This is a genomic window from Kutzneria sp. 744 (assembly GCF_000568255.1).
Lineage (GTDB): Bacteria > Actinomycetota > Actinomycetes > Mycobacteriales > Pseudonocardiaceae > Kutzneria.
This window is the reverse complement of record NZ_KK037166.1, coordinates 5055685-5107224: the sequence shown is the minus strand read 5'-3', so window position 1 is coordinate 5107224 and position 51540 is coordinate 5055685. Positions and strand designations below refer to the sequence as shown.

The 51540-nt window shown below is 69.8% G+C and carries 46 protein-coding genes, 1 tRNA gene, 2 pseudogenes and 1 riboswitch; of the genes and pseudogenes, 34 read left to right on the top strand and 15 right to left on the bottom strand.

All coding sequences use genetic code 11. The features are described 5' to 3' along the window. Positions 1-15: 15 nt before the first annotated feature. A complete protein-coding gene (locus tag KUTG_RS22790; RefSeq protein WP_043719393.1) occupies positions 16-336 on the bottom strand; it encodes an FmdB family zinc ribbon protein in 321 nt (106 codons plus the stop codon). 100 nt (positions 337-436) lie between these two features. Continuing rightward, positions 437-1012, bottom strand: coding sequence for a 5-formyltetrahydrofolate cyclo-ligase (locus KUTG_RS22785; protein WP_043719391.1), 576 nt, complete (start codon positions 1010-1012; stop codon positions 437-439). 38 nt (positions 1013-1050) lie between these two features. Between KUTG_RS22785 and KUTG_RS22780 the strand changes: the two genes are divergently transcribed. The 8 genes from KUTG_RS22780 to KUTG_RS22745 all read left to right on the top strand — a co-directional run bounded on the left by KUTG_RS22780 (position 1051) and on the right by KUTG_RS22745 (position 9643). Continuing rightward, complete coding sequence (locus tag KUTG_RS22780; protein ID WP_043719389.1) at positions 1051-1941, top strand: UTP--glucose-1-phosphate uridylyltransferase; 891 nt, start codon at positions 1051-1053, stop codon at positions 1939-1941. Between the two features lie 10 nt (positions 1942-1951). Then, positions 1952-3175 (top strand): molybdotransferase-like divisome protein Glp, encoded by a 1224-nt coding sequence (gene glp / locus KUTG_RS22775; RefSeq protein WP_052395269.1) that lies wholly within the window; start codon positions 1952-1954, stop codon positions 3173-3175. Between the two features lie 4 nt (positions 3176-3179). Continuing rightward, complete coding sequence (locus tag KUTG_RS22770) at positions 3180-3836, top strand: GNAT family N-acetyltransferase (RefSeq protein ID WP_043719385.1); 657 nt, start codon at positions 3180-3182, stop codon at positions 3834-3836. Positions 3837-3981: 145 nt separating this feature from the next. Beyond that, a complete protein-coding gene (gene glpR / locus KUTG_RS22765; RefSeq protein ID WP_043730305.1) occupies positions 3982-4764 on the top strand; it encodes a divisome protein SepX/GlpR in 783 nt (260 codons plus the stop codon). A 78-nt stretch (positions 4765-4842) separates the two neighbouring features. Beyond that, positions 4843-4915: transfer RNA gene (locus tag KUTG_RS22760), tRNA-Ala, on the top strand. Between the two features lie 322 nt (positions 4916-5237). After that, a complete protein-coding gene (locus KUTG_RS22755) occupies positions 5238-5591 on the top strand; it encodes a hypothetical protein (protein WP_043719383.1) in 354 nt (117 codons plus the stop codon). Positions 5592-5902: 311 nt separating this feature from the next. Continuing rightward, positions 5903-8827, top strand: a complete 2925-nt coding sequence (locus KUTG_RS22750; RefSeq protein ID WP_157494711.1) for an AfsR/SARP family transcriptional regulator — start codon at positions 5903-5905, stop codon at positions 8825-8827. Between the two features lie 483 nt (positions 8828-9310). After that, entirely contained in the window at positions 9311-9643 is a 333-nt protein-coding gene (locus KUTG_RS22745) for a hypothetical protein (RefSeq protein ID WP_043719380.1), read from the top strand. Here KUTG_RS22745 and KUTG_RS22740 read toward each other — a convergent pair. Together KUTG_RS22740 and KUTG_RS22735 are read right to left on the bottom strand one after the other, a co-directional pair. Further along, positions 9633-10385, bottom strand: coding sequence for an alpha/beta hydrolase (locus KUTG_RS22740; protein WP_052395262.1), 753 nt, complete (start codon positions 10383-10385; stop codon positions 9633-9635). The two genes, KUTG_RS22745 and KUTG_RS22740, sit on opposite strands and share 11 nt — an antisense overlap. A gap of 153 nt (positions 10386-10538) precedes the next feature. Next, positions 10539-10742, bottom strand: coding sequence for a hypothetical protein (locus tag KUTG_RS22735; RefSeq protein WP_043719379.1), 204 nt, complete (start codon positions 10740-10742; stop codon positions 10539-10541). Positions 10743-11040: 298 nt separating this feature from the next. Between KUTG_RS22735 and KUTG_RS22730 the strand changes: the two genes are divergently transcribed. The 4 genes from KUTG_RS22730 to KUTG_RS22715 all read left to right on the top strand — a co-directional run bounded on the left by KUTG_RS22730 (position 11041) and on the right by KUTG_RS22715 (position 16653). Then, positions 11041-12072: a LacI family DNA-binding transcriptional regulator gene (locus KUTG_RS22730; RefSeq protein ID WP_043719376.1), complete on the top strand. Its 1032-nt coding sequence runs from the start codon at positions 11041-11043 to the stop codon at positions 12070-12072. A gap of 156 nt (positions 12073-12228) precedes the next feature. Then, the gene (locus KUTG_RS53755) at positions 12229-13482 is read left to right on the top strand and encodes a discoidin domain-containing protein (RefSeq protein WP_052395260.1); all 1254 of its coding nucleotides are present in this window, start codon (positions 12229-12231) and stop codon (positions 13480-13482) included. An 86-nt stretch (positions 13483-13568) separates the two neighbouring features. Then, positions 13569-15740, top strand: coding sequence for a discoidin domain-containing protein (locus KUTG_RS22720; RefSeq protein ID WP_232240899.1), 2172 nt, complete (start codon positions 13569-13571; stop codon positions 15738-15740). 10 nt (positions 15741-15750) lie between these two features. Next, complete coding sequence (locus KUTG_RS22715; protein ID WP_052395255.1) at positions 15751-16653, top strand: DUF1996 domain-containing protein; 903 nt, start codon at positions 15751-15753, stop codon at positions 16651-16653. 117 nt (positions 16654-16770) lie between these two features. Here the strand turns inward: KUTG_RS22715 and KUTG_RS22710 are convergent, their stop codons facing one another. Next, a complete protein-coding gene (locus KUTG_RS22710; protein ID WP_255361032.1) occupies positions 16771-17991 on the bottom strand; it encodes an IS110 family RNA-guided transposase in 1221 nt (406 codons plus the stop codon). A 363-nt stretch (positions 17992-18354) separates the two neighbouring features. Here KUTG_RS22710 and KUTG_RS22705 point away from each other — a divergent pair, with 363 nt between their 5' ends. After that, entirely contained in the window at positions 18355-20103 is a 1749-nt protein-coding gene (locus KUTG_RS22705; RefSeq protein WP_232240898.1) for a glycoside hydrolase family 76 protein, read from the top strand. On the opposite strand, the gene KUTG_RS22700 is transcribed toward KUTG_RS22705, so the two are convergent. Beyond that, positions 20072-20617 carry a QsdR family transcriptional regulator gene (locus tag KUTG_RS22700; RefSeq protein WP_043719372.1) on the bottom strand — a complete coding sequence of 182 codons (546 nt, stop codon included), beginning with the start codon at positions 20615-20617 and terminating at the stop codon, positions 20072-20074. The genes KUTG_RS22705 and KUTG_RS22700 overlap by 32 nt on opposite strands. Positions 20618-20671: 54 nt before the next feature. Here KUTG_RS22700 and KUTG_RS22695 point away from each other — a divergent pair, with 54 nt between their 5' ends. Together KUTG_RS22695 and KUTG_RS22690 are read left to right on the top strand one after the other, a co-directional pair. Beyond that, positions 20672-21424 (top strand): alpha/beta fold hydrolase, encoded by a 753-nt coding sequence (locus tag KUTG_RS22695; RefSeq protein ID WP_052395251.1) that lies wholly within the window; start codon positions 20672-20674, stop codon positions 21422-21424. Between the two features lie 80 nt (positions 21425-21504). Continuing rightward, the gene (locus KUTG_RS22690) at positions 21505-22467 is read left to right on the top strand and encodes a DUF1996 domain-containing protein (protein ID WP_198047280.1); all 963 of its coding nucleotides are present in this window, start codon (positions 21505-21507) and stop codon (positions 22465-22467) included. Position 22468: 1 nt separating this feature from the next. On the opposite strand, the gene KUTG_RS22685 is transcribed toward KUTG_RS22690, so the two are convergent. After that, a complete protein-coding gene (locus tag KUTG_RS22685; protein ID WP_052395247.1) occupies positions 22469-23068 on the bottom strand; it encodes a COG4315 family predicted lipoprotein in 600 nt (199 codons plus the stop codon). A 311-nt stretch (positions 23069-23379) separates the two neighbouring features. Here KUTG_RS22685 and KUTG_RS22680 point away from each other — a divergent pair, with 311 nt between their 5' ends. After that, positions 23380-23931: a sigma-70 family RNA polymerase sigma factor gene (locus tag KUTG_RS22680; protein ID WP_043730286.1), complete on the top strand. Its 552-nt coding sequence runs from the start codon at positions 23380-23382 to the stop codon at positions 23929-23931. Continuing rightward, a complete protein-coding gene (locus KUTG_RS22675; RefSeq protein ID WP_063753552.1) occupies positions 23928-24545 on the top strand; it encodes an anti-sigma factor in 618 nt (205 codons plus the stop codon). The genes KUTG_RS22680 and KUTG_RS22675 overlap by 4 nt, the downstream gene beginning before the upstream one ends. A 641-nt stretch (positions 24546-25186) precedes the next feature. On the opposite strand, the gene KUTG_RS22670 is transcribed toward KUTG_RS22675, so the two are convergent. From KUTG_RS22670 to KUTG_RS58840, 4 genes are all read right to left on the bottom strand, one after another. Continuing rightward, on the bottom strand, positions 25187-26455 hold the full coding sequence (locus tag KUTG_RS22670; protein ID WP_084579675.1) for a COG4315 family predicted lipoprotein: 1269 nt from the start codon (positions 26453-26455) through the stop codon (positions 25187-25189). Between the two features lie 132 nt (positions 26456-26587). Further along, the gene (locus KUTG_RS22665) at positions 26588-27508 is read right to left on the bottom strand and encodes an NADP-dependent oxidoreductase (protein ID WP_043719369.1); all 921 of its coding nucleotides are present in this window, start codon (positions 27506-27508) and stop codon (positions 26588-26590) included. A 56-nt stretch (positions 27509-27564) separates the two neighbouring features. Then, positions 27565-30378, bottom strand: coding sequence for a helix-turn-helix transcriptional regulator (locus tag KUTG_RS22660; protein ID WP_043719367.1), 2814 nt, complete (start codon positions 30376-30378; stop codon positions 27565-27567). Between the two features lie 19 nt (positions 30379-30397). Next, positions 30398-30541, bottom strand: coding sequence for a hypothetical protein (locus KUTG_RS58840; protein WP_157494709.1), 144 nt, complete (start codon positions 30539-30541; stop codon positions 30398-30400). A gap of 149 nt (positions 30542-30690) precedes the next feature. On the opposite strand from KUTG_RS58840, the gene KUTG_RS22655 reads away from it, so the two are divergent. The 5 genes from KUTG_RS22655 (at position 30691) to KUTG_RS22635 (ending at position 36745) form a co-directional block, all read left to right on the top strand. Next, positions 30691-31266 (top strand): PadR family transcriptional regulator, encoded by a 576-nt coding sequence (locus tag KUTG_RS22655; protein WP_043719365.1) that lies wholly within the window; start codon positions 30691-30693, stop codon positions 31264-31266. 87 nt (positions 31267-31353) lie between these two features. After that, entirely contained in the window at positions 31354-32292 is a 939-nt protein-coding gene (locus tag KUTG_RS22650) for a daunorubicin resistance protein DrrA family ABC transporter ATP-binding protein (protein WP_043719364.1), read from the top strand. Next, positions 32289-33062: an ABC transporter permease gene (locus tag KUTG_RS22645; protein ID WP_043719362.1), complete on the top strand. Its 774-nt coding sequence runs from the start codon at positions 32289-32291 to the stop codon at positions 33060-33062. Before KUTG_RS22650 ends, KUTG_RS22645 begins: the two co-directional genes overlap by 4 nt. Positions 33063-33578: 516 nt before the next feature. Further along, the gene (locus KUTG_RS22640; RefSeq protein WP_232240897.1) at positions 33579-36017 is read left to right on the top strand and encodes a DEAD/DEAH box helicase; all 2439 of its coding nucleotides are present in this window, start codon (positions 33579-33581) and stop codon (positions 36015-36017) included. Beyond that, positions 36014-36745 (top strand): SWIM zinc finger family protein, encoded by a 732-nt coding sequence (locus KUTG_RS22635; RefSeq protein WP_043719358.1) that lies wholly within the window; start codon positions 36014-36016, stop codon positions 36743-36745. Before KUTG_RS22640 ends, KUTG_RS22635 begins: the two co-directional genes overlap by 4 nt. On the opposite strand, the gene KUTG_RS61580 is transcribed toward KUTG_RS22635, so the two are convergent. Continuing rightward, positions 36707-37144 (bottom strand): substrate-binding domain-containing protein, encoded by a 438-nt coding sequence (locus KUTG_RS61580; RefSeq protein ID WP_232241476.1) that lies wholly within the window; start codon positions 37142-37144, stop codon positions 36707-36709. The genes KUTG_RS22635 and KUTG_RS61580 overlap by 39 nt on opposite strands. Next, positions 37090-37797 (bottom strand): substrate-binding domain-containing protein, encoded by a 708-nt coding sequence (locus KUTG_RS61575; protein WP_052395239.1) that lies wholly within the window; start codon positions 37795-37797, stop codon positions 37090-37092. Before KUTG_RS61575 ends, KUTG_RS61580 begins: the two co-directional genes overlap by 55 nt. Before the next feature lie 160 nt (positions 37798-37957). On the opposite strand from KUTG_RS61575, the gene KUTG_RS22625 reads away from it, so the two are divergent. The 4 genes from KUTG_RS22625 (at position 37958) to KUTG_RS22615 (ending at position 40230) form a co-directional block, all read left to right on the top strand. Then, positions 37958-38344, top strand: coding sequence for a polysaccharide lyase family 7 protein (locus KUTG_RS22625; protein ID WP_052395237.1), 387 nt, complete (start codon positions 37958-37960; stop codon positions 38342-38344). Next, positions 38341-38493, top strand: a complete 153-nt coding sequence (locus KUTG_RS63855; RefSeq protein ID WP_232240896.1) for a polysaccharide lyase family 7 protein — start codon at positions 38341-38343, stop codon at positions 38491-38493. Before KUTG_RS22625 ends, KUTG_RS63855 begins: the two co-directional genes overlap by 4 nt. 103 nt (positions 38494-38596) lie before the next feature. Next, a complete protein-coding gene (locus KUTG_RS22620) occupies positions 38597-39511 on the top strand; it encodes an ABC transporter ATP-binding protein (protein WP_043719356.1) in 915 nt (304 codons plus the stop codon). Further along, positions 39511-40230, top strand: coding sequence for an ABC transporter permease (locus KUTG_RS22615; protein WP_043719354.1), 720 nt, complete (start codon positions 39511-39513; stop codon positions 40228-40230). The genes KUTG_RS22620 and KUTG_RS22615 overlap by 1 nt, the downstream gene beginning before the upstream one ends. Before the next feature lie 40 nt (positions 40231-40270). Here KUTG_RS22615 and KUTG_RS22610 read toward each other — a convergent pair whose 3' ends face one another. Then, complete coding sequence (locus tag KUTG_RS22610; protein ID WP_043719353.1) at positions 40271-41215, bottom strand: lysyl oxidase family protein; 945 nt, start codon at positions 41213-41215, stop codon at positions 40271-40273. Between the two features lie 82 nt (positions 41216-41297). On the opposite strand from KUTG_RS22610, the gene KUTG_RS22605 reads away from it, so the two are divergent. Then, positions 41298-41549 (top strand): hypothetical protein, encoded by a 252-nt coding sequence (locus KUTG_RS22605; RefSeq protein WP_043719352.1) that lies wholly within the window; start codon positions 41298-41300, stop codon positions 41547-41549. Positions 41550-41608: 59 nt separating this feature from the next. On the opposite strand, the gene KUTG_RS22600 is transcribed toward KUTG_RS22605, so the two are convergent. Then, positions 41609-43198, bottom strand: coding sequence for a dolichyl-phosphate-mannose--protein mannosyltransferase (locus tag KUTG_RS22600; protein WP_084579671.1), 1590 nt, complete (start codon positions 43196-43198; stop codon positions 41609-41611). Between KUTG_RS22600 and rsmI the strand changes: the two genes are divergently transcribed. The 7 genes and pseudogenes from rsmI to KUTG_RS63840 form a co-directional block, all read left to right on the top strand. Next, positions 43188-44078 (top strand): 16S rRNA (cytidine(1402)-2'-O)-methyltransferase, encoded by an 891-nt coding sequence (gene rsmI, locus KUTG_RS22595; RefSeq protein ID WP_052396647.1) that lies wholly within the window; start codon positions 43188-43190, stop codon positions 44076-44078. The genes KUTG_RS22600 and rsmI overlap by 11 nt on opposite strands. A gap of 31 nt (positions 44079-44109) precedes the next feature. Continuing rightward, positions 44110-45903, top strand: a complete 1794-nt coding sequence (gene metG, locus KUTG_RS22590; RefSeq protein ID WP_043719350.1) for a methionine--tRNA ligase — start codon at positions 44110-44112, stop codon at positions 45901-45903. 73 nt (positions 45904-45976) lie between these two features. Further along, entirely contained in the window at positions 45977-46801 is an 825-nt protein-coding gene (locus KUTG_RS22585; RefSeq protein ID WP_043719349.1) for a TatD family hydrolase, read from the top strand. Between the two features lie 440 nt (positions 46802-47241). Beyond that, positions 47242-48702, top strand: coding sequence for a resuscitation-promoting factor (locus KUTG_RS65705; protein ID WP_157494708.1), 1461 nt, complete (start codon positions 47242-47244; stop codon positions 48700-48702). A 17-nt stretch (positions 48703-48719) separates the two neighbouring features. Continuing rightward, positions 48720-49560, top strand: a pseudogene (gene rsmA / locus KUTG_RS56560) (16S rRNA (adenine(1518)-N(6)/adenine(1519)-N(6))-dimethyltransferase RsmA). 341 nt (positions 49561-49901) lie between these two features. Continuing rightward, positions 49902-49992: riboswitch (SAM riboswitch) on the top strand. Between the two features lie 225 nt (positions 49993-50217). Continuing rightward, positions 50218-51228 (top strand): methionine ABC transporter ATP-binding protein, encoded by a 1011-nt coding sequence (locus tag KUTG_RS22565; RefSeq protein WP_043719346.1) that lies wholly within the window; start codon positions 50218-50220, stop codon positions 51226-51228. Next, positions 51225-51540, top strand: a pseudogene (locus tag KUTG_RS63840) (metal ABC transporter permease); the annotation flags it as partial. The gene KUTG_RS22565 and the pseudogene KUTG_RS63840, both read left to right, overlap by 4 nt.

The following is a 51540-nucleotide window of genomic DNA, read 5'->3' as shown; positions in this document are numbered from 1 at the left end:
CTCCCTGTGGACAACTCAGCTGGCGGCGGCCTTCGCCGGCGCGGATGAGGTACTCTCCGCCGCCTTCGCGGCCGGCTTCGACTCCGCCTTGGTCTCGCTCTTGGTCTCGGACTTCGTCTCCGAGCTGCCGGCGGCGGCCGGCGAGGTGGCGGTCGAGCCGTTGCGGCTGTCGGTGCGGTAGAAGCCGCTGCCCTTGAACACCACGCCCACGGAGCCGAACAGCTTGCGCAGCTTGCCACCGCACTCGGGGCACTCGGACAGCGCGCTGTCGCTGAAGGACTGAACCGCGTCGAAGCGGTGTCCACATGCGGTGCACGCGTACTGGTAGGTCGGCACGGTTCCTCCGCGAGCAGTCAGTATTGGCACTCCTGTGCAGCGAGTGCCAAGACGATGATGCGACACGACGGCGTGACCATGCAAACAGCAAGGGGAATCGTCACAGTCGCACAAAACCACCCGATGGGGTGAGGACCGCCGTCATCAGCACGTCATGGGGCTCCGCCGGCAGGTGGTCCACGAACTCCTCCTCCCGGACGATCGCGATGCGCGGGGCGGTGACGCCGACCAGCGACCGGTCGTAGTGCCCGGCGCCGCGCCCCAGCCGCACGCCCCGCCGGTCCACCGCCAGCGCCGGGATCAGCACCGCGTCCGCGTTGGCGATCGCACCGGGCCCGAGCCGCAGCCCGGTGGGCTCACGCAGGCCGAACGGGCCGGGCACGAGGTAGTTGGCCCCGAAGTAGACGCCCCAGTCCAGCGGCTCCCTGCCCGTGACGATCGGCAGCAGCACCCGCCGCCCCGTCGCCCGCAGCGCGTCCAGCAACGCCACCGAGCCCGGCTCGGTGCCGACCGGCACGTAGGCGCACACCGTCGCGGCCGCCCAGCCCACCGCCGACATCGCCTCGGCAAGCGCTTGCGCCTCCGCCGCCCGTACGTCGCTTGACAACTCGGCACGGGCCTTGACCAGGCGTTTCCGCCATGAATCCTTTTCTGAGTCACGCCCCGCCGGTGTCACGGTCCCACCTCGCAGAGTGACGGATAGTCTTTTCGTCCATGAGCTCGCCAAGCGCCTTCCACACGGCCATCGTGCCCGCTGCCGGCCTGGGCACCCGCTTCCTGCCGACGACCAAGGCCGTCCCCAAGGAACTGCTGCCCGTGGTGGACACCCCCGGCATCGAGCTGGTGGCCACCGAGGCCGCGCAGGCGGGCGCCACCAAGCTGGTCATCGTCACGTCGCCGGGCAAGGACGCCGTCGCCAACTACTTCCGGCCGCAGCCCGAGCTGGAGCAGACGCTGGAGGCCCGCGGCAAGACCGAGCTGCTGGCCAAGGTGCAGCGGGCCACCAAGCTGCTGTCCGTCGAGACCGCGATCCAGGACAAGCCGCTCGGCCTCGGCCACGCCATCGGCTGCGCCGAGGGCAACCTCGACGGCTCCGACGAGGCCGTCGCCGTGCTGCTGCCCGACGACCTGGTGCTGCCGACCGGCGTGCTGACCAAGATGTCCGAGGTCCGGGCCAAGCTGGGCGGCACCGTGCTGTGCGCGTTCGACATCCCCCGCGAGGAGATCTCCGCCTACGGCGTGTTCGACGTGCGCGACACCGGCGACGACGACGTCAAGCAGGTCGTCGGAATGGTGGAGAAGCCCCAGGCGCAGGACGCCCCGTCCACCTTCGCCGCGGCCGGCCGCTACCTGCTCGACCGGGCGATTTTCGACGCCATCAAGCGCATCACCCCGGGCGCGGGCGGCGAGTTGCAGATCACCGACGCGATCGCGATGCTGATCAACGAAGGTCACCCCGTGCACGTCGTGGTCCACCGCGGCGGCCGGCACGACCTGGGAAACCCGGGTGGTTTCCTGCGTGCCGCGGTGGACTTCGCCCTCGACCACCCGGAGTATGGCGCTGACCTGCGCTCCTGGCTGGAGGGTCGAATCGGGAAGGCTTGAGCGAACCACGATGAGGTCAGTAGACGAGCAGCTCACCCGGGTACTCGGGGCCGCGGTCCGGCCCTCGCCCGTTCGGGTGGCGATCTCCGAGGCGCAGGGCCTGCTGTGCGCCGAGGAGGTCGTGGCCGAACGCGCCCTGCCCGGCTTCGACCAGGCCGCGGTCGACGGCTACGCGGTGCGCAGCGTCGACGTGCAGCCGGCCAACGACAACCCGGTCACGCTGCCGGTGGTCGGGGAGATCCCCGCGGGATCCCGCCAGCCCCGCCGGCTGCAGCCCGGGCAGGCCGTCCGGGTCGCCACCGGGGCGCCGCTGCCGACACTGGCCGACGCCGTGGTTCCGCTCGGCTACACCGACGGCCACCCGGCCAAGGTGACCGTGACCATGTCGGTGCCGTCGGCGGCCTTCGTCCGGCGCACCGGCGAGGACGTGCAGACCGGCGACGTCGCCGTGCGCAGCGGCACCACCATCGGCTCCGCCCAGGTCGGCCTGCTGGCCGCCGTGGGCCGGGACAAGGTGCTGGTGCACCCCAAGCCGCGGGTGTCGATCATCTGCGTCGGCGACGAGCTGGTCGACGTCGACCGCACGCCCGGCCCCGGCCAGGTCTACGACGTCAACTCCTACGCGCTCGCCGCGGCCGCGCGGGACGCCGGCGCCGAGGTGTCGCGGGTCGGCATCGTGCCCGGCGACCCGCGACGGCTGCGCGAGATCGCCGAAGGACGGCTGCTGCTGTCCGAGATCGTCGTGATCGCCGGCGGGGTCGGCGGCAGCACCGGCGACGAGGTGCGGGCCGCCCTGGCCGACCTCGGCGACCTCGACACCACCCGGGTCGCCATGCACCCCGGCTCCGCGCAGGGCTTCGGCCGGCTCGGACCCGACTCCGTGCCGACCTTCCTGCTGCCCAGCAACCCGATGAGCGCCCTGGTGGTGTTCGAGGTGTTCGTCCGGCCGCTGATCCGCACCGCGCTCGGCAAGGCCAACCCGTACCGGCGGATGGTGTCCGCGCGGCTGCTGTCGCCGCTGACGTCCACCAAGGGCCGCCGGGGCTTCCTGCGCGGGCAGCTGCTGCGCGACAGCAACAACGACGACTTCCTGCTGCAACCGCTGGGCACGTCCGGCTCGCACCTGCTGGCGTCGCTCGCCGAGGCCAACTGCCTGGCCGTCGTCGACGAGGACGTCACCGACGTCGGCGTCGGGGAGGAGATCCAGGTGTGCTTCCTCGCCCAGCGTGGGTGAGCCCATGGAGATCGCCGAATTCGGCGGCGGTCGGCACCCGGGCTGGCCGGTGCGCCTAGGTCCGCTGGCCGTCCCGGCCGGCGTCGTCGAGCTGCGGCCGCCCCGCCTGTTCGACGCCAGCACCTGGTCCCGCATCCGCATCCGCGAGCGCTCGTACCTGGAGAACTGGGAGCCCACCGCGCCCGGCAGCTGGGAGGAGCGCAACGGCGTGCTGGCCTGGCCCAGCCAGTGGTCCGCGCTGCGCGGCCTGGCCCGACGGGGGCAGACTCTGCCGTTCATGATCCTGGTTGACGGCGTGCTGGCCGGGCAGGTCACCGTCGGCAACGTGCTGCGGGGCTCGCTGCGGTCGGCATGGGTCGGCTACTGGGTCGACAGCGAGGTCACCGGCGGCGGTGTCGCCACGGCCGCCACCGCGCTCGTCGTCGACCACTGCTTCCGGCACGCCGCCCTGCATCGCATCGAGGCCACCGTGCGTCCCGAGAACACCCCCAGCGTCCGGGTCCTGACCAAGCTCGGGTTCCGCGAGGAAGGGCTGTTCCGCCGCTATCTGGACGTGGCCGGCGGCTGGCGGGACCACATCTGCTTCGCCCTGACGGCCGAAGAGGTCACGGACGGCCTGGTAGACCGTTTGGTCGCGGCCGGACGCGCCCAGCGCGCGTAATCGAGTTCCCCCGAACGTGCGCTTTTCGCCACACTTGCGGAACCGTGTATCCCCGGCGCGCCTCGGAGACACGTGTGACTGTTGTGACTAACGTGGCGTCTGCGGACAGCGCACGCCCATCGAACTGACGGGGGAGGTGACGAACATGCCCAGCTCACTGATCATCGTCGCCCTGGTTGTCGCATGGCTCGTCGTCCTTGTCCCGATGATCGCGCGCAAGCGCGCGGAGGTGGCCAAGACCTCCGACTCGGCGATGGCCGCCCGCGTGCTGCACGGCGGCGCAGCCGAGGATGTTGAGGAGGAGATCGACATGAGCGTCGACGAGTCCGAGACAGCGATCACGGACGACGACTACCGCGACTACGAGGACACGCCGCGGGCCTACCGACCCGGCCGCGGCGGCTACGACCCCGAGGCCGCGGCCAGCACCGCGCGGGCCAAGTACGCCTTCCGGCAGCGCATGGTCCTGCTGCTGCTCGTGCTCTCCGTGCTCAGCGCCCTGTTCGCCGGGCTCGTCATGCCCATCGCCTGGTGGGGCCACGGCGGCGTCGACCTGCTGCTCGTCGGCTACCTGGCCTACCTTCGCCGCCAGGTCCGCATCGAGACCGAAGTCCGCGAACGCCGGCAGGCCCGCATCCGCGGCCGCGACGCCGACGAAGCCGAATTCGTCGAGACCGAATACGACGAGACCGAATACGTCGACGAGGACTACACCCCCGCCGACCCGGCCCCCGCGCCCGTCGCCGACCCCGTCGAACCCGCCCTGTCCGAGTACGAGGAAGCGCCGCGCTCCACCCCCGCCCGGGCTCCCTACCGCCCCGGACCGCTCCTCAACGGCACCACCCTCGTCGACATCGACGACGAGGACCCCGCCTTCGAAGACCTCGACCTGCCCCACCGTCGCGGCTACCGCCGAGCCGCCGGCTGAACCCGGGGGGGTGGCAAAACCACCCACCACCCTCCTGCTATAGTTCTTCCCGTACCGAGGCGGAAGCCGAAGTACGACGGGGCTGTAGCACAGTTGGTAGCGCGTCTCGTTCGCATCGAGAAGGTCAGGGGTTCGATTCCCCTCAGCTCCACTCGGGATCGAGGGGCCTGTGTCCGCAGAAAGCGCGGACGCAGGCCCCTCGTCTTTTGTTGTGGGGGACGACCCCCGCACCCCCGGGGTGGGAGGGCTTCGCCCCCCACGCCCCCCATAGGGGTTCTGTCGGACCGGTCTAAGTAGTTCGGCCTCTATCAGGGGGGCTAATCGGTGGTGCATTGATGGGGGTGTGGGGCTGGGGGGCAAGGATTTGTGCAAGAAGAGTGCAGGGTGGGGTGTGCATTGTGGGTTAGCGGTCCTGGGGGAAGTGGTGCTCGGGGGCCGTTGAGCAGGATCTCAATGCACACGGGAGGACAACAATGCGCAAAGCAGCCATCGTCGCGGCGGTCGGGGCCTCGGCGGCCATGATGCTGGGCGTCACGGGGGTCGCATCGGCCAGTGCGGTGTCGTGGCCGGGCGTCAACGGGGCCCTGTACGCGAGCAGCAACACGCTCTACGTCAAGGATGCGGCCTGCGACGACGACTCCGTCTACGCGCAGTGGCGGACCCAGGGCGGCGACACCCAGAAGATCAACAACACCAGTGGGTGCGGGGCGACGGTGAGCCGTGTTCTGCCCATGGGTGAGGGCACGGTCATCTTCTGGCGGGTGTGCGTCGACAAGTCCTGGCCGACCTCGGACAGCTGCTCGCCGTGGAAGTCGGAGAAGATCTGACCGCGGCACGAGTGCTGGACGGCCACGTGGTGATGGCCGGCTGAACACGACAACGAACCCCTCCGGGCGGCCCACAGGGCTGGCCGGAGGGGTTCGTTGTCGTGCGCCAAGGGAATCGACGCCGCTGTGAATGCGGGGGAGACGGGCGGAGGCCGTCCGAACAGGCACTGTGCGCGCGCCGACAATGGTGCGCGCACGAATGGATAGAGGGCTTGCAAAGTTTCTGCAATACACTGGTCAAAGGGCCTGCCGTGAGCAAGGGAGACGAGGCAAGGCGCGCCGGTGCTGTCGCGTGGAGGAGGTTGCCGTTCGTGTTGCGCCTGCTGGGGGAGGTGGCCGTCAAGGTCGACGGGCGGACGGTGGAACTGGGCCCGGCGAGGCAGCGGTGCATGCTGGCGGCCCTGGCGGTGGACGCCGGCCGGGTGGTGCCGACCGACCGCCTGGCGGAACGCGTCTGGGGCCCGGCCGCGCGGCCGCGGGGACGGGCGACGTTGCACAGCTACATCTCGCGGCTGCGACGGGCACTCGGCGGCGTGCACAACATGGCCATCGTGCGGCGGTCGAGCGGCTACGTCCTGACGACCGACCCGGCGGCGCCGGTGGTGGACCTGCACGAGTTCCGGGACCTGTGTGACCGCGCCCGGGGGGACGCCGACGACACACGGGCCGCGGAGCTGCTGACCCAGGCGCTGGACCTGTGGCGCGGGGAGGCGTTGACCGGCCTGGACGGCGAGTGGGTCGAAGCCGAACGCGCCCGATTGGCACGGGAAAGGCTGGCCGCGCAACACGATCTGGTCGATGCCCGTCTCCGCGCCGGGCAGGGCGAGGCCCTGGTGGTCGAACTGGCCGGGCGGGCCGAGGAACATCCGCTGGACGAGCGGGTGCAGAGCCAGTACATGCTCGCCCTGCACCGAGCCGGGCGGGCCGCCGACGCGCTGGAGTGCTACCGGCTGATCCGAGCCCGACTGGTCGAGGAACTGGGCACGGAACCCGGCGCCGCGCTCCAGGACGTGCACCGGCGAATCCTCGCTGACTGGCCCGACGACGTGCGGCCGAGCGCCGTCGGATGGGTGGCGCCGCGCCTGCCGCCCGCGTCGTTCGTCGACACGGGCGAGACCACGCGCCGCAACTGCCTTCCCCGCGATCTTCCCGATTTCATCGGGCGGGAAAGCGAACTCGCCCGCCTGGTGGCCGCCGCCGACGACCGGGCCACGGTCTACACGGTCGACGGGATGGCCGGCGTCGGCAAGACCGCGTTCGCGGTGCACACCGGCCACCTGCTGGCCGACCGGTTTCCGGACGGTGCGCTGTTCGTCGATCTCCAGGGCCACAGCGCGGGCAAGACGCCGCTGACCGCGGACGAGGCCCAGGACGTTCTGTTGGGACAGCTGGGAATCGTGGCGACCGGAGACGCCAGGGCGCAGTGGCGGGCCAAGACCGTGGCGCTGCGGCTCCTGGTCGTCTTCGACAACGCGGTGGACGAGACGCAGGTGGCCCCGCTGGTGCCGGCCGGTCCCAGCCTCGTGATCGTGACGAGTCGGGCCAGGCTGCCCGACCTCGCCGGGGCCCGCCCGCTGTCGCTGGCCGTCCTGCCGGACGAGGAGGCCACGGCGTTCTTCGCCCGCCTGGTCGGCGTGGATCGGGCGGCGGCCGAGCCCGCGGCCGTGGCGCACATCGTTCGCCTGTGCGCGGGTCTGCCGCTCGCGCTGCGGTTGTCCGGGGCCCGGCTCGCGCATCGCACCACCTGGCCCATCGCCCACCTGTCCGCGCAGCTCGCGGACGCCCGCTGGCGGCTGCCGAAACTGTTCGCCGACCGCGAGGTGGCGCTGGCGTTCCGGATGTCGCACGAGCACCTGCCCCCGGTCGACCAGCAGGTCTTCTACGCCCTGGCCCGGCATCCGGGCGCCGATGCCGACACCGCGGTCCTCGCGGCGATGACCGACCTGCCGCTCGGCGCGGCCGACGACGCCCTCCAGCGGCTGGTCGACGTCCACCTGGCCGAGGAACCCGTGCCCGGCCGCTACCGCCAGCACGACCTGCTCAGGCAGTACGCCCGCGGTCTGTCGGACGACCCTCGGATGACCGAGAAGATGCTCGACCACTATCTGACGGCCGTGACGGAGGCGGCTGAGCACCTCGAACAGGACGGGCCGTCGGCCGAGGCCGCTCGGGCCTGGCTGATGGCGGAGCGCGGCAACCTGTTGGCCGCGACGCGCTGTGCCGCGGCCGAGGGGCACAGCAACTACGCCTGGCAGCTGGCCATCTCCTTCTGGCACGTGCTGGGCCACCACCTCGCGGATGACGACCCGATCGAGCTGCTTGAGCACGGCCTGGCCGCGGCGCGGGAGACGGCCGAGGGCGGCGAGGGTCTGCTGAGCACCCTGCTGGCGCTGGCCCACTGGTCCGCCGGCCACACCTCGCGTGCCTTCGATCTGCTGACCGCATCGGCAAAACAGCGTGAGAACACCGAAACCCACGCGCACACGCTCGCCCTGCTCGGGTTGATGCACCTGCAACGTGGCGAGCACACTCAGGCGGCCCGCCATGCGCAGGCCGCGTTCGACGAGCTCGCCGAACTCGCGCGCCTTTCCCCGCTCGGCGTCGACGCCAAGATCATCACCTTTTGGACCCGTGGCGTCGTTCGCGACCTGAAAGGCGAGCACGAGTCGGCGCTGGCCTATCTGCGGACCGCCTACACCAGCTGCGAGGAACTGGGCCAACTCAGCCCGAACGACCACGTGCTCACCGCGCTGGCCCGTTGCCTTGTCGCGCTCGGCGCCACCGATGAGGCGCTTGTCCACCTCAACCAGGCCCTCGATCTGCGGCAGCGGATCGGTGACCAGGAAGGCGAAGCCGAGACGCTGATCCTCATCGGAACGGCCCAACTCGTATCGGGGAACGCCCCTGATGCTCTGGGATCACTGCACGCGGCGGTGGCCATTCTCGGCGAGGGCACCCGGCTCATGGCTCGCGCGCGGATCGAACTCGGACGAACTCTCGCCGCTCTCGGCCGCACTGCCGAGGCCGTTCGGGAATGCGATCTCGGCCTCTCCGCCGCGGTTCACGGCGGTCATCTCCATGAACAGGTCCAGGCGCATCACGAACTCGCCGAATTGCTCGCCGACGCTGACATGCGCAAGGCCGGTGAGCACCGATCGGCCGCGGTGGAAATCGGTGCCCGGCTCGATCTGGAACACCCGCAATCGCTACCGCATCTCCGTCCCGCCGGCTGGTGAATCAATCGCTCGCCGTGATGAATTCGGCGAATTCCGGGCTGCGGTCGCATCGGTGTCGAGCTTTTCGGCCTGTGGATCGGGGTGGATGCGTGTGGGGCGACGTCGACCGGCCGCGGCCGGTGGACGGGCGATCTTCGACGCCCACGGAGGGTGGTCGCGGAAGTGGATCACGGGGATGAGCACTGTGGGTGGCTTCATCAATATTGACTACGCCAAGCAGGTGACGTTGGCGGCGGTGTGGCCGGGCGTGGGGATTGTGTAGGTAGCGGTGAGCTGGGGCGATGCTCGTTGAATGATCAAGTGACCGCTCTGGGCGGTTACCGGCGGTGTCGACGAGACCCGTTGCATGAGGCGTTCCTAGGTCGATAGTGGAGGCATGGTCGAGCACGGAACGGAACCGGCGAGATGTGGATGGTTTTCATGTAAACTACCTGCGATTTGCTCCAGCAAGACCCGAATCTGATTCGCACACCGGGAGCAATCATGAAGCTGGGTGCCGACAAGCCCGCAGACTCCGTCCACTACCGGCGGGACCGCTCGCTCAACCCGATACTGCTGCCGTTCATGATCGTCTTTTTCCTGCTGACGGCGGTGGGGATCGCCGTGGTGATCACTGTCGCCGCGGTGGTGTACCTGCTGGCCGTGGCCGGGTCGGCGCTGGTGGGACTCGTGCGGCCGAAGCCCGAGGGCCTCAGCCGCGGGCAGACCGTGCGGGCGACGGTCGAGGTGATCAACAAGGTGGCGCTGAAGCCGCGCCGGGGCAAGCACGCCCGGCCCCGGCTGCTGCCGAGGTCGCTGGTGCCGTTCACTCGCTGAACGTGATCCACTCCACCACGCGCTCCGCCACGAAGTCCTCGTTCTCCTCGCACGTGCCGTCGATCTCCACCAGCACGTCATCGGCCTTGAGCCGCCGCGCGGCGGCGCGGGATGACTCCACGGGAACCCGGACGTCCTTGGTCCCGTGCACGATGAGTGTGGGCGGCAGGATCTCGCCGAACACGAAGCTGGGGCGCACCCAGAACGCCTCGTTCAGGAAGGCCCGGCCGTGCCGCACGCCGGGCCCGTGTTCCAGGTAGCCGACGTCGGCCAGCCGCGGTGACGCCAGGCGGCCGCCGGACCAGTTCGGATTCTGGTCGATGTAGTCGCCCTTGAAGTTCAGCTGAGGCGTCAGCAGCACCAGGCGGTCCAACTCCGTCGGGCGTCTCGCCGCGTAGAAAGCCGCTAGTCCACCGCTGAACCGGGTGCCGAGCAGCGACACCCGACGAGCGCCGGTCTCCGTCCGGACGTGCTCGACGGCGGCGCGAAGATCGTTCAAATGCTCCGTGAGGGTCCGTTCCTCCTGGCTGCCCCCGCTGGCCCCGTGCCCGCGGTGGTCAAACCGCAGCGTCGCCACGCCCTCGGCCGCCAATTCCTCGGCCAGCAGCGGAAAAAGGCCGTTCTCGTCCCGGTCGAGTCCCTCGCTGTGGGCCAGCACAACCGCCCGCCGAGGCTCGCCGGACGGTGGTGCGGTGATGGTCCCGGCCAGCCGGAGGCCGTCGAGCGACCGAAAGCTCCCCATCCACCGATGCTCCCATGGGGAGGCTGGTGCGGGGCGACCTTCGGCGGCCGGCAACCGAAGACGGCACCTACGGACCGGGATTCGTCGCACCTCCGCGCGGTGTCGACCGTGGCCGAGGGTGCGTTCGCGGGCATGGCGGTGCCCGCTCCGCCGCTAGACGACGCTGCCGTCGACCACGACGGTCGCCTGCTGATGGCCACGGGCGGAAAGGGCGTTGCCCAGGGCCACCAGCCGCGCGCCGAACTCCGCGTGCTGCTGGCGGCTGAAGGACCCGTCGAGCATGGCCAGCGTTATCCCAGGCACGGCGTCGTTGACGCTCATGAGCTCGGCGAGCAGTTCACGGTCCGCTCGAATCAACTGCGACCTCCCGTCCGACCACCCACGCGCCCTGGTCGAAGGTAGAGACGGCGGCGAGAACCGGAAGGTTGCGTTGGGGCAGTGGGGAATGGGGAAGGGCGTGGGTAATGGGACAGGGCCGGCGACGGGGCGTGGGACCGGAGCTGAGGCCGGCGGGGGGATTGGGGAAGGGTGGGGCGGGGCGCGGGGGAGGCCCGAGGGGTGGGGGAGGCCGGCGGCGAGGGTGGGAGAGGTGCGAGCGCAGGTGGGGCGGGTTGTTCGCAGGGAGAGCGCTCTCTGAGCGTGCTACAAATGCTGCATGAGCACCGATCAGGCGCCGCCGACGCTGGAGCATGTGGCGAAGGTGGCGGGGGTGTCGCGGGCGACGGTGTCCAGGGTGGTGAACGGCATCCGCAACGTGGACCCGGAGCTGCGCGAGGCGGTGGAGCGCGCGATCGAGCAGACCGGGTACGTGCCGAACCGGGCGGCCCGGTCGCTGGTGACGCGCAGGACGGGCGCGGTGGCGCTGGTGGTGTCGGAGCCGAACAAGCACACGGACGCGTTTCCGGGCGGGGTGTTCGCGGACCCGTTCTTCGGGCGGGTGGTCAGCGGCGTGCTGAGGGTGCTGGGCCCGATGGACGTGAGCCCGGTGCTGATGCTGGTGGACTCGGAGAAGGCCCGGGCGCAGCTAATGAACCGGCTGCGGCAGGACCGGTTCGACGGGGTCCTGCTGATCTCGATAGATCCCAGGGATCCGCTGCCGGGGCAGCTGACGGACGCGGAAGTGCCGACGGTGATGTTCGCCCGTCCGGTGCGGCCGACACCGATCAGCTACGTGGACGTGGCGCACGAGGACGGCGCCCGGCTGGCGGCGGAGCACCTGATGGCACGAGGCTGCAAGCAGGTGGCGACGATCAGCGGCCCGCTGGACACGCCGGCGGGGCAGGACCGGCTGGCCGGCTTCCGGTCGACGATGGCCCGGCACGGCCAGGCCTTCGTGCCCAGCGCGGAAGGCGACTTCACGCAGACGGGCGGGGAGCGGGCCACTGAGAAGCTGCTGGCCGAGCAGCGGTTCGACGGCCTGTTCGTCGCCAATGACCTGATGGCCATGGGTGCCCTCGACGTGCTGCGCAAGCACGGGAAACGCGTTCCCGAAGACGTCTCGGTGGTCGGCTTCGACGACAGCGGCGCGGCGTTGAGCAGCCGGCCGCAGCTGACCACGATCCGGCAGCCGGTGGAGGACATGGCGGCCGAGATGGCCCGCCTGGTGCTGGAGCGCATGGACGGCGAAGGCCAGCGGGTGACCTCGGTGATCTTCGAGCCGGTTCTGGTGGTCCGCGGCTCCTCCTGACCGACGCCGAACGCGGTCGACGCTGAGCGCCGCACTGGGAGAGCGCTCTCTTGACGGGCCTGTGAACCTCGGGTAAAACTGCGTACCAGTTCGGAGAGCGCTCTCCCGCCAGAGGGGCTACTCGGTCCGCTGCCACGACGTACCCCTGGAGAACCGATGAAGGCTCTCTCCTGTGCGCTGCTGCTCGTGCTCGGCCTGTGCGCACCGGTGCTCGTCCCGTCCACCGCCCACGCGGCGACAACGCTGCTGTCCCAAGGAAGACCGACAACGGCCTCGTCGACTGAGGGGGACGGCTACGCGGCCGCCAACGCGGTCGACGGCAACGCCGGCACACGCTGGGCCAGCGCCTGGAACGACGATCAGTGGCTCCAGGTCGACCTCGGCTCGTCCCAGGCGATCAGCCAGGTGACCCTGCAGTGGGAGGCGGCCTACGCGACCTCCTTCGAGATCCTGGTGTCGGACAACGCCACCACCGGCTGGCACGCCGTCTACTCGACGACCACGGGAACCGGCGGCCAGCAGACGGTGCCCGTGAGCGGCACCGGTCGCTACGTGCGGATGCACGGCATCAAGCGGGTCGGCGGCTACGGCTTCTCGCTGTGGGAGTTCCAGGTCTACGGCGGGGGCACGGACCAGCCGGGCGGCCCGCAGTGGAACCCGGTCTGGACCGACAACTTCCCCGGCGCGGCCGGTAGCGCGCCCAACGCCGGGAACTGGATCACTGCCAACGGCCCGAATCCGTCCAGCGGCGAGGTCGAGACGAACACACCGGCCAACGTCGCCCTCGACGGCAACGGCCACGTCAACCTGACCGCCCTGAACAACGGCGGCAACTGGACGTCCGGCCGCATCGAGTCGCAACGCACCGACTTCGCCGCGCCGGCCGGCGGCCAGCTGATGATCACAGCCTCCATCAAGCAGCCCAACGTGTCCAACGCGCTCGGCTACTGGCCGGCCTTCCGCGCCTACGGATCGGCCTACCGCGGCAATCTCGGGGCGTGGCCGGCGGTCGGCGAGGCCGACATCATGGAAGGCGTCAACGGCCGCGCGCAGTCGTCGGAAACCCTGCACTGCGGCACGGTCCCGGGCGGCAACTGCGGCGAGTACAACGGCATGACCAGCGGCCTCGGGACGTGTGGCGACTGCCAGACCGCGTACCACACCTACGCCGAGGTGATCGACCGGACGCTGAGCGACGAGCAGATCCGGTTCACCATCGACGGCCAACAGGTCTGGCAGGTCAGGGAAAGCCAGGTCGGGGTCAGCACCTGGCAGGCCGCCGTCGATCACGGGTTCTACCTCGTGTTCGACCTGGCGATCGGCGGCGGCTACCCGAACACGGTGTGCGACCGCAGTGATGATTCGCGGCGGCCAACGTCGCCCTCGACGGCAACGGCCACGTCAACCTGACCGCCCTGAACAACGGCGGCAACTGGACGTCCGGCCGCATCGAGTCGCAACGCACCGACTTCGCCGCGCCGGCCGGCGGCCAGCTGATGATCACAGCCTCCATCAAGCAGCCCAACGTGTCCAACGCGCTCGGCTACTGGCCGGCCTTCCGCGCCTACGGATCGGCCTACCGCGGCAATCTCGGGGCGTGGCCGGCGGTCGGCGAGGCCGACATCATGGAAGGCGTCAACGGCCGCGCGCAGTCGTCGGAAACCCTGCACTGCGGCACGGTCCCGGGCGGCAACTGCGGCGAGTACAACGGCATGACCAGCGGCCTCGGGACGTGTGGCGACTGCCAGACCGCGTACCACACCTACGCCGAGGTGATCGACCGGACGCTGAGCGACGAGCAGATCCGGTTCACCATCGACGGCCAACAGGTCTGGCAGGTCAGGGAAAGCCAGGTCGGGGTCAGCACCTGGCAGGCCGCCGTCGATCACGGGTTCTACCTCGTGTTCGACCTGGCGATCGGCGGCGGCTACCCGAACACGGTGTGCGGCTGCACGTCCCCGAGCCCTCAGACGTCGTCGGGCGGCGTGCTGAGCATCGGCTCCGTCGGCGTGTACACGAGCACCGGCGCCACCCCACCGCCGCTGACGACACCGCCGGTGCCGAACGGCGGCAGCGTGGTCAAGGTGACCGGCGGCCAGGGCAACTGGGGCCTGTCGGTGAACGGAAACCCCTACTACATCAAGGGAGTCACGTTCGGCCCGCAGAGCGCGACGGCCGACGCGCACATGCAGGATCTCAAGGAACTCGGCGTCAACACGGTCCGGACCTGGGGCACCGATGCCTCGAGTCAGCCGCTGCTGGATCGCGCTGCCGCCAACGGCATCAAGGTGATCAACGGGTTCTGGCTCAACCAGGGCACCGATTTCGTCAACGACACGGCGTACGAGGACAGCACCCTCAACGCGATCGTGCAGCAGGTCAACGCCTACAAGAACCATCCGGGCGTGCTGATGTGGGACGTCGGCAACGAGGTCCTGCTGACGTTGCAGAACACCTATTCCGGAACGCAGCTGGAGACGGAGCGCAACGCCTACGCCCGTTACGTCGAGCGGGTGGCGCAGGCGATCCACGCGGCCGACCCGAACCACCCGGTGACCTCGACCGACGCCTGGACCGGTGCTTGGCCGTACTACAAGGCCAACACGCCGTCGCTGGACCTGTACGCGGTCAACTCCTACGGCGCGGTCTGCAACGTCAAGCAGGACTGGATCAACGGCGGTTACACCAAGCCGTACATCGTCACCGAGTCCGGTGAGGCCGGCGAATGGGAGGTTCCCAACGACGCCAACGGGGTGCCGACCGAACCGTCCGACCAGCAGAAGGTCGCCGGCTACGCCAGCGCCTGGAACTGCATCCAGGGCCACACCGGCGTGTCGCTGGGCGCCACGTTGTTCAACTACGGCAACGAGAACGACTTCGGCGGTATCTGGTTCAACCTCGAACCGGGCGGCTGGAAGTTCCCGACCTACTATCAGGTCGCCCAGAGCTACGGCGGCACGCCGGCGACCCCGGCCGGCCCGGTGATCACGGGAATGTCCGTGCCGCAGACCGTCAGTGCCGGCAAGCAGTTCGCCGTCAGCGTCAACGTGACGGGGTCAGTGCGCTACAACCTCATGTACAGCAGCAAATACGTCGACAACAACACCATCCTGCGCTACGCCGACTTCACCCAGACCGGCGCGAACTCCTTCAACGTCACCGCGCCCAACCAGCTCGGCGTCTGGAAGGTGTACGTGTACGCCTACGACGGCCATGGCAACGTCGCCGTCGAGACGAAGTCGGTCAACGTGACGGTGCCGCCGGTCAACGGTGTCAACGTGGCGCGGGGCAAGCCGACGACCGCTTCCAGTTATCAGGCAACGGGAAACGGCGCGCCCTTCCCGCCGAGCAACGCCGTCGACGGCAACAACGGGACGCGGTGGGCCACCGACTGGAGCGACCCACAGTGGATCCAGGTCGACCTCGGCCAGACGACCGCGATCCACCACATCCAGCTGGTCTGGGAGTCCGCGTACGGCAAGGCGTACACGATCCAGGTGTCGCCGGACGGCACCTCGAACTGGACCACGATCCACGGCACCACCACGGGCGCTGGGGGCGTCGAGGACTTCGATGTGAGCGGCTCCGGCCGGTTCGTCCGGCTGACCGGCACCCAGCGCGGCACCACGTACGGCTATTCGCTGTTCGAGTTCGGCATCTACCAGTAGGGAGAAGCCCGTGTCCCGCAAGGCCCTGCTCCTCGCCGCGGCACTGGTGGTCGCGCTGGCGTCGGTCGCTCAGGCCGACGACGTCGTGACCCACCACGAGTTCCAGGCCGACTGCACGATCACCCACCACCAGCCGGACGATCCCATCGTCTTCCCGAACCAGCCGGGGGCGTCGCACGACCACACGTTCCTGGGCAACACCACGACCAACGCGGCGACCACCCTGAACTCGCTGCTGGCCGCCGGCACCGGGGCCACCACGTGCCTGGCGCCCGACGACCTGTCCGCGTACTGGTTCCCCACGCTGTACAACGGAAACCAGCCGATCCTGTCCACCTGGTCGCAGGTCGTCTACTACAAGTCCGGCATCCTGGACTACACCAAGGTCCAGCCCTTCCCGCAGGGGCTGAAGTTCGTGGTCGGCGACATGATGGCCACCCAGGACCAGTTCCAGCACGCGCCCGGCGCCATCGAGGGCTGGGAGTGCGGCGACAGCTTCCACAACTGGGACTTCCCGTCCTACTGCGTCGAGGGCACCCAGGCCAACATCCGTTACCAGGCCCCGAGTTGCTGGGACGGCGTGCACCTGGACTCGGCGGATCACAAGAGCCACATGGCCTATCCGGACCGGGTCACGCTGACCTGCCCGGCCGACCACCCGGTGCCGGTGCCGATGCTGGAGTTCAAGATCGCCTTCCCGGTCAGCGGCGACATGTCGCAGGTGCACCTGGCCAGCGGCCGCGGCTACTCCTGGCACTACGACTTCTTCAACGCCTGGGACCCGCCCACGCTGGCCGCGCTGGTCAAGCACTGCATCAACGGCGGCCTCCAGTGCGACTCGCGGGGCTTCGACCAGTACAAGCCCGACCGCGGCGCCGCCCTGGGCCCGGACTACCGCCTGCCCGGCCGCTAGTCAAGGCCCTGCCGCTTGGAACGGACCATTCCGCTACTCGGAGTTCAGGAATGGTCCGTTCACAGCGTCGGTGGTCGAGGGCCTGATGCTTGGAAAGGCATCCCAGGGTTTTGGATGTCAAGCGGCGGTCTGGTCGACGTGATGTGACCAGGCCGTCCCTTCGTCGTAGACGGTGCCGGTCTTCACACAGCCGTGCAGGATGCCCACCAACCGGTTGGCCAGCTGCGGCAACGCGGCGTTATGACCAGCCCCACGGGCTTTCTGCCGGTCGTAGTACGCCCGTGCGCCGGGCGACGACGTGAGCGCGGCGAACGCCTGGGCCATCACCGCGTCCACCAACCGGTCGTTGTGGACGTGCCGGGCCAGCACGGCCTTCTTCTTGCCCGAGGCACGGGTGACCGGCGAGGTGCCGGCGTAGTTCTTGCGGGCCTTCGCGCTGGCGTAGCGGTGCGGGTCGTCTCCGAACTCGGCGAGCACCCGAGCGCCGAGCACCGCTGCCAACCCAGGCTGGGAAGCGATGACCTCAGCGGCCGGGTGCCGCCCAAAATGGGCCTGCACCTGCCCCTGCAGCACAGTGATCTGCGTGTTGAGCACAGTCGGCACCGCGACCAGCGCCGTGACCGACGCGCCGTAGGCCTCGGCCACGACCTCGGGCTGGGTCAGATCCTGAGCGCGCAACGCGGCCTGGACGGCCGCGGCCTTCCCGGCGACATCGCGGCGGCGGGCCCGTGTCAACGCCGCGCTGATCTGTGTCATCGTCAACCGGGCGGCCCGGCCCTGCGTCGGGGCCGTGGCCAGCAACTCCAGCGTGTCGCCGGCGTCGAGGTCCTCGAACGCGGCCAGCGCGGCGGGGAAGTAGTCCCGCAACGCGTGCCGCAACCGCTGGACGTGGCGGGTCCGTTCCCAGATCAGCGTCTTGTGGATACGGGCCACCATCTTGACCGCCTCGGCCAGGGCGGAGTCACCCGCGACCGGGCGCAGTTCGTGGGCGTGGGTACGGACCATGTCGGCCAGCACGTGCGCGTCGGCGGCGTCGCTTGTGGCACCCGAGATCCCCAACCGGCGCCGGAACCCGGCCACCTGCACCGGGTTGACCGCCAACACCGTGTAGCCGGCCGCGACCAGCGCCGCGAGCCACGGGCCCCGGTCGGTCTCGATCCCGACCAGCACCTCCACATCCCCGTCGTCGGTCTCGCCGGCCTGATCGCCGATCATCGCGTGCAGCCGGGCCATGCCGGCCACACCCTCGGGCAGCCGCGCGGTGGCCACCCGGTGGCCACCGGTGTCCATCAGCTCAACGTCGTGGTGGTCTTCGGCCCAGTCATCTCCCACGAACAGCCGCAACGATCCTCCCGTGCTCTCGATCGCCCTGCATGGCCAGCGGGAGAACCATCAGCGACCTCATCAACCAGTGCTCCCGCACGCGGGGCACGACATCCCAGCGGCGATCGACTCTCCCGGCCTACCGGCGGGGGCACGGTCTTTCCACAGGACTCCAGGTCCAGGACCATTCAGTGCTCATCCGCCGGCCGGCTACCACCAGGAGCCTGCCAGACAGCCACTCCCAACACTGATTAGGACCATTCGTGGCGTTCAGTGTGAGGAATGGTCCTTTCACACAGGTCGGGTGCTTGTCCGGTTCGAGCCAGAATCGGGGGCGAGGGGTGGCCGGGCGGTGGGAGCGCTGTCACCCTGCGAAGGGTGATCAGGCTCCTGCCGCTTCTCCTGATCGTCCTGGCGCTGCCGCCGGTTCCGGCCGCGGCGGCGACGACGGTGTGCGCCACGTCCTGCGACACCCTCGACCCGTCGAGGGCCCAGCGGGAGACGTTTCCCCTGCCGGACAAGAACATCAACGGCCGCAAGGTCCAGCTGCACGTGTCGGAGCCGGACGGCATGGCCTGGGCCAGTATCGATCTGGGCACGACGGGCGACGCGGTGTGGCTGGACCGGTCCTGGGACGGCGGCCAGACGTGGGAGGGGCTGCTGGGCAAGGCCGCCATCCCGAGCAGCTGGACCGGCACCAGAACGCTGATGTACAACGTCTACGACCCGGTGGGGCATCGCCGCGGCGTGATCAGGGCCTGCGGCGACGCGAACGGGGTGGCCTGCACGGATTGGCTGTACCCCAACGTTTGCGACGAAGCCTGTGATGGCAGCAGTCAACAGAACGGTGACATGCAGCCGGTCGCGCCGACGACGATCTACGGCCGCACGGTCCGGCTGCACACCGATGCCAACGGCATGGCGTGGGCGACGATCGAGAACAACGGGCCCGGCGACGAGGTCTGGCTGGACCGCAGCTGGAACGAAGGCGCGAGCTGGCCGGACGGATCGTCGCTCGGACGCACGACATCGGGCCGTACCGCGATGTTCGCCACGCGAGATCCCAAAGCCAAGCTGTACGGCGGTGTTGTGCGGGCTTGTGGACGGGAAGCCAGTCACGCCAACGGAAGCTGCACGGCGTGGGCTCGCCCGTCGCCGACACGGGCCGGGGCGGCGGCTGATGCGCTGGTGTACTCCTACGACGCCTATCAGGCGTGGTGGCCCAGCAGCTGGTGGAACTCGGCGGCCACGCTGACGGCGTTGATCGACTACGCTCGGCAGACCGGAAACCATGACTACGACTGGGTTGTCGGGCGCACATTCGACGTGAACAAGGCAGTGTTCCCGGCCGGCGTCAAGTCGAGCGACCCGATCGAGGGCGACTTCATCAGCCGGGCGATCGACGACTCGGCATGGTGGGGCCTGGCCTGGATCGCCGCCTACGACTACACCCACGACTCCCGCTACCTGACCGAGGCGACGACAATTGCCAACTACGTCAACGATTTCTGGGACACCGGGACGTGCGGAGGCGGCGTCTGGTGGAACCGCGAGCGGACGTACAAGAACGCCGTGACGAGCGGCCTCTATCTGAGGCTGACCGCCGCGCTGCATGTGGACGCGCCCGGCGACACGGTCTGGGGCCAGCGGGCCGTGACGGCGGGAAACTGGTACCTGAACAGCGGCCTGATCAACGGGAACAATCAGGTCAACGACGGCCTCACCGCCGACTGCCGCAACAACGGACAGACCGTCTGGACGTACAACCAGGGCCTGGCCATCGGTGGCTTCGACGAGCTCTACCGCGCCACCGGCGACCGGCGTTGGCTGGACGCGGCGACGCGCCTGGGCAACGCGGTCGGAACGGGTGTGCTGACCGAGTCATGCGAGCCGAACTGCGATGACAACCAGAAGCAGTTCAAGGGGATCCTCGTCCGCTACCTGGCCGAGGTCGGCTACCAGCCGTACCTGCAAACCCAGGCGAACTCCTTGTGGGCCAACGATCGAGACCCGCTCAACCACCTCGGCCTGCGCTGGGCCGGCGGCGCCCCGAACGCCGTCGACTGGCGCACACAGGCCAGCGCGCTGGAGGCCCTCACCGCGACGCCGAATCCAGCAGGAGGTTGACCAGGGAGATCACATTGTCGGTCTCCGGCTCGTGCCCGCCGAGCAGATGGCTGTACATGAACGAGTCGCCGATGCGGACGATCGCCTGTGCCAGCACGCCCGTCGGCACGGCGAAGCACACGCCGGACTCGACCAGCAGCTTGGCGAACAGCGTGGTCGCGCGCTGCTCGACCAGGCCGGGGGCGAGCACGATCCGGATGAACAGCAGCGGGTCACGCTCGATGAACGCCCGCAACGGCTCGGCGCCGATCACGGCGTACATGAAGCGCTCGAAGACCACCCGCACGCGATCGAGGCCCTCGGCGCAGACGCCGTCGAGGCAGCGTCGGAAGGTGTGCTCGGTCTGCTCGGCCAGCACCATGCCGACCAGCCCATCGTGGTTGCCGATGCGCCGGTAGAGCGTGGCGCGGCTGAGCCCGAGGTCGGCGGCCAGCACGGACATGTCCAGCGGCCGGCCCGACAGGTAGGCGGTGGTCGCCGCCCGGACCACATCCTCGGTCGTGTTTCTTGTCAACCAGGCCTCCCTGTGAGACAAATACGGTGATTGTCTCACACGGGGAGGCGGGGCGTGACGCACTTTGTGGACCACGGCGGCACCGGACCGGCGGTGGTGCTGCTGCACAGCTTCCTAATGGACGGCGGCATGTTCGAGCCCCAGGTCGCCGCCCTCGGCGACGCGTTTCGGCTGGTCACGATCGATGAACGCGGTCACGGTCAGACACCGGCGGACGGCCCGTTCACCTACTGGGACGTGGCACGGGACGTGCTGGAGGTGGTGGACCAACTCGGCATCGACCAGTTCGCGGTCGTCGGCACCAGCCAGGGCGGATTCGTCGGCCTGCGGCTCGCGCTGCTGGCCCCCGACCGGGTGACCGCGCTGGCCGTGATGGGCAGCTCCGCCGCTCCGGAGGACCCGCACGTCGCCGAGGCGTACCGCGGACTCGGCGCGCTGTGGACCACGCAGGGGCCGACCGATCAGCTGCTCGACATGGTCGCCACCATCTGCATCGGCGCCATGGACGCCTCCGCGTGGAAGGTCAAGCTGCGGGCACTGCCGTACGAGCGCGTGCCCATGCTGCTGGAAGCGCTGACCGGCCGGGACGGCGTGATCGACCGACTGGGTGAGATTTCCTGCCCCACGCTGGTGTTGCACGGCACCGCCGACGCCGCCTACCCCGTGGAACGGGCCGAGGAGATCGTCGCGGCGGTGCCCAAGGCGGAGCCGCTCGTGCTGGTCGAGGGCGGCGCGCACTTCCTCAGCCTCACCGACCCGGATGCGGTCAACCCGCCGCTACGCGAATTCCTTTCGGCCAACATCTGATTCGGCCGAACGGACGTGTACGTCTGCCCGTTCATGGACCTGATTTGTCCGCCGGCACGACCGTTTGTGATGCTGCGACCGTGATTCGAGGGCGCAAGCGGCTCTGGCGGGTGGTGCTGCCCGTGCTGTGCCTGGCGCTGGTCGCCGGCGGGGTCGTCACCTACCGCGCGCTCAGCGCGCCGGCCGGGGCGACCTACATCGACATCGCCGACGCCAACCCGGCGCCGACGCCGGTCGCGTACACCTCGACCGGCTCGCCCGGCAGCTGGCACGTCGACTGCGGGCGCAACCAGGAGCGGATGTACAACTCCGACAATCTGGTCGCCCAGCCCGGTGTCGTCGGCGGCGCCCACCACGTGCACGACTACGTGGGCAACAAGTCGACCAACGCGTTGTCCACCGACGACAGCCTGGCCGCGGGCGAGACCACGTGCCAGTTCGGCGACAAGTCCACCTACTACTGGCCCGTGCTGATGCTGCCGTCGGCGTTGACGCAGATGGACGGCATGGACGGCATGTCCATGAACCACAGCACCATCGCCGTGCCGACCTCGGTGCTGGTCGAATATCGCGGCAGCCCGGTCAGCAGCGTCATCGCCATGCCCCGATTCCTGCGCGGCACCACGGGAAACCCGCACGGCACCACCGAAGGACTCGCCAACACCGAGCACGTGCAGTGGACCTGTTCCGGTGCGCGGGACCGGATCACCAATGACTATCCGCAGTGCGGATCCGGGCAGCAGACCATTCGCGTGTTCGACTTCCCGAACTGCTGGAACGGCACCAGCACCGACAGCCCTGACCACCGCAGCCACCTCGTGTTCCCGGAGTCCGGCGGCGGCTGTCGGGTCGGCACCTTCCCGGTGCCGGAGCTGCACATCGAGGTCGCCTACACACTGGCGCCCGGCCTGCACTACGCGATCGACGCCTTCCCGGACGAGCACTACAGCTCCGTGACCGATCACGCGATGTTCGTCGACGCCATGCCGGATTCGCTGATGACCAGGGTCGTGGACTGCATCAACTCGGGCCGGCACTGCTGATCTACTTGCCCGGAAGCGGGGGAGTCTGGCCGCCGGTCGGGCTGACCGCGAACCACGTGCCCTTCACGCCCTGGCCGTTGATGTCGCCGGGCGCCTTGTCGCCGGAGAAGTAGTACACCGGCTGACCGTTGATCGTGACCTGGCAGGTGCCCTCGGTCCGTTCGACGTAACCGATCGCCTGCGGGTCGACACCGGTCGGGTAGATCTTGCCGGGCGAGGCGATCAGCAGCGGCGGCCACGTCTTCGCGCACGCGCCGTAACACGTGGGCTTCTTGTTGCTGTCATTGGTGAACATGTACAGCGTCATGCCGTTGCCGTCGGTCAGGAACGTGCCGATCTGCTCGGACGTGGTCGCCCTGACCTCGATGTCGTTGGCGTTCTGCTGCATCGGCTGCTCCGGCGCGCCGCTGAGGATCTGCACCAGCTTCTGCGTCTTGGCCACCGTCGGCGGTGGGACCGCGGGCGGGTTAGGCAGCGTCACCACCTTCTCCACCGGCTTGGTGTCCACGGCCTGCGGCGTGCCCTGCACACCGCACGCCGTCATCGTGATCATGGCCGTGACCAGGAGGGACGAGGAGAGGATCAGCTTGCTCAGCCGCATGGCTCTGCACTCCGTGAGTCGTCGGGTGGGGTTGCCGCAAACACGGTCGGGCGGCTCGGGCGGTTCAAGGCGAAATTCCGTTGAACCCGTTCGGCGGTTCGCTCGTGTGTCACGTAGGCCGGGCCCGCGCGGTGTGCAGGGCGTCGCACGGACCCGGCCGCCCTCCACTGTGGACGGTGTGTCCGATCGGGCAGCCGTCGGCGGCTGGAGTCGCCCCGCGGTCGGCCGATCGCGTCGGGTGGCCGTGTTTCTCGATGAGCCCGATCGGGATTTCCGGTCGGTGCACGGGGGTGACACGGAAGGTGGTGCTGATGGCAGGGCTGAGCAGGCGCGCCCGCCACGACGTGGCCGACGAGGCGTTGCTGCGTTCGCTGTACCGCGAGCACGGCGGGGCCATGGTGGCGTACGCGTATCGGCTGACCGGGGACCGCGCCGCGGCGGAGGACGTCGTGCAGGAGGCGTTGGTGCGGGCCTGGCAGCATCCCGACAGCCTGGTCAACGGCAAGGGGTCCGTTCGCGGCTGGCTGTTGACCGTGGTGCGCAATCTCGTGACGGACAAGGCTCGCGCCCGCGCCTCTCGGCCGCAGGAAGTCGCCGAGCCGCCCGTCGACGTCGCCGTCTCCCACGACCATGCCGAAGGCGTCGTCAACACCATGATCGTCGGCGCCGCGCTGGGCCGGCTGTCCGCCGAGCACCGTGACGTCCTGGAGCAGATCTACCTGCTCGGCGGCACGGCCAGCGAGGCCGCCCAGGCGTTGGGCATTCCGCTCGGGACCGTGAAGTCCCGGTGCTACCACGCACTTCGCGCGCTGCGCGGATTTCTCCCTGGGGTCGAAGCGGGATTGGAACGGTCGGTGTCATGAAAAACCCTGATGTGGAGCGGTACCTCGCCGGCACCCTGGACGAGGATCGGTCGTTGCTGCTGGAGCGGCACCTCCAGACGTGCCTGCAGTGCAGCGACGAGGTCGCCGAGTTCCATGAGTTCCAGCGCATCGTCGACACCGTGCTGAACGGTCCCCCGCCCGACGGCGACCTGGTGCTGCAGCGGGCCCTTCGTCAGATCCGCACCGAGTCCGCCGCCAAACGCCGTCGCCGCGGCGCCTTCCTGGCGTCCGCCGCCGCCGTTGTCGTCGGTGTCGCGCTCACCACCGGTGTGGCCGTCGGACGATCCGGTGATTCCGTCGGGCCCGTTCGTGCTCAGGCCACCGATGCCGGCACCGGCGCCGCGTTGGCCGTGTCCTTCGCTGAGACGTCCGGGTGGTCGCACATCTCCGCCGCCGTGAGCGGGGTTCCCGTCGGGACCCAGTGCGAGTTGGTGCTGGTGGGCCGTGACGGGCGGCAGACCATCGCCGCCGGGTGGAAGGTGACCGCGGGGGAGTCCACCGTGGACGCCAGCGCATTGGTCGATCCCGCGGACATCGCTTCGGTTCGGTTGGAGAACGCCGCCGGCAAGCAGTTCGTGTCGGTTCGGCTGTAGTTCGGGGTCTTCTCGAGGCCGCCACCTTTCTTGGGTGGCGGCCTTTTGTTGTTGCCCTTCCGCCGTTGTCCTTCCGCCGTTGTCCACAGGGCCCGTGCTCCGTCGCCGGTTGTCCACAGGCCTTGGCGTTAGAAGATCAACTCCGTGTTTCCGCTGGTAGGCTGGAGCGGGGATGGCCCCCTTGGGTTGGGTGGGCCATGTGGTGGGTGGGCCATGTGGTGGGTGGGCCATGTGGTGAGGCGGGGTGGGCCGACGTGCGCAGCGTCGGTGTACAGGGCGGGCGCGGTGGGGGCGTGGGCGGTGTTGTGCGGCTGATGTGGCCGGACGCTCGTTGCCTCGTTGCCTCGTTGTGTTGCTGCGCTGTTGCGGACGGGCAGGGACGGGTGCGTGATCTGGCCGCGGCACGAGGTCGGCGAGGTGTGGCGCTGGCGGTGTGACCGCGCACGATGAGCCGGCCGAGCGCATCGAAGACGTCCGGGCCGAACGGAACGTGCAACGCCAACCTGTGAGCGTGCCTGTCGCTGAAGCTCGGGTGCTCAAAGCATGAACCGTCCTGATGGAGCTCCTCCGAACCGGGCGCTGACGCATACAAAGAAGGGGACCGGCCGGAGCCGGTCCCCTTCGGGGTCTAGCGGCGGGAGTCAGCCCGCGAAGCGGATCGAGTAGACCGCCTTGTCGAAGCCGATGGCGGCGAGGTCGTTCTGGTTGCCGGTCACGATCATCGACTTGCCGGTGCAGTCCTTGCCGGTCCACAGCTTGTACGTGCCCGAGGCCTGGATGGAGGAGACGAGCGACGGGGTGGTGACGTTGGCGCAGCCGGGGCCGGAGATGCCCTGGGAACCGTTGGGCTCGGAGAGGTTCTTGCCGGAGTCGAGGATGGCGCCGGTGGCGGTGAGGGTGGCGTTGCCCGGGTTGGTCGTGGTGGTGGCAGTGCCGGCGCCGTTGCCGCCGCCGCTGTTGTTCACGCCGCCGCCGCCGTTGTTGGTGGAACCAGAGCCGGTGCCGTCGGCGAAGCGGATGGAGCGCACGGCGTTGTCCATGCCGACCGAGGCCAGGTCCTTGACGTCACCGGTGATCACGACGGACTTGCCGGTGCAGTTGGGGCCGTCCCACAGCTTGATAGCGCCGTCGGTGGTGATGGAGGAGGCGATGCTCGGGCGGAACACCTTCTGGCAGCCGGGGCCGGACACGCCCTGGGAGGCGCCGTTCTCGGAGAAGTTGGCGTCGTCGAACAGGATGGCGCTCGTGCCGGTCAGCGTGGTGCCGGGGGCGCCGGTCGGCGCGGTGGTGTTGGTCGCGGGCGGGGTGGCCCCGGGCGGCGTGTTCTTGCCGAAGTTGCGCTGGCCGTCGGGGGTGACGGCCCACCAGGTGTTGCCGACGGCCTCACCGTTGGTGTCGAAGGGCTTCAGGTCCTTGCTGAACGTGTAGAGCGGCTTGCCCTTGAGGGTGATCTGGTAGTTGCCGTCGTCGGGACGCTTGATGGTGCTCAGGTCCCTCGGGTTGAGGCCGGCGACAAAAACCTTGCCGGGGTTGGAGATCTCCACCGGCGGCCAGGTGACCTTGCACTGGTCGACGCAGTTGGACTTGTTCTTCTCGTCCTTGTCGAAGACGTAGATCACCTTGTTGGCCGCGTTGAGCACGACCGGGTCGAGTTCGCCGGCCTTGCCGGCCCGCAGCTGCACCCAGGAGTGCGCGACGGCGGCGGGCGCGCCCTGCGGGGCCCAGTCGCCGGTGTTGGGGGTGGCGTTGTTGGACTTCGCGGTGCCCTGCAACAGGTTCAGCGGCGAGGAGTCGGCCACGTTGCTGGTGGCCGGGGAGGCCTGCGGCGCATCCGGAGTCCCGCAGGCGGCGAGCATCGCGGCGGCGCCGGCCACGAGGGCAGCAAGGGACACAACATGCTTGCGAGACATGGGGTTCTCCAGTGTGGGGCTTACAGGGTTCCGGTCGTCCGGAAGCCGTTCGCGATCTACACGGGAGGTCCCGGCGAACGGTTCAAAGAATTTTCGAGAGAACCGTTCGCCGCTGGTCAGAGCCCCGAAATACTAGGGAACGAGCACGATCTTGCCGCGGGTGTGCCGCTGCTCCAGCTCGCGGTAGGCATCACGAACCTCGGCCAGTGGGTACTTTCGGGCAACCACGAGTTCCAATTCGCCCGCGGCGATTCGCGAGGCGAGCTCGGCCAGCACGTCCGCACTGGCGCCGTCGGCGTTGCCCTCGGCCTTGATGCCGTACTTCTCCACGGCCGGGAAGTTGATGATCGTGTTGATCCGTCCCTTGTCGACACCCAGCTCCAGCGCCAGCTCCACGTAGTCGGCGCCGAAGGTGTCGATGAACGCGTCGACGGTCCCACCCGCGGCTTCCCGCACGCGGGCGGCCACGCCGTCGCCGTACTCGACGGGCGTCACGCCGTGGGCGGTCAACCAGTCGCTATTGGACGGTCCGGCGATGCCGATGACCTTCGCGCCCGCCGCTACGGCGAGCTGCACGACCAGGGAGCCGACGCCGCCGGCCGCGCCGGACACCACGACGGTGTCCCCCTTGGACAGTGCGACGGCCCGAACCGCCGCGTAGGCAGTGGTTCCGGCGACGAACAGCGCGCCGGCCTGCTCCCACGTCACCTCGGCCGGCTTCGACGTGAGCTGCGTCACCGGGATCGCCACGAACTCGGCCTGGCTGGCCCGGTCGTCGGTCCAGCCGATGATCTCGTCGCCGACCGCGACCCCGGACACGCCCTCGCCCAGCTCGGCGACCACGCCGGCGAGGTCGCTGCCCTGACCCGACGGGAACGTCGAGGGCCATACCGAGTGGAACGCGCCGGACCGGATGCTCGCCTCGCCGGGGTTGATGCCGGCCGCCTTGACCTGCACGAGCACCTCGCCGTGACCGGGGACCGGCCGGTCCACCTCGACCACGTCCAGCACGTCGATGCCGCCGAACTCGTTGTACCTGACCGCCTTGGGCATGGCTTCGGGCCTCCTCGTCGGGTGTATGTGAAGCCTCAACCACCCGCTCGGAGGATTTAATCCAGCAGTCCACGCTCATAGGCGAGCGAGACGGCCTCGGTCCGGCTCGAAGCGCCGAGCTTGGCCATCACGCGGGACAGATGCACGCTGGCCGTCTTCTCGCTGATGTAGAGCCGCTCCCCGACCTGCCGGTTGGTCAGGCCCGCGGCCACGAGCTCCAGCGTCGCCCGCTCGCGCGGAGTGAAAAGGTCCTCGGTGTCCACCTCCACGCCGGCGACCTCGATACGAGCCCGCTTGGCCAACGCCTCGACGGCGTCGCGCAGCGGCAACGCTCCCATGTGGACGGCCTCGGCGTGCGCGGCCCGAAGCTCCACAATGGCCTCTTCCCGCCGGCCGTCGTTGATCAGCGCCTCTGCTAACCGCCACCGGGCAGAAGCATGCCAATATCTGAACGTCACAGCCTTGGCCACCGCGACCCGCCACAGCTCGACGTCGACATCATCGCGCAGCCGGTTGAGCTCGGCGTCCATCCGGGCTTCCATGCAGGCGGTCTCCGGATTGCGCATGTCTTCGCGCCACTGGTGATCCAGCGAGTACTCGCCCTCGGTCAGGGCCAGCTCGTGCACGCGCTCGCCCTCGGCGATGGCGTCGCGCGCCGCGTCGTCGTCGCCACGGCGCCAGGCCTGCTCGGCCATGTCGGCCAGCGCGCCGACCGCCATCGCGCCGGCCCGTCTGGCCTTGGTCACGCTGGCCCGGGGCGCCTCGGCGATCGAGGCGATGAGCCGGAGGCTCTCGTCGACGGCTTCGCGCAGGTCGCCCCGCCATGTCGCCGCCTCGGCCCGCGCGAAGCGGACGCGCCCGACGATGTTGGCATCGTCGGAGTAGGTCATGATCCGGGCCGCCGCCTCGTCCACCTCCTCGAACCGACCGGCGACGGCCAGCTCGTACAGGGCGGCCGCCTCCAACCGCATCGACGCCCAACGCGGCGCGGTCGTGTGGTCTTCGAGTTTCTCGGCCGCGGCGCGATCGCCCATGTTGAATCGGACCGCCATCCGGGCCACCCGGGCCTCGACCGCGAGCTCTGACCAGGCCAGACCCACTTCGACCGCCCGTTCGACGAGCTCGTTCGCCACCACGACCACGTCCTGGACTCGCCCCTGCATGAACAGGTTGACCGCGAGGTTGTTGCGGGCGCGGAGCTCGACGGCGTAGGCACCGATCTCCGCCGCCCTGGTCGCGGCTGCCCGGTACAGCTCCTGGGCCTCCTCGGCCCGGTCGCGCCACTCGGCGTAGACGGCCAGGGTGATCAGCGCGTCGACTGCGACATCGTCGGCCCCGACCTGCATCGCCTCGTCCCGGGCCTGCTCGGCCAGGCGTTCCAGCTCGTCGATGTCCAGCCCGGCGGACCCGTACCAGGCCCACTCCCGGGCCCGCAGCGCGATGATCCTCGCCCGGGTGACGCTCTGCGGCCGGTCCTGGACCAGCTCCCAGGCCTCGCTGACCGCGGCGGCGATCTCCGCCGAAGCCGTCTCCAACGGGATCAGCGTGAGCACCAGCTGATGCCTGGCCTCGGCGCCGGTCTCCGGGTCGTCGGCCAAGCCGATCGCCGACCGCGCGTAGGCCACCGCCCGGTCGGAGTCGCCGGCTGCGGACGCCATGCGGGAAGCCAGGCGCTGCAACGAATACTCGCTGACGCCGGGCTCCGACACCGCGCCGAAGTATCGCAATGCCTGCTCGACGTGGTGCAGGGCCTCGGCCGGCGCGCGAAGCTCGACGGCCATGTCGGCCGCCTGCACCGACGCCTTGAACGCTGTCGGCAGATCATGGCTCTGCAATGCGTGATACGCCAGGGAGGCCGGCGAGGTGACCACCCGGGCGTACTTGGCGTGCAGCTGAAACCGTTCTCCCGGCAGCAGATCCTCGTACACGGCCTCGCGGAGCAGGGCGTGCCGGAAGGCGTAGCCGCGCTCGGCGGTCACGAGGACGTTGTGCTGCACGGCCTCGCGAAGCGCCTCGTCGAGATCGTCGAGCTCGGCGACCGCCTGCAAGACCGAATGCTCCACCTCGCCACCGGCCCCGGAGGCGGCACGGACGACGCGCTGGGCATCGCGGCCCAACCGTTCGACTCGGGACAGCAACAGATCGGACAGCCCGGTCGGCACGGCGGTGCCGTAGGCGGCGATGAGCTCCTCGCAGAAGAAGGCGTTGCCCTGCGACCGGGTGGCGATGTTGCGCAGCGTCTCATCGGCCAGCGCGTCGTCCGACAGGGCCGACACGAAGGTCATCGCGTCGGCCCGGTCGAACGGAGCCAACTCCACCCGATCCACAGTGGACAACCGGCCCAGCTCGGTCAGCAACGGCCGCAACGGATGCCGCCGGTGCAGGTCGTCCACCCGATAGGTCGCCACCACCAGCAGCCGCTGCCGGTTGAGCCGGGAAACCAGGAACAGCAACAAGTCCCGGGTCGCGGCGTCGGCCCAGTGCAGATCCTCCAACGCCAACAGCACCACCGAGTTGGCGGCCAGCTCCGCCAGCTCGGTGTGCACGGCCTCGAACAGCCGCAGCTGCTCCATGGCGTCGTCCAGCCGGGAGGCGCCGGACTCGGGCAACCGGCCCAGCGCCTCCACGAACGGCAGATACGGCAGACCGGCGCGTTCCACGTCGAGGCACCGTCCGGTCAACACCCGCACTCCGGCGTCGGCGGCCCGCGCGGTCAGTTCCGCCAGCAGCCGCGACTTGCCGACGCCGGCGTCACCGGCCAGCAGCACCGCCCCGGCCCGCCCGTCCGCCGCGGCGGACAGTGCGGACTCCAGCGCCGCCAACTCCGTGCGACGGCCGACCAACGGGATCCCCGATCCGATGCGCGGCACATCGCATGGTTGCACAAGATCAGCGGCTCTGCGGCTGGTTCCCCCGCTTCCACCAGCGCCGACGGTTGCCGCGCCGGGCCGCCCGCACCTGCTCGGCGGCCTGCCGCTGGGCCTTCTGCTGCTCCATCACGTACTGGTAGTTCGAGTCGCTCAGCTGCCACATGACGAACCTCCCCTTTTCGGCCACCTTGAGGTTCGGTCTGAGGCACCCCCTCAGGCATTGGGCAGTCACGTCGTTCTCCACGCCGAAGCCGACCCGGGAGAACTGAGGGGGTACCCGGGTGATCTGCGGGCCGCCTTAGGCTGCACCCCATGTCGGCGACGCGGTTGTTGGTGTTGGGGGTGGTGCGCGGCTACGGGCGCGCGCACGGCTACCTGATCGGCAACGACGTGATGTCGTGGGGCGCGGAGATCTGGGCCAATGTGAAGTGGGGTTCGATCTATCACGCGTTGAAGCAGGGCGTGAAGGCCGGTTTCCTGCACGAGGACTGGGCCGTGCCGGGCCGTACCGACTACGAGCTCACCGAGAAGGGCGAGTTCGAGTTCAAACGGCTGCTGGCCGACGCGCTGCGCAAGCCGGAGCCGCGGCCGGACATGCTGGCCGCGGGCCTGGCCCTGCTGCCGGCGCTGACCCGGGCCGAGGCGATCGCCCTGCTGCGGGTGCGGATGGAGGCGGTCGAGGCCATCCGCGCGGAGGCCGGCGAGCAGTACACGAGCTGGCAGGAGCCGCCGCACGTGCGCGAGCTGTACCGGCTGCGCGTCACCGATGCGGCCGACGACCTGGCCTGGACCAGCGGATTGATCGAGCGGCTGGAGCGCGGCATGTACGCGATGGCCGGCGATCCGGGCACGGTCGGCAAGGCCGGCAGCTGGCCCCGTCCGGCCTGATCGCTATTCAAGTTTGCATACCCGGCCGTCGCGGGTGCACACTGGCACCCACGGGTATTCAAGTTTTAGTACTCGATCGGGGGGCGAATGTCAGTTCTCGTCGACGGACTGCGCAAGCGGTTCGGGGACAAAATCGCGCTCGACGGCTTTGACCTGCGGGTTCGGCCCGGCACGGTGTGCGGGTTGCTCGGACCCAACGGCGCCGGCAAGACCACGTCCGTACGCATCCTGAGCACACTGCTGCGGGCCGACGGCGGCCGGGCCGAGGTCGCCGGTTTCGACGTCGCGACCCACCCCATGGAGGTGCGACGGCGCATCGGCCTCGTCGGCCAGCACGCCGCCGTCGACGAGGTGTTGAGCGGCCGTCAGAACCTGGAGCTGTTCGGCCGGCTCTACCACCTGGGCGCCGCGAAGGCCCGGGTCCGGGCCGCCGAGCTGCTCGACCGGTTCGGGCTGGCCGACACCGGGAACAAGGCCGTCCGGCACTACTCGGGCGGCATGCGACGGCGGCTCGACCTGGCCGCCGGCATGATCCTCGCGCCCGACGTGCTGTTTCTCGACGAGCCCACGACCGGGCTGGATCCCCGTGGCCGCAACGAGGTCTGGGACGCCGTGCGGTCGCTGGCCGGCGACGGCGCCACCGTCCTGCTCACCACCCAGTACCTCGACGAGGCCGACCAGCTGGTCGACCAGATCGCCGTCATCGACGCCGGCCGGGTGATCGCCGGGGGCAGCCCGGCCGAGCTCAAGTCCCGGCTCGGCGGCGACCGTATCGAGGTCGTCGTGCACGATGTCGGCGACCTGGGCACCGCTGCGGAGCTCCTGCGCAAGGTGGCCGATGCCGAACCCGAGCGGGATCTCGACCGGCGTCGGCTCAGCGCCCCGGTGCGAGACCGCGTCGCCGCGCTGACCGAGACCGTCAGGGCCTTGGACGCCGCCGGCGTGCCGGTGGAGGACATCGCCCTGCGACGGCCCACCCTGGACGAAGTGTTCCTGACCCTGACCGATGGAAAGGTGTCCGCGTGAGCAGCCTCCGGTGGGCAGTCGCCGACGGGTGGACGATGACCCGGCGCGACCTCGGGCACTGGGTCCGGCAGCCGGCGCCGGTGGTGGTCAGCCTGCTGTTCCCGATCCTGCTGGTGCTGATGTTCGGCTACCTGCTGGGCGGGGCCATCGCCGTGCCGGGCGGCGGGGACTACCGGGAGTTCCTGCTGCCGGGCATGTTCGTGATGACCATGGGCTTCGGCGTGGAGAGCACGCTGCTCGCCGTCACCACGGACGCCTCGCGCGGCGTCACCGACCGGTTCCGGTCGATCCCGATGTCGCAGTCGGCGGTGGTGGTCGGCCGCTGCGGGGCGGACATGCTGAACTCCGTGTTGGTGCTGGTCGTGATGGCGGCCTGCGGCCTGGCCGTCGGCTGGCGCCCGCACGGCGGCGTCGGCGCCACCCTGGCCGCGTTCGGACTGCTGCTCCTGCTGCGGTTCGCGTTCCTGTGGGTGGGCATCTGGCTGGGCCTGATGGTCGCCGACCCGAGCGCGGTGACGCTGGTGCAGGTGGTGGTGTGGCCGGTCAGCTTCCTGTCCAACATCTTCGTCTCGCCGGACACCATGCCCGGCTGGCTGGGCGCGATCGCCACCTGGAACCCGCTGTCCGCCACCGCGGCCGCCACCCGCGACCTGTTCGGCAACCCGGGCCTGGCCGACGGATGGATCGGGGTCGCGGTGGCGTGGCCGCTGCTCCTGGTGGCCGTGTTCTTCCCGCTGTCGGTACGCGCATTTCGGAGGTTGAGCCGATAGTGGACGAACTGACGCGCTGCCCCGTCGTGTTCGAACCCGCGGATCCGCCGCGATTGGGCAGAATGGCCTTCTGGGGCGCCGAGCTCCCCACGGAGGCTTTTGGAGTACACCGACGCTTAAGAAGGGGGACAGTTAAGGTCCTAGCGCGATTAGGTTCACCCACGACAAAACGCCAGCCGAACAGAGCTTATGTTCAAAGCGTCGAGTAACTGACAATATAATATGCCGCTTAGGGTCGAGAGCACTAGTTACAGCTTCGAAACTATGTCGATAGTTTACGGCTAGTAGCCGATCACCTGCCCTAGTCACAGCGTTTGGTACATGTAGTCACAGATCCACTCTCGAATCAGATAGTTGCCACCCAGGTGGGCTGAGGTACCCCTATGCCTATAGGATTCATTAATACCGGTCACAGCGCGGCATGTTGTCAGATTCGGCACGACTCCTATCGGAATTCGCAAGGAAACAGTTGGATCCCCCACGCGCCACGGTCCGACGATATGCGGTTATGTTATCTTGACCGCGTTCTGGGGTGCGGCCACCGTGGTCGCGCTCCAGCTGGTCGCCCGCGGCCGGCTGCTGCCCACGGTCTCGCCCGGCGACTACGACGCGTGGCGCATCGGCCCCCTCGACCCCACCGACCAGGGGCGGATCGGCGAGCTGGTGGCCGCCATGCCGGCCGAGGCCCGGGCGGTGCCGGTGCCCGACCGGCTGCCGCTGGAGCTGCCGGACGCCCGTGAGCTGGTCGAGGACTTCCTGAACGCGATCGCCGACGGGCTCCCGCGTGGCGGCAGCGAGGCCGCGTTCCTGGCCGCTACCCCGCAACGCGTGCCGCAGCTGCGGACCTGGGCCGACGGCGTCAGCGTGTCGCTGCGCATCGAGTTCGACAACCGGTTCCGGGTCGTCGTGCAACTGCACAGCCTGTCCGATCCCGGCGTGGTCAGCGACGCCGCCGAGGCGTGGGCGGGGGCCGGCAAAGCCCGTGCCCAGTCGCAGGCCCTGGTCGCGCTGCGCCGGGCGGCCCGGGTCTGGCCGGCGCTGAACTCCTTGCTGCACAAGGAGATTCCCGACGAGATCATCCTGCTCGACGACGAGGTGCGACAGCTGCTGGGCGGCGCGGCCGACCGGCTGGCGGCCAAGGGCGTGCCCGTGCACTGGCCCAAGGAGCTGGCCCAGCAGCTGGTCACGCGGGTGGCCATCGGCGGCGGCTCGGCGCCCAAGGACATGCCCGGTTTCCTCGGCGGCGGCGAGGCCCTGCGCTTCGACTGGCAGGTCGCCCTCGGCGACGACCCGCTGACCAAGGACGAGCTGGAGCAGCTGGCCCAGGCCCACCGGCCGATCGTGCGGCTGCGAGAGCAGTGGCAGCTCGTCGACGCCGACCTGGCCCGGCGCGTCCGGCAACGGGAGCTCACGCCGCTGAACCCGTTGGCAGCGCTCGGACTCGCGCTGACCGGTACCGCCGAGATCGACGGTGAGCAGATCGAGGTCGTCGCCGACGGCTGGCTCGCCACGGTGCGGGACCGGATCGCCGACGCCGAGGGCGGGGCCGAGCTGTTGGCGCAGCCGCCGGCGTTGAACGCGACGTTGCGCGATTACCAGCTGCGCGGCCTGCGCTGGCTGGCCCGCATGACCTCGCTCGGCCTCGGCTGCTGCCTGGCCGACGACATGGGCCTGGGCAAGACGATCACCGTCATCGCCCTGCACCTGCACCGTTCGGCTGGCGCCACGCTGGTGGTGTGCCCGGCCTCGCTGCTCGGCAACTGGGAACGGGAGATCCGCCGTTTCGCGTCTGGCGTCTCGGTTCGGCGATTCCACGGCTCGGCCCGCGACCTCGCCGACGTCGACGATTTTGTGCTCACGACCTACGGCACCATGCGCCGCGACGCCGAAGAACTCGCTGCCGTGCCTTGGGATCTGGTCGTCGCCGACGAGGCCCAGCATGTGAAGAACGCCCGGTCCGCCACCGCGAAAGCCTTGCGCGGCATCGGAAACGGTGTTCGGGTGGCTCTCACCGGCACGCCCGTCGAGAACAGCCTGTCCGAGCTGTGGGCCATCCTGGACTGGGCCACGCCCGGGCTGCTCGGCTCGCAGCCCGCGTTCCGGCGGCGGTGGGCCAAGCCCATCGAGGCCGACAAGGACGAGGAGACCGCCCGGCGGCTGGCCCGGATGCTGCGGCCGTTCCTGTTGCGGCGCAGCAAGTCTGACCCCGGCATCGCGCCCGAGCTGCCGGCCAAGACCGAGACCGACCAGCTCGTGCCGCTCACCCGGGAACAGGCCGGGCTGTACGAGTCCGTGGTGCGCGAGGTCATGGCCGAGATCGCCCAGACCGACGGCATCGCCCGCCGCGGCCTGATCCTCAAGCTGCTCACCTCGCTCAAGCAGATCTGCAACCACCCGGCCCAGTACCTCAGGCAGACCGACGCCCGCCTCGCCGGCCGTTCCGGCAAGCTCGCCCTGTTCGACGAGCTGGTCGGCACCATCGTCGCCGAGGACCACGCGGTGCTCGTGTTCACGCAGTACGTGGCCATGGCCGAGCTGCTCTCCCGGCATCTCGCCGACCGTGGGCTGCCCAGCCAGCTCCTGCACGGCGGCACGCCCGTCGCCCGTCGCGAGGAGATGGTCGACCGGTTCCAGGGCGGCGAGGTGCCGATCTTCCTCATCTCGCTGAAGGCCGGCGGCACCGGCCTGAATCTGACCCGCGCCGACCACGTCGTGCACTACGACCGCTGGTGGAACCCGGCCGTCGAGGACCAGGCCACCGACCGCGCCTATCGCATCGGGCAGACCAGGCCCGTGCAGGTGCACCGGTTCATGACCGAGGGCACCATCGAGGACCGCATCGCCGCCATGCTCACGGCCAAACGCGCCCTGGCCGACGCGGTGTTGACCGGCGGCGAGGCGGCTCTCACGGAGCTGACCGATGCGGAGTTGTCGGATCTGGTGAGGCTGCGATGACCGACGCCCAAGGCTTTCCCGCTTTTCCCGCTCGTAGCCGGCGCCGACAGCCCACCTGGTGGGGCACCGCGTGGATCCAGGCCATGGAGGACACGGCGGTCGACGCCGGGCTGACCAAGGCCGGTCGGCGCATCGCCGGCCAGGGCCAGATCGGGCCGATCACCATCAGCCCGGGCCGGATTGCGGCGGTGCTGGACAATGCCTTCAGCACCAGCATCGCCGTGGAAGCCCTGTCCGACAACGCATGGGCGGCGCTGGTGGCCGAGGCGTCCCTCCAATCGGGACACCTGGCCGCCCTGTTGGACGGATTTCTGCCGCACGACCTCTCCGCCGTGGTGCCGGGCGTCGGCGATCTTGACGCCCAGTGCAACTGCGACGACTGGGGCAACCCCTGCCAACACGCCGCGGCCCTCTGCTACCAGGCGGCCTGGCTGCTCGACGCCGATCCGTCCCTGTTGTTCTTGCTGCGAGGCCGCTCGGCCGAGTCCCTCACCAAGGAGGTTTCCCGACACCACAACGACAACACCGTCCTGGCCGCCGAGGCTTTCGCCCGGCCCGCCCCGTCGTTGCCCGAACCGCCGCCGCCGGCCACGGGGGAGCTGCGGCTGCTCAGCATCGAACCGCCGCCGGGCATGGACGCCGGGGCGCTGGCCGGCGCGGCCGCCACGGCGGCGACCCGCGCCCGGCAGCTACTGGCCGAGGGGCCAGCACGAGTCGCGGATTCGTAGCCGGGGCATCAGATTCACCTGCCACCGCGGCGACCAGGCGTCGCGCCGGTCCCCGAGCCGGCCGAGCAACATTCGCGCGGTGGTCAGGCCGATCTCCCGCTTCGGCGGCTGGGCGGCCGTGAACGGCGGATCGGCGGTGCCGGCCGCCTCGTCGTCGTAGGCGACGATCGAGAACTCCTCGGGCACCTGGACACCGGCCGCGCGCAGGCGCTGGAGCAGCATGATCGCGTCGACGTCGTTATGGATGAGGGCCGCGGTGACGGCGTGCTCGCGGATCGCGGCGAGCAGCCGTGATGCTGCCATGTCGAAGCCGGAAGGGTCGGTGCGCAGGGAAAAGGTATTGATCACGGGAACCGGGGGCGCGCCGAGGGCGAGGGCGCCGAGCGGTAGCCGGCGCAGACCGCGGCGCCGGTCGGGCTGCGATGGGCGGCCAGGGCGATGCGACGATGCCCGAGCTCGGCCAGGTGCCGCACGGCCAGCAACGCGCCGAAGCCGTGATCGGAACCCACCCGGTCCATCGGCAGCGCGAACGGCCCCGGCAGCCGCCGCTCGACCAGCACCGCCGGCACGGCGAGATCCCGGAGCCCGGCCGGCGCGATGGCGCTCGCGCCGGGGTCCGCGCTCGGGGTCAGCAGCAGCCCGTCGACGCCGGCGGCCAGCAGCTTGCGCACCTGGGCGTCATCCTCCGACCGGCGATAGCCCGAGACGCCGACCACCAGCCGCGCATCGGCAGCCGTCGCCGCCTCCTGCGCGCCCCGCACCATCTCGCCGAAGTAGTACGCGCCGCTCGGGACCAGCATTCCGAGGGTCGCACGGTTCGAGCGGCGGGCCCGCCCGACGGCGACCGGCAGGTACGGCGGCACGTGCTCCGGCCACGAGACCACGCCGTACCCGTGGGTGAGCAGTCCCCGCGCGGCCAGCGCCGCGACGTCGCGGCGGGCCATGACCGGCGCGACGCCGAGTTCCTCGGCCAGTTCGGCGACCTGGACGCGGCCCAGTTCCTGCGCGATCTCCAGTATCCGGTGGCGGCGGTGCTCGGCGGACGTCCCCACGCGCTCCTCCTTCGCGCCCGAACGATCGATTCGGATCGGTTGGCTCCGGCGATATTGACCGTGTGTCAACGGGTTCCTACATCCGACAACACCGCCGCTCGGAGTTCGCACGACGTCGCGACACCCTGCCATCGCCGGCATCGTCGGACAAGGAGCACTCGTGAACAAGACCATCACGGCCGGCCTGTGCGCGCTCGGCCTGCTGCTGGCGGCCGGCCCGGCCACCGCGGCCCCGGCGCTGAACCCGGCGGCCGCCCCGGGCGGCAACTTCGATCTGTCGCACTGGCAGCTCCAGCTGCCGATCGGCTCGCCCGGCAACCCGACCGAGATCGCCCCGGCCAAGCTCACCGGCGCCAACGGCTTCCAGGACGCCTACTTCTACACCGACAAGACCGACGGCTCGATGACCTTCTGGTCCCCGGAGAACGGCGGCCACTTCAACGGCTCCAACTACGCGCGGTCCGAGCTGCGCGAGACGAACACCGACAACTCGCCGAAGTACTGCCAGCTCAGCGCACGCACAAGCTCAACGCCACCGTCGCCGTGAGCAAGGCGCCCAAGAGCTACGCCGTGCCGTCCTCGTTCGGCGGTTATCCCCCGTACTTCAAGGCCGGCGACTACAACCAGAGCAGTAGCAGCAGCTCGACCGTCGGCGCGCTGGTGCACTTCTACGCCCTGAGCTTCTCCCGCTCCTGATCCGACTGCAGCTACCTACAGGGCCCCGCCATGACAGTTGTCATGGCGGGGCCCTGACAGGTGTGCCAGGGCCGGGACGCTTCGGGGCGACAGGCTATGTGCCATGGACAGCACAGACACCGTCACCCGGGGCGCCGCCGTGAGCCTCCGCGGACTGGTCAAGCACTTCGGCGACGTGCGCGCCGTCGACGGGGTCGACGTCACGATCGCGCCGGGGGAGGTCGTGGCGCTGCTGGGGCCGAACGGGGCCGGCAAGTCGACGACGATCGACATGCTGCTGGGCCTGGCCGAGCCGACCCAGGGCGCGGCGTCGGTGTTCGGGCGGGCGCCGAGGGAGGCCGTCGCCGCCGGGCTGGTGGGCGCGATGCTCCAGTCGGGCGGACTGCTGGACGACGCCACGGTGTCCGAGACGGTGGCGCTGTTCCGGGCGATGTACCCGAAACCGTTGCCGCTCAAGGAAACCCTCCAGCGGGCCGGCCTGGCCGAGCTGGCCGGCCGCAAGGTGGGGGCGCTGTCCGGCGGCGAGAAGCAGCGGGTCCGCTTCGCGGTGGCGCTGGCCAGCAACCCGGACCTGCTGGTCCTCGACGAGCCGACGGTGGCCATGGACGTGGAGGGCCGCCGTGAGTTCTGGGCGGCCATGCGTTCCTACACGGACACCGGCCGCACGGTCGTGTTCGCGACCCACTACCTCGCCGAGGCCGAGGACTACGCGGACCGGGTCGTGCTGCTGCGCTCGGGCCGGGTCGTCGCCGACGGCTCGGTGAGCCAGGTCCGCTCGCTCGCCGCCGGCCGCGTGATCACGGCCAAGATCCCGCACGCCGACGAGGGCGCGCTGGCCCTGCTGCCGGGCGTCACCTCGGTGCTGGTCCGCGGCGACTCCACCGAGCTGGCCTGCGTGGATTCCGACACGGCCCTGCGCGAGCTACTCGACCGCCACCCGCAGGCCCGCGACATCGAGGTCCGAGGCGCCGGCCTTGAGGCCGCATTCGTCACTCTGACCAGGCAGGAGGCCGCCTGATGGGCGCGCTGTTGGCTTTCGAGGTGCGCAGGCTGCTTCGCTCGCCCCGGTTCTCCATCTTCACCGTCGCGTTCCCGCTGGTGATGTTCCTGGGCTTCAGCTCGGCCGAGGGCCGGGGCGACCCGGCCGTCGTCGCCTACCTGATGGTGAGCATGGCGGCCTTCGGCGCGGTGGCCGCCTCGGTCAGCACCGGCTCCCGCACCGCGATCGAACGCCAGGTCGGCTGGAACCGCCAGCTCCGGCTGACCCCGTTGAGCGGCGTGGACTACCTGATCTCCAAGGTCGCGGCGGCGATGCTGGTCGCGCTGCCGAGCCTGCTGCTGGTGTACGCCGCCGGGGTGCTGTTCATGCATGTGGACCTGAGCCCGGGCACGTGGCTCCAGCTGATCGTCTTCTGTTGGCTGGGCGTGCTGCCGACCGCGGTGCTGGGCCTGCTCATCGGCCTGCTGGCCACCGGCGACTCGGCCCAGGCCATGAGCACCGTGCTCATGCTGGGCCTGAGCATGCTCGGCGGCCTGTGGCTGCCGCTGAGTGCCCTGCCGGCCGTGATGACCGACATCGCCCAGGCCCTGCCGAGCTACTGGCTGGCGGAATTCGGACATGACGCGTTGGCAGGCAACGTTCTGAGCTTCCAGGGCGTGATCACCATGGCGGCCTGGATCGTGGTGGCCGGCGCGTTCGTCGCGCTCCGCTACCGGCGGGACTCCGCTCGCGTCTGATCGGCGGCTCGCGCGCCAGAGGGGAGTGCGCGAGCCGCCGTCAGCCCGAACAGGTCTCGCTGCCGGGGCAGCTGCGCAGCAGCCGCACCACAGGGGGCGCCGTGATCCTCGACGGCGCCCCCTTCGCGCCGTCCGGCCACTGCACGGACACCGCGATCGACGACGAGTTGTTGTCGTAGTTCTTCTCCGTCAGCGTCCGATCCGGATTGACCGTGTTCACCACGTCGTACACGCCCGAGGCCACCCCGGTGATGTCCAGCCACTGGAAGTCCACGGTGTAGCGGTAGTCGTCGCCGCTGCCCACGGAGATGCCCTCGGTGACGTCGGTGGCGCCGGGCTGCTCGTGGCCGCACATGTTGTAGATCAGGACCTGGTGCAGCTTGGCCTCGGGCTCCTCGTCCTCGTGCACGCGGTGCTGCAGCGACGCCTTGTCCGGCACGTCGTAGCGGTCGCCCAGGCAGAAGCCGTTCTTGCGGTCGGACACCACCGCGCTGCCGGACAGCGTCCGCAGCTGGAAACGCTCGAAGTTCAGCAGGTGCCAGTGCATGTGGGCCGGGGCCGGCTCGTAGTAGGCGCTGGTGCCGGACGGCTTCTGGGCGTTGCGGAACGTGTCCGGGATGGGGCCGTGCACGCCGTTCTGGAAGGCCTGCCGCACCGACATCGTCGAAAACAGCGTGCTGTCCCGGTGGGCGTAGAACAGCAGCGGGCCGTCGCCGATGTTCTCCTCCGACGAGGTGAACCGCAGCCGCACCGCCCTGATGTCGCCGGACGTCACGCACGGCGCGTTGGGGGCGTTGACATCCGTGACCATGCAGACGTCCCAGTCCTTGCAGTCCTGGGGGTCACCGCGGTGGTTGCCCGCGCAGCCGACCGGCGCCTGGCGCAGGTCCGGCACCAGCATCGGCGCCGCGGCCTCGGCCGGGGGCGTCGTCGCCAGCAGGGTCAGAACCGCCGCCACAGCAAGGAACCGCGCAGTCGCCGTCATGGCCTCAACCTAGCCACGCGGCCTCCGACCCGATCGGGTGATGTCCGCTGTGACCGTGCGTGGATGCCCTTAACCTCGGCCCGTGTCTGCTGCCACCGAACCCGTCACCGCCCCGCTTCCGTCCCTTCAGGACGCCCGCGTCGTGACCGCCCCCGCGCTGCGTGAGGCCGCCCTCGTGCTGGACGCCGTCGCCGCCGTCGTGTCCAGGTCCGACGCCGACACCGCCGCCGGCATCCGCAAGGTCGTCGCCGACCTCGAGGCCGGCGACCGCATCGACCGCCCCTGCTGCGACAACCCTTGGAAGCCCGCCCTCACCACCGCCCTCACCCCCTGACCTTCGGCAAGATCAAGGGACCGATCCTCTCGTTGAACGTCAGGAAGTGTAAAGCGGGGTCAGCGCCAGCTGGGGAGCCAGAGTTCGGCCTGCCACTGGGCGGCGCTGATCGGGTCCCCGTTCAGGATCGGCCACAGCCAGACGAAGTTGGCCACCACCAGTCCCGTGTAGATGGCCACCACCAGCAACCCCGTGCCCCGCCGCTCGGCCCCGGCGCGGGCCCGGCCGAGGATGTCGCCGCAGGCCAAGACCAGGCCCAGCACCAGGAACGGCGCCATGGGCGTGACGTAGAAGAAGAACATCTGCCGGTCGATGTTGACGAACCAGGGCAGCAGGCCGGCCATGTAGCCGACCATGACGGCGGCGTGGCGCCAGTCGAACTTGATGACGGCCCGCCACAGCGACCAGCCGATCATGGGGAAGGCCAGCCACCACATCGCCGGCGTGCCCACGAGCATCTGGGCGCTGACGCACTCCGAAGCGCCGCAGCCGGCGGCCAGCGGGCTGGGCGACTGCTCGATGTAGTAGAGCATCGGCCGCAGGCCCATGGGCCACGTCCACGGCTTCGACTCCCACGGATGGGTGCCGACCCCGGGCGCGCCGGTGATCAGGTTGGCGTGGAAGTGCAGCACGTTGCCTTCGTAGAAGAAGAACGACTGGAAGGCGTTGGGCAGCCAGCTGGAGACTGCGACCGTGTTGCCGGCGGCGTTCCGGTCGACGCCGGTCTCGCTGCCGAACCAGGCCCACCAGGACGCGAAGTACACGGCCACCGAGATCACGACGATGGCCCACAGCGCCGGCAGCACGTCACGCACGATCGCGCCGGCCCACGGTCGCTCGACCCCGGCCGCCCGCCGCGCGGTCGCGTCCCAGATCACCGACAGCAGGCCGAAAGCGACGATGTAGTAGATGCCGTTCCACTTGACGCCACAGGCCAGTCCCAGCGAGATGCCGCAGGCGAAGCGCCACCAGCGGAACCCGAGCCGCGGCCCGAACTCGGACGCGCCGACCCAGCCCTCGCTGACCGCGACCGCCAACCGGTTGCGCACGACGTCCCGGTCCACGAGCAGGCAACCGAAGGCGACCACCACGAACAGCGCGCCGAAGATGTCCAGCATGCCCAACCGCGACTGCACGTGGCTGACGCCGTCGCAGATCAGCAGCACACCGGCCAGCGCGCCCAGCATGGTCGAGCGGGTCAGGCGCCGTCCGATCCGGACGATCAGGAAGATGCACAGCGTGCCGGCGATGGCCGAGGAGAACCGCCAGCCCCAGCCGTCGTAGCCGAACAGCCACTCGCCGACCGCGATCAGGTACTTGCCGACCGGCGGGTGCACCACCAGCTCGTAGCCGGGGTTGTCCTCGTAGCCGCCGTTGCGCAGCATCTGCCACGCCTGCGGCACGTAGTGCTTCTCGTCGAACACGGGCGTGCCGCGGTCGGTCGGCGAGCCGAGGTCCCAGAACCGGATCAGGGCGCCGAGCAGCGTGACGCTGAGCGTGACCAGCCACCCGCGGACAGTGTCCGTCGGCCGCCAGACGGCGAGGCGTTCCAGTGGCCCGGCGGTGGACGGCTGCGTCGCCGGCGGCAGCTCGCCGACGTCCACCACGCCGTCGGGCTCGGGTTCGGTCCGCTCCACGATGGTCGTCACGGGGGTCGATCGTAGGGTGAGTGGCGTGAATACCGTATCGGGCACCGGCCGTCTGCTGTTGGCGGCGACGCCCCTGGGCAACCTCGGCGACGCCACCCAGCGTCTGGTGGATGCCCTGGCCACGGCCGATCTGGTGGCCGCGGAGGACACCCGCAAGCTGCGTTCGCTGGCCGCCGGCCTGGGGGTCAAGCCCGCCGGCAAGGTCGTCAGTTTCTACGACGCGGTGGAGACGGCCCGGCTGCCCGGGCTGGTCAAGGCGGTCGCATCCGGACAAACGGTGTTGCTGGTGACCGACGCCGGCATGCCGAGCGTGTCCGACCCCGGCTACCGCCTGGTCGCCGCCTGCGTGGCCGAGGACCTGCCGATCACCTGCCTGCCCGGCCCGTCGGCGGTGGTCACCGCGCTGGCCCTGTCTGGGGTGCCGGTCGACCGGTTCTGCTTCGACGGCTTCCCGCCGCGCAAGCCGGGGGAGCGCCGCAAGTGGCTGGCCACGCTGGCCGCCGAGACCCGGGCCTGCGTCATCTTCGAATCACCGCATCGGGTGGCGGCGACGCTGGCCGATGCCGTCGAGGTGCTGGGCGCGGACCGCCGGGGCGCGGTCTGCCGCCAGCTCACCAAGTCCGACGAGCAGGTCCGGCGGGGCACCCTGGCCGAGCTGGCCGAGTGGGCCGCCGCCGGGGTCGGCGGCGAGGTCACGGTGGTGTTCGCCGGGGCCGAGCCGGTCGTCGTGGACGTCACCGACGTGGCCGACCTGGTGCCGGCGGTGCAGGAGCGGGTAGCCGCTGGACAACGCCTCAAGGATGTGGTTGCCGAGGTCGCGGCGGGTGCCGGCGTCAGCAAGAAGGCGCTGTACGACAGTGTGGTCGCGGCCAAGAAGTAATCAGTCGGGGCGTCCCCGTACCCTTACGCCCATGAGTGCCTCCGTGCTGACGGCGGTGGCCTGGCCCTACGCCAACGGCCCCCGTCACATCGGCCATGTCTCCGGTATCGGTGTTCCCTCCGACCTGTTCGCCCGCTACATGCGAATGTCCGGCCATGACGTGCTCATGGTCTCCGGCAGCGACGAGCACGGCACCCCGATCCTGGTCCAGGCCGACAAGGAGGGCCTGACGCCGCAGCAGACCGCGGACAAGTACCACCGTGTCGTCGCGGAGGACATGCGCGCCCTCGGCGTGACCTACGACCTGTACACGCGCACCACCACGCGCAACCACTACGACGTGGTGCAGCAGATCTTCCTGGCGCTCAACGACAACGGCTACATCCTGCCCAAGACCACGACCGGCGCGGTCAGCCCGTCCACCGGCCGCACCCTGCCCGACCGCTACATCGAGGGCACCTGCCCGATCTGCGGCTACGACGGCGCGCGCGGCGACCAGTGCGACAACTGCGGCAACCAGCTCGACGCCGCCGACCTGATCAACCCCAAGTCGCGGATCAACGGCGAGAAGCCCAAGTTCGTCGAGACCGAGCACCTGTTCCTGGACCTGCCGGCGTTCACCCGCACGCTGGGCGAGTGGCTGGCGTCCAAGACCGACTGGCGCCCCAACGTCGTCAACTTCACCAAGAACCTGGTCGACGACATGCGGCCGCGGGCCATCACCCGCGACCTGGACTGGGGCGTGCCGATCCCGCTGGACGGCTGGCGCGACCAGGGCCTCAAGCGGTTCTACGTGTGGTTCGACGCCGTGATCGGCTACTTCTCGGCCAGCGTGGAGTGGGCCCGGCGCAGCGGCGACCCGGACGCGTGGAAGCGTTTCTGGACCGACCCCGAGACGCCGATCGTGCACTTCATGGGCAAGGACAACATCACCTTCCACGCCCAGATCTGGCCCGCGCTGCTGATGGGGCACAACGGGGCCGGCGACAAGGGCGGCAAGCCCGGGCCGTACGGCACGCTCAACCTGCCCACGGAGATCGCCTCCAGCGAGTTCCTCACCATGAGCGGCTCCAAGTTCTCCACCTCGCGGGGCCGGGTCATCTACGTGCGGGACTTCCTGGCCGAGTTCGGCCCGGACGCGTTGCGCTACTTCATCTCGGCCGCCGGCCCCGAGACCCAGGACGTGGACTTCACCTGGGACGAGTTCGTCCGGCGGATCAACTTCGAGCTGGCCAACGAGTGGGGCAACCTGGTCAACCGCTCGGTCTCGATGGCGCACAAGAACGTCGGAGCCGTGCCGGCGCCGACCGCGCCCACCCAGGCCGACGAGGACCTGAAGACGCTGTCCAAGGCGGCTTTCGACACCGTGGGCGCCCACCTGCGGCACTCGCGCTTCCGTGCCGGCATCGGCGAGGCGATGCGGGTGGTGTCGGCGGCCAACAAGTACCTGTCCGACCAGGAGCCGTGGAAGCTCAAGGACGACCCGGCCCGCCGCGACACGGTGCTGCACACCGCGTTGCAGGTGGTCAAGGACGCCAACACGCTGCTCACGCCGTTCCTGCCGCACTCCGCGCAGAAGATCCACGAGCTGCTGGGCGGCACCGGCCTGTGGGCCTCGCAGCCGGAGATGCGCGAGGTCACCGACCTGGACGACCCGTCGCGCGAGTACCCCGTGCTGACCGGTGACTACACGACCGAGCAGGCCAGGTGGGAGTCCACGCCGATCGAGGTCGGCGTGCCGCTGAGCAAGCCGACCCCGTTGTTCGCCAAGCTCGACCCGGAGCTGGGCGAGACCGGTCCGGAGTGGGCTCCGATCGAGAAGTGAACGAGCTTGCGAGTTCGCCAATGAGCACAGCGACCTCAGTCGCGGCTTCGCCTCGCTCCGCGAGGCGAGAGCCGTGACACCTCGCAAGGGAGAACGGCCGCCGATACCGGAGCGTCTTCCGGTGTCGGCGGTCGACGCCCACACTCATCTGGAAGCCTGTGGCGCCAAGGATTCCGCTGATGTCCGGTCCATGATGGACCGTGCCGAGTCGGCGGGCATCGGCCACGCGATCACCGTCGCCGATGACATGGCCGCCGCGCGCTGGGCCGTCGAAGCGTCCACTTGGGACGATCGCGTTTTCGCCGCCGTCGCGCTGCATCCCACGCGTACCAAGGACTTCGGCGAGGCCGAGCGGGACGAGTTGGCCGCGCTGGCCGCGCACCCGCGGGTGGTGGCGATCGGCGAGACCGGTTTGGACTACTACTGGGACTACGCCCCGCACGATGCCCAGCAGGACGCTTTCCGTTGGCACATCGAGCTTTCCAAGCGCCTGGGCAAGCCGCTGATGATCCACGACCGGGACGCGCACGAGGACGTGATGCGCATCCTGGACGAGGAGGGCGCCCCGGAGACCGTGGTGTTCCACAGCTTTTCCGGCGACGTGGATCTGGCGCGACGCTGCGTGGCCAACGGTTACGTGCTGTCGTTCTCGGGCACGGTCACGTTCCGCAACGCGAAACCGTTGCGGGACGCGGCAATGGTTGTCCCACTACAACAGTTGCTTGTGGAGACCGACGCGCCTTTCCTGACGCCGCACCCGTTCCGGGGTCGTCCGAACGAGCCGTACTGCGCCGCGTACACGCTCCGTGAACTCGCTGATCTACGGGGAGTGCACGTCGGTGAGTTGGCAACAATCGTCACCGCAACGGTGAACCGAGTCTTCGGCCTGGGCGTATGACCGTGCGTACGGAGAAAGAATCACCCTGTGGTGTGACTGGAGACACAACAACCCCGGGAATGTTTGCTCACACGCTCGACCTCCGTTACGGTCCCGTGATCGGTGGGTCGGACAGCGATGTCCCGCCACCGGCCCGCAGTCAGGTCGGCGTTCGTCGGGGACAGCCGGAGCCCGTGAGGGAACCAGCTGGACGGCGTTGACTACGGGACGACAGACAAGGCAAGTCGGAGCACGAGACCCGAGTGAAGCGAGGAGAAGTACCAGCGGCTGACGTCGGCTAGGCGAGACCAGCCGCGGAACTCTTCGCGGATCATCGGCTTTTCGGAGGTAACGACCCCGTGACTGGGACCGGTAGGCACCGTAGACCGCGCGCGTCCGAGGAAGCGCCGACTCAGGCGCAGAGCGCTCAGAGCTTCTGGGCACCCCACACCGGGGTGGCCGTGGCCGAGCGCCAGTCCTCGAGCTGGACCGCAGTGCGGCCGGACCTCGACTGGGACTGGGACTGGGAGGCCGAGCTCGAGTCCACCCGCCAGTTCGTGCCCGGCGGGGCGTATGTCTCCACCCAGGACGTGATGGACGTCCTCGGACCGGACGCCCAGGACATCCTCAACTCCGTCAACATGGAGCTCGACCAGCTGCTCGAGCTGATGAACGCCAAGACCACGGTCTTGCCGATCATCCGTGACGACGCCGGTCCGCTCACCGAGGGCCTGGGCCAGTGCTGGGAAGAGCTCGAAGAGGGCCTCCAGGACGCCAACCTCGTCCCGGAACCCCAGCGAAAGTCGGTCGTCAAGACCGACCTCGAAGCCAAGTCGCCGTGGAAGCGCCGGTTCATCAAGGCCGCTGTCATGGCCACCCTGGTCAGCCTGGCCGGTGGCGGCGCCACCGCGCTGGCCATGGACAAGGCCGTCACCGTCGATGTCGACGGCCACGAGATGACCGTGCACACGTACTCCGGCACCGTCGGCGACGTGCTGGCCAAGCAGGGCCTGTCCGCCGGCGCGCACGACTCGCTGATGCCCTCGGCCAACTCCTCCATCGCCGACGGCGGCAAGATCGTCCTGCAGCGCGGCCGCACCATGACCGTGTCCGTGGACGGCGTGTCCAAGACCCAGTGGGTCAAGGCCCAGAACGTCGCCGACGCGCTGCGCGAGATGGGCGTCAAGACCGAGAACGCCAAGCTCTCGGTCGACCCGTCCAAGCAGATCCCGCTCGGCGGGATGTCGATGGACGTCAAGACGGCCAAGACCGTCACGATCAGCGACGGCGGCAACGCCCCCAAGCAGCTCACCACCTACGCGGTGACCATCCAGGAGCTGCTCAAGTCCCTGAACATCTCCCTGGGCGCGGACGACAACGTCGCCCCGGCCTCGGACACCAAGCTGGCCAGCGGCGCCCAGATCACCGTCAGCCGCAACGGCGTCACGGTGGTCCAGGAGAACCAGGACATCCAGCCGACGACGCAGATCGTCAACGACCCGACCCTCGACGAGGGCGTCACACAGGTCATGGACCCGGGCACGGTCGGCAAGCAGAACGTGACCTACCGGGTCACCATGCACAACGGCAAGCAGACCGACAAGCAGCAGATCGGCGTCCAGGTCATCACGCCGATGAAGCCGAAGATCGTCAAGAACGGCACCAAGGCGCTGCCCGGCGACGAGATCTGGGACCGCATCGCGGTATGCGAGTCCAGCAGCAACTGGCACGCCAACACCGGCAACGGCTACTACGGCGGGCTGCAGTTCAACAACCCGACCTGGCTGTCCAACGGTGGGGGGCAGTACGCCCCGCGGGCCGATCTGGCCACCCGTGAGCAGCAGATCGCCATCGCCAACCGCGTGCGGGCAGCCCGTGGCCTGCAGCCGTGGCAGTGCGCCGGCGAGCTCGGCCTGAGCTGAGCCTAGAATCTCGCTTCGTGCCCGAACTGCTGGGACCCGTCGAGGTCCGCGCCCTTGCCCAGGAGTTGGACGTCCGTCCGACCAAGAAGCTGGGCCAGAACTTCGTGCACGACACCAACACCGTGCGGCGTATCGTCGCCGTCTCCGGTGTCACCGCCGATGACGTCGCCCTCGAGGTCGGTCCCGGCCTCGGGTCCTTGACCCTGGCGCTGCTGCCCGTGTGCCAGGCCGTCGTCGCCGTCGAGATCGATCCGGTGTTGGCCGCCCGGCTCCCCGCGACCGCCGCCGAGTTCGCCCCCGACTTCGCGTCCCGGCTCACCGTCGTCGGCGCCGATGCCATGCGGGTCACCGCCGACCAGCTCGGCGCCGCCCCCACGGCCTTGGTCGCCAACCTGCCGTACAACGTCTCCGTGCCGATCATCCTGCATCTGCTGGCCGAGCTGCCGTCACTGCGGACCGGGCTCGTCATGGTCCAGTCCGAGGTCGCCGACCGCATGGCCGCCGGTCCCGGCAGTCGGGTCTACGGGGTTCCCAGCGTCAAGCTCGCTTGGTACGCCTCCGCCCGCCGCGCCGGACCCGAGCCCCGCTCCGTCCTCTGGCCCGTGCCCAACGTCGACTCCGCCCTCGTCGCCTTCACCCGCCGCGAGGTCCGTCCTCCGTGTCACGCGAGGCCCTCTTCACCCTTACGCCGCCTTCGCCCAGCGCCGCAAGACCCTCCGCGCCGCCCTCGCCGGCTGGGCCGGCTCCGCCGACCGCGCCGGCCAGCTCCTCACCGCCGCCGGCGTCGACCCCTCCCTGCGCGGCGAGCAACTCGGCATCGCCGACTTCGTCCGCGTAGCCGAAGCCGCCGCCGCGTAGTCCCCCCCCCACGTCTGCGGCAACACCCGCCCCCATCGGCTTCTTCCCGCCACCCCGTGACTTTCGGATTCAGCCGCGCCCCCACACCGCAGCCCCCAACCCAACCCAGGGGGGCGTCCCCGATGCCATTCTATCGAGCCCCTCACCTGGATGATCTTGAAAGTGTCCGGCCTGTGGACAACTTGCCGGGTTGTGGATAACCCTGGGTGCCGGGGAACCTACCGTGGGATACGTCGTGAACCGAGTAATCACCGGGCATCGGTGTGACTTACCGAACGATCCGTGGTTCTTCCTGGGCATGGCTTGATTTTCCACATACCGGTCGGGTGTACTGCTACTTGCATCCATCCCGAGCGGCCGAGAGACCTGGATCGACGAAGCCGCAGCAACCACCCGACCCCGGGCAGGTGCTACCGCCAGGACCGATGGAGGACGTCATGGACCTCGCCCGAGTGTGCGCAGCTCTGCTGCTCACCCGCCGTCGAGTCGTCGATCAGTGCCGCCGCACCGCCACGGGCTGTCAGGCCGGCCGGTAACACCCTACCCGCCGCTGCTGTCGGTTCACCCTTAATCGCCCCGTCCGGTTAGGACGGTCCAAAAAGGACGGTCATACGCGCGCCATGAGCGTGCGTGGCCGCGCGTGCCGTGGAGCATAAAGTGATCACTGTCGACAATCTGGTCAAATCCTTCCCCAGCCGCAGCGGCGCGGTGCGCGCGCTGGACGGCGTCACCCTTGAGGTCCAGGCCGGCGCGGTGTGCGGCGTCGTGGGCCCGAGCGGCTCCGGCAAGTCGACCCTGGCCCGCTGCATCGCCCTGCTGGAGCGACCGGACAGCGGCGCGATCCGTGTCGACGGAACCGACCTCGTCACGCTGGACGGCAACCGCCTGCGCGCGGCGCGGCGGCAGATCGGCGTTGTGCCGCAAGGGGATTCCCTGCTGCGTCAGCGCACGGCGGCGGGCAATGTGGCGCTGCCGCTGGAAACCGCGGGTGTTGACGGCCCGACGCGGCGTCGTCGCGTGGGCGAACTGCTCGATCTGGTGGGCCTGACGGACAAGGCGGCGTCGTACCCGGACCAGCTTTCCGGTGGGCAGCGGCAACGCATCGCGGTCGCCCGCGCGCTGGCCGCGAACCCGGCGGTGCTGCTGGCCGATGAACCCACCTCGGCGCTGGACCCGGAGACCGCCGGCTCCGTGCTCACCGTTCTCGACCGGGCCCGAGCGGAGCTCGGAGTCACGGTTGTTGTTGTCACACACGACATGGCGGTCGTCCGCCGGATCTGCGACGACGTGGCGCTGCTCGACGGCGGCCGGATCGTGGAGAACGGCAAACTGCTCGACCTTGTGTCCGATGTGGACAGTCGTACCGCCAACGCGCTGCTGCCCGCGCTCGACCAGACCGACGGCGTCGCCGGCAACCACGACCGCGTCGCGGACGTGGTGCTGGTCGGCTTCGCCGCGGTGGGCGCGCTGCTGCCGGAGGCGTCCAACCGGTTCGGCGTCGACCTCGCCGTGCTCGGCGGCGGACTGACCCGTCTCGGCGAGACCCCGGTGGCCCGGTTCCGGCTGGGCCTGACCGGCGAACGGGCCGACTCCGCGCTCGAGTGGATCTCCGAGGCCGGCGCCCTCGTTCGACGGACCCCGAAGGGTCCGCAGGGAGTCGCTGCGTGAGACCGACCACTCCGTGGTCCGATGTGTTCGACCTGCTCCACCCCGCGCTCGGCCAGACGCTGTACATGGTCGGCGTGGCGACGTTGTTCGCCACGGCGCTCGGGATCCCGCTGGGCGTGCTGTTGCACGTGTCGGCGCCGGACGGCCTCAGACCCGTCCCGCTGCTGCACCGGATCCTGGGCACCGTGGTGGACTTCGGCCGATCGCTGCCGTTCATCGTGCTCATCGTGCTGCTGCAACAGGTTGTCACCCGCCCACTGATCGGCACCTCGATCGGCCCGACCGCGGCCATCGTGCCGCTGGCCATCGGAG

Bases quoted from the DNA above. Each gene is read 5' to 3' on its own strand.
- KUTG_RS22780 (WP_043719389.1), top strand. From the start codon at position 1,051: ATGAGCTCGCCAAGCGCCTTCCACACGGCCATCGTGCCCGCTGCCGGC.
- glp (WP_052395269.1), top strand. From the start codon at position 1,952: ATGAGGTCAGTAGACGAGCAGCTCACCCGGGTACTCGGGGCCGCGGTC.
- KUTG_RS22770 (WP_043719385.1), top strand. From the start codon at position 3,180: ATGGAGATCGCCGAATTCGGCGGCGGTCGGCACCCGGGCTGGCCGGTG.
- glpR (WP_043730305.1), top strand. From the start codon at position 3,982: ATGCCCAGCTCACTGATCATCGTCGCCCTGGTTGTCGCATGGCTCGTC.
- KUTG_RS22755 (WP_043719383.1), top strand. From the start codon at position 5,238: ATGCGCAAAGCAGCCATCGTCGCGGCGGTCGGGGCCTCGGCGGCCATG.
- KUTG_RS22745 (WP_043719380.1), top strand. From the start codon at position 9,311: ATGAAGCTGGGTGCCGACAAGCCCGCAGACTCCGTCCACTACCGGCGG.
- KUTG_RS22740 (WP_052395262.1), bottom strand. From the start codon at position 10,385: ATGGGGAGCTTTCGGTCGCTCGACGGCCTCCGGCTGGCCGGGACCATC.
- KUTG_RS22730 (WP_043719376.1), top strand. From the start codon at position 11,041: ATGAGCACCGATCAGGCGCCGCCGACGCTGGAGCATGTGGCGAAGGTG.
- KUTG_RS53755 (WP_052395260.1), top strand. From the start codon at position 12,229: ATGAAGGCTCTCTCCTGTGCGCTGCTGCTCGTGCTCGGCCTGTGCGCA.
- KUTG_RS22720 (WP_232240899.1), top strand. From the start codon at position 13,569: ATGATCACAGCCTCCATCAAGCAGCCCAACGTGTCCAACGCGCTCGGC.
- KUTG_RS22685 (WP_052395247.1), bottom strand. From the start codon at position 23,068: ATGCGGCTGAGCAAGCTGATCCTCTCCTCGTCCCTCCTGGTCACGGCC.
- KUTG_RS22680 (WP_043730286.1), top strand. From the start codon at position 23,380: ATGGCAGGGCTGAGCAGGCGCGCCCGCCACGACGTGGCCGACGAGGCG.
- KUTG_RS22675 (WP_063753552.1), top strand. From the start codon at position 23,928: ATGAAAAACCCTGATGTGGAGCGGTACCTCGCCGGCACCCTGGACGAG.
- KUTG_RS22670 (WP_084579675.1), bottom strand. From the start codon at position 26,455: ATGTCTCGCAAGCATGTTGTGTCCCTTGCTGCCCTCGTGGCCGGCGCC.
- KUTG_RS22665 (WP_043719369.1), bottom strand. From the start codon at position 27,508: ATGCCCAAGGCGGTCAGGTACAACGAGTTCGGCGGCATCGACGTGCTG.
- KUTG_RS58840 (WP_157494709.1), bottom strand. From the start codon at position 30,541: ATGTGGCAGCTGAGCGACTCGAACTACCAGTACGTGATGGAGCAGCAG.
- KUTG_RS22655 (WP_043719365.1), top strand. From the start codon at position 30,691: ATGTCGGCGACGCGGTTGTTGGTGTTGGGGGTGGTGCGCGGCTACGGG.
- KUTG_RS22650 (WP_043719364.1), top strand. From the start codon at position 31,354: ATGTCAGTTCTCGTCGACGGACTGCGCAAGCGGTTCGGGGACAAAATC.
- KUTG_RS22635 (WP_043719358.1), top strand. From the start codon at position 36,014: ATGACCGACGCCCAAGGCTTTCCCGCTTTTCCCGCTCGTAGCCGGCGC.
- KUTG_RS22620 (WP_043719356.1), top strand. From the start codon at position 38,597: ATGGACAGCACAGACACCGTCACCCGGGGCGCCGCCGTGAGCCTCCGC.
- KUTG_RS22615 (WP_043719354.1), top strand. From the start codon at position 39,511: ATGGGCGCGCTGTTGGCTTTCGAGGTGCGCAGGCTGCTTCGCTCGCCC.
- KUTG_RS22610 (WP_043719353.1), bottom strand. From the start codon at position 41,215: ATGACGGCGACTGCGCGGTTCCTTGCTGTGGCGGCGGTTCTGACCCTG.
- rsmI (WP_052396647.1), top strand. From the start codon at position 43,188: ATGGTCGTCACGGGGGTCGATCGTAGGGTGAGTGGCGTGAATACCGTA.
- metG (WP_043719350.1), top strand. From the start codon at position 44,110: ATGAGTGCCTCCGTGCTGACGGCGGTGGCCTGGCCCTACGCCAACGGC.